Here is a 52,603-nt window from a genome sequence, read left to right as displayed (position 1 = left end):
GCGAGCCTCAAGAAACTCGGCTGGGATACGGAGCTGACCGAGGCCGAGATGGCCGTCATCAGCAAGATCAATCCCGCCAATCCCGACACGGTGTCGTGGTCGCTCGATCTGTCGGGCGGAATCCAGCGTGTGGCTCTCAAGCACGGCTGTGTTCCGTACGGCAACGGCAAGGCGCGCATGAATGCCTTCGGGCTGCCGGACCCAATTCCGGTGCACCGCGAGCCGATCTACACTCCGCGCGTGGACCTGGTGGCGAAGTATCCGACGCGGCCGGACGCCAAGCAGTTCCGTGTGCCCAACATCGGTTTCTCCGTGCAGAAGGCGGCGGTGGAGAAGGGGATCGCCAAGCAGTTTCCGCTCATTCTGTCCTCGGGCCGCCTTGTCGAATATGAGGGCGGCGGTGAGGAAACCCGAACCAACCCATGGCTCGCAGAATTGCAGCAGGACATGTTCATCGAGATCAGCCCGGCCGATGCCGCCGAACGCGGCATCAAGGACGGCGGCTGGGTCTGGGTCACCGGCGCCGAGAGCAGTTCCAAGGCCAAGATGAAGGCGCTGGTTACCGAGCGGGTCGGCAAGGGTGTTGCCTGGATGCCCTTCCACTTCGGCGGCTGGTTCGCAGGCAAGGACCTTCGTGACGCCTACCCGAAGGGCACCGATCCGATCGTTCTCGGCGAAAGCGCGAATACGATCACCACTTACGGATATGATCCCGCGACCGGTATGCAGGAGCCCAAAGTCACTCTCTGCCAAATCGCGGCGGCATAAGGAGCAACGACCATGGCACGTATGAAATTTCTCTGCGACGCCGACCGTTGCATCGAATGCAATGCCTGCGTCACTGCCTGCAAGAACGAACACGAGGTGCCTTGGGGCATCAACCGGCGCCGCGTCGTCACTATCAACGATGGCAAGCCGGGCGAGCGTTCGGTCTCGATGGCCTGCATGCATTGCACCGACGCGCCCTGCGCGGCGGTTTGCCCGGTGAATTGCTTCTACACCACAGCCGACGGCGTCGTGCTTCACTCCAAGGACCTGTGCATCGGCTGCGGTTATTGCTTCTACGCGTGTCCATTCGGTGCGCCGCAATATCCGAAGGTCGGCAATTTCGGCTCGCGCGGCAAGATGGACAAATGCACCTTCTGCGCCGGCGGGCCCGAGGCCGACGGCAGCAGGGAGGAGTACGAGAAGTATGGTGCGAACCGTCTCGCCGAGGGCAAGCTGCCACTATGCGCCGAAATGTGCTCGACCAAATCCTTGCTCGCCGGCGACGGCGAAATCATCGCCCAAATTTACAAAGAACGCGTGATGAAGCGCGGCTACGGCTCCGGGGCGTGGGGCTGGAAGACCGCCTATCGCGAGACGATCGAGTCCTGAGGACAGCATCGGCTGCGATCGCGCAGATACCGGGGAGAGGGACTATGGCGTCGTTTGCAAGATTGATCCGCCTCACGATCGGTGCGTGGGCCTTTCTTCTGCTGGTCATCGCGTTACCGGCGCCATCAGTTGCCCAGCAGGTGAATCCGACCGCGAGTTCGGTCAAGGAGCAGCAGCTCCTGCAGGAGCTGAACCGGATCCAGGGCCGCGTCAGCATTCCCGACCAGCGCTCCGGCGTGCTCGTACAACCCGCCGGCCGCGATTGGCGGGAATTCCGTAATGTGACGCTGCGGTGGATCGGCGGCATCGCCATCCTGGGGATGCTGGCCGTGCTCGTGATCTTCTACCTCAGCCGCGGCATGGTCCGGCTCGAGAGCGGTCGCTCGGGGCGTACCATCGTGCGCTTCACGGCATTTGAGCGCTTCGTGCACTGGGTGACCGCGGCTTGTTTCATCGTTCTGGCGATCTCGGGACTGAACATCACGTTTGGTCGTCCGCTGCTCCTGCCACTCATTGGCTTCGAAGCGTTTTCCGAGTGGTCGCAATGGGCGAAATATGCGCACATTTATCTGAGCTTTCCGTTCACCATCGGGGTGGTCGTGATCTTCCTGATCTGGATTGCCGGTAACATCCCGAACAAGGTGGACATCGATTGGCTGAAGCGAGGCGGCGGCATCATCGGCCACGATCATCCACCGGCCTATCGGTTTAATGCTGGGCAGAAGGCGATTTACTGGATCGTCATCATCGGCGGCACTGCGGTTGCGGTAAGCGGCTATCTGCTGATGTTTCCGTTCTACCTGTCCGGGATCGAGGGCATGCAGTGGGCGCAGGTCGTTCACTCGATCGTGGCGGTGCTGTTCGTGGCGGCGATGCTGGCGCACATCTACATCGGCACCATCGGCATGGAAGGGGCCTTCGAGGCGATGGGCAGCGGCACGGTCGATGTCAATTGGGCCAAGGAGCATCACTCGCTCTGGGTCGAAGAAGAGCAGGCTCGCGCAGCCTCGGGCAGCGCGCCAAGGACCGCGGCGGCCGAATGAGCCGGCCGGGTCAAGATTCGAGGGAGTGCCATGAAAGTCTTTGTTGCGGCCCTGGTGTTCGCGGCGATTGTCGCGGCCGGAATGTCGATCGTGCTGAATTCCGTTCAGCGGCCGAGCTATGAGGCCTTCGCGACCGGCAGCGCCAGGGTGGGCAATCCTGGCCACAACCTTGTCGGTCCGGGTTAATCGGGGCTGGAGCGCCGCGTGAGCGCACCGGCTATATCTGTGGCGTGGCCGGTCGAAATCCGCCTGCCGAAGGATCGCCGCACTTTGCGGGTTGCCTTTGACGATGGCCGCACATTCGAGCTCTCCGCCGAATTGCTCCGGGTCACCAGCCCGTCCGCCGAAGTGCAGGGGCATTCCGAAGCCGAGCGCAAGACCGTGGGCGGCAAACGCAACATCACCATTCTTTCGGTCGATTCTGTCGGCAATTATGCCGTCAGGATAGGGTTCGACGACATGCACGCGACCGGCATCTACTCCTGGACGTTTCTGCGCGATCTCGGTGAGAATGCCGAACGGCGCTTTCAGGATTACCTCGACGACTTGCAGGCCAAGGGGCTCGACCGCGACAGGCCGGGCGTGCGCTGAGGGCCGAATGGCATCGAGGGATTCGGCGAAAGCTCCATGTCGAGACAGAGGCCGATCGGCGCTTCTGACCCTCGCGGCCGTGTTGATCGCGCTGCCGATCGGCGCAATGGCTGCCGTCGCCCAACTGCGCGGGCATGGCGGGCCGGTGCGCGCGCTGGCGATATCGGCCGACGGGCAAAGCGCGATCTCCAGCAGCTTCGATTCGACCGCGATCCGCTGGTCGCTGACGCGCAATGCGGCCGAGCAGGTGCTTCGCTTCCATTCCGACGCAGTCAACGCCGTCGCGCTGCTCGGCGAGGGACGCGCGGCGACCGCCGGCGCCGACGGTCGCATCGCCATCTGGACCTTTGGCAAGGCAGAGCCCGACGCGGTGCTCGAAGGCCACACCGCGCCGATCGTGGCGCTCACCGTATCGCCTGATGGTGCAACGCTCGCATCGGCCTCGTGGGATCACACGGTGCGGCTTTGGCCGCTCGCAGGCGGCACGCCGCGCGTGCTCGATGAGCATACGCAGAACGTCAACGGCGTGGCGTTCACCGCCGACGGCCGCGCTTTGGTCAGCGTCAGCTACGATCTCAGCGCTCGCATCTGGCCGCTGTCGGGAGCGCAAACCCCGACCGTCGTTCCGATGCCGACACCGCTCAACGCCGTGGCCGCAGGCAGTGATGGCGAAATCGCGGTCGGCGGCGCCGACGGCAAGGTTTATTTCCTGACCGTTGGCGGCGCGCGCGCCGGCGAGGTTGCGGCAGGACCAAGACCGGTGATCTCGATTGCGATTTCGCCGGACGGGTCGATGGTTGCTGCCGCGGGCATCGGCGGCGCGGTGGCGGTGATCGATCGCAAGACGCGCACGCTCGCGCGCACGCTGGTCGGCCCGGGCCTTCCGGTCTGGTCGGTGGCGTTCTTGCCGGACAGCCGCACGCTGCTCACGGGCGGCGCTGATAACATCATCCGACGCTGGAACGCCGCGACGGGCGAGCTGGTCGATCCGCTTCTTGTGGAAACGGCAGGAGATCCGCTCGCCGCCTATGCCGGCGATCGCGGCGCGGAGGTCTTTCGTGCCTGCGTCGCCTGCCATACGCTTGGTGCCGATCAGGCCAACCGCGCAGGGCCGACGCTTGCCGGCATCTTCGGCCGACGGATTGCAACCGCGCCCGGCTACAAATTTTCCGAAGCACTCAAGCGCCTCGACATCGTCTGGACGCCGGAGACGGTTTCCAAACTGTTCGAAGTCGGGCCGCAGGTCTACACGCCCGGCACCAAGATGCCAGAGCAGCGCATCGGCTCGGAGCAAGACCGCGCCGCGCTGGTCCAATTCCTCGAGCGGGCGACCAAGCGATAGGACTGATCGACTCGGCGACTCCGGTTTGTCAGGGCTTCGGGGGTGCTGAAAAGACCAGCGACATATCCTCAAATTCCTCGATTGGAAGTTTGTTGACGCCAGCGGCGGTCGACGTCTTCTTCAACGGTGCCACGCCGGTGGTTGCGGCAGAACGGTCACCGGAAATCGAGTAGGAATGCAAACTGGTTGCGACAGCGAGCAGAGCGACTGCCACGAATCCGGAAATCAACAGACGCTTCATGGAAAACTCCGTTGGCTCGATATGCAGTGTGACTTGCACCACCGCATTACGGCCAACGGTCACGCGCGAATGTGGCCTGGGTCACCTATCACGATCTTGTTTTTGCCGATCGGCGCCGGCCCTCGTGCGTCATGACGCGCGTCCGCATTTGCTAAACGTTTCCATCGGCGAATTACGCATATGGAAGGGAATCTGCCTACGGACAAGGGCGGCGACCGGTCCGCGGGTTGAGCGGACCCGTTGGCCGCCGCCTCAGGGCTTCGGGCAGGAACTCTTCGTCCGGAGCGGCAACGGCGCTGGAGCGAACGTCCGCCGCGGATTGGGCGCGTTCGTGCGGCGTCTGGTTCTCTTTGAACCTTCGCTTCACGTCGAGGCCATCAACGGGATCGTTGACGCCGTGCTGAATGTCTCTGAAGTCGTCCACAAAATCCTCCCCGACGTCCATCGATCCGCTCATTCGAAAAACGCGGACCGGAGAATCAGGTTCCTCCTGCGTCCATAAAGGCGCCGTTAAATTGAAGCACTAAGTGGAACCGGCGGTGCCACGCCCCATTGACTCCAGATGAAGCGAGATGGAGCGGCAGATGAGCGACAGCACCGTCAAGAAGGTATCCAGCAAAACCGCACCCAAGGGAACGATGGGTCAAACCTATCTCGTTTCCGGAAAACGCCTCTCGATGCGCTTATGGGAAAACGAACAGCCGCAAACCGACGTATCCGAACCGAGAGATTACGAAACCGTGGGCTATGTCGTGAAGGGACGCGCCGAACTTCTCATCGAGGGCCAGACGATAAAGCTGGAGCCGGGCGACTCCTGGCTGGTGCCTGCGCATGCCAAACACAGCTATCGCATTCTCGAGCCATTCACGGCCGTGGAAGCAACCGCACCGCCGGCGCAAGTGCATGGCCGCGACGAAGTAAATACGCGCTCAAACTGAATTTGGGAGAATGTAATGGGACTCGAAGCCGCGTATTTCATCTGCGCATTCGTGCTTCTTACCGCACTGATCTATGGGACGCTGAGCAATCATTATCGCAACAGGGCCGCGGCGCAGGCCGGCGATGAAATCGTTCGGCAGCGGTATCGAGAGAACCAGGGCTGAGGCGGGAAATCGATTCTCTCCAACGGACCGAATAGAAAGAATCCGGTGAGCCCGGATGAGCGGAAACCACATCCGGTTTTTCTCGGGCACCTATCCCGAATGTCGGTCGCTCATCCGCGCTACGATCTACCACATCACGGCACACTTTGGGGATCTTGGGCGCCGAGGGCGGTCTTGTTGCCGGCGTCGCGGCCGGGAACGCTGACATGAATCTCGTGCCCTTGCCGGAGTGCCAGCGACGCGGCAGCGACGGCTGCTTCGAAGGCCGCCTCCTTCGTATCATATCGGTGCGGCGCGTTTCCGTCGTGGAGGACCGTCCAGCCGTCCGGTTCGGAAACAATCATGTACTCGGCCAATCCCATCGAACCCTCCTTGCTGCCTCGCGAGGCCAACGTGGAGACCCGCTGCCGGGTTCCGTTCGCGTTGCCATTGGTAGGGCGTCACGCGCCCACGCTGTGCGGGGCTCCGGGCTAGGCTATCGTGAAGGATTGCTCAGGTTTTCGGGGGGCGCCCACGTTTGGCGAAAGTCAGGCCTTGCGTGTCGGCAGCCTTCTGAAGAAGACCTGCGCGCTTCAAAGCTTCGCTTCGTGCAGGACCATGAGGCATGGCCCGCGCTTGCTCCAGCGCCGCCAGCGCTTCCATATGCAAGTCCCGCTGGGGCCGATCTTCGGCCTTCCTTTTGTCCATCCAAAAAGATTAAGGGGCGGGAACATCGTCTGTCTGTACGATTTTAGACATTGGAACCCCAAGTCCACCGATTCGTCGGAACTAAATCCCGTGCTTTCCGCTTCCAATTCTGGAGGTGTCCAAATGAGCAAGGAAAAGCCCACCGATGATCCGCGTCAGCAGACCGACTGGGGATCGCACAAGCAAACTGACAAGCCTTGGAAGGAGAAGCCGGAGAAGGACCAACGGTCGTCGTCAAAAGTCGACTTGGAAAAATGGCATGAGACCAACACGCATTAGTCCGGCGCTGTGGGATGGACGGAGATGCTGCAGATGCTTGAAGAGAAACTGAAGGAAGCGATCGTTGCTGAGCTGAAACGGCAAGCGGCGAATAATCCGCAGTCGCTGAGCATCGAGGACTCCGATGGCCTCGTCGTCAACGGCAAGATCGATCTGGACGATCTGACGATGGTGATTGCGGGAGCTGTTGCCGGGGGACCGTGAGCGCTTCTGCTTACCTCTGCTTGACAAATCCCTCATGGTGAGGAGCGCCAACGGTCCGCGTAGCGCGGCCCGAGGACAGGCTCCGCGCGTCTCCGGACGATGCTCCGCCTCACCGGGCGAACCATCAGGCCCATCTGTGGCCTACACCTTCGAGACGCCCGTTCTGCGGGCTCCTTCGGAATAAGCCAAGTGCGCTCATTCCTGAGATGAGGGGTTTGAGCAGCTATGATGGAGTAGAACCAAGGCAGCCTCCCGCTGACAGGCTACACTAGGAACGGAGATTGCTGCCGGGCGTTCTCCCAAAAATGGTTGGACGCAAAGATGACGGAACCGCTGCCCCTGTTGATAGAGAGTTCGATTGAAATCGCCTGGGACTATCTCGAGCGTACGGGAGAGCTGGGCGATGCGATGGTGGCTGGCCGCTTCCTCAGCGACACGATCGAACTGATGGTGCGGCGTGGCGAGCGGCGGCGGCTGATGCTCGCCAACAAGGCCATCGCGGCCTATCAGCAATTCAGGCGGCAGCAGTCCGTGCCTCCGGTGCTCGCCTCGGCCTGATGACAGTTCCGTGTCCGTATCGGAACCCTTTGCGCCAGCGAAGGTTGAAGAGTCGCTTTCAACCAAAGGAGTTTCCCATGAAGAAAACGATCCTGGCTTGCGCCTGCGCCTTGTTGCTGTCGACTGGCAGCACGTTCGCGCAAATGCAGCCGGCTCCGGGCGGGGCAGCCCACGGCGACGTCGGCCCCGGCGCGACCAAGAGCATGACCAAAAACACCCACATGAAGAAGGGAACGACGACGGGCATGTCTAGCGGCAAAATGAAGACCCGCGGTTCATCCAGCCGCGCCCCGTCCAGCAGCGGCAATGTCGGACCTGGCACCAATAACAATGCCGGGCCGCAGCCCGGTGGCAAGTAGTCCTCCCTCTCGAATGCCGTTATCCGTGGATGGCGGCATTCGCATTGTCCCGGCTTGACCAGCCGGCAGGCTTAACGCTCGCCTCACGCCCGCTGCTCAGCGGCTTTCCGCCGAAGCTCCTCGATCATCTGCTGGGCGCCCGAACGAGTCAGCAATTCTCCGGATTTATCGGGAATATCAGCGGCATCGCAGAGGCGCTTGAGTTCTTTCCTCTGCTCTTCCGTCATCGGATCAGTATGGGCATTCAGGACCATGGCAACCTCCGTGATCTCAATTAACGTGGAGAATGGAAGCGCGTTCCGCGTCTATGCGTCGCGTATGGCGTGTGCACACGTTGCTCGTGCGGATTAGCTGGTGCTCGCTAAAGGTGGGCCAGAGGGATCGAAGTCCGATCAACAGCGTTTGAAATCCATGAAACTGGACGGCGAGACCGTGCGCATATGCGACGTCGAGACTGTTGCTCAGAATAAGGGCAAGCTGATCCGCGTGAGCTATGAGCAGCGCAGGCGTGACGGCGAGCAGCAACGGCGCCAGCGTGAGATTTACGATAACGGCAACTCGGCCGTCATTCTCCCCTACGATCCCGACCGCAAAACCGTGCTGCTCACCCGGCAATTGCGGCTGCCGATATTCCTGCAGGACGGCATCGAGGGCAGCGTGGAGGCGTGCGCCGGCAAGCTCGACGGCGAGGAGGCCGAACGGCGTATCGTGAAAGAAATGCAGGAAGAGCTCGGTTACAAGATCACGAAAGTACAGCGGTTGTTCGAGCTCTATGTGAGCCCCGCCGCGATCATGGAAAAGATCGTTTTCTTCACCTGCATTTACTCGCCGGCCAACAAAGTGTCCGACGGTGGCGGGCTCAAGGAGGAGGGGGAAGATGTCGAGGTGGTCGAGACGACCCTGGAGCAGGCTGCTGCGATGGTCTTAACTGGGGAGATCGTCGACGCAAAGACGGTCATTCTCGTTCAACATTTGAGCGATCGCATGCCGGCTATTGCGCCGGGCTAGACCGCGGCAGCCAGCGCCGGCTGCCGCATTCGCGGGCTTTCGCTACCTTCGTTTTACAGGAACGGCTTTCCACCGGTAACCGCAATCGTCGCGCCGGAGACGTAGCTGGAAAGCGGATCCGCCAGCATGACATAGGCCGTAGCCAGTTCGACAGGCTGGCCCGGACGCTTCATCGGAACCTGCTTGCCGAAATTCTCCACGGAGTCCTCAGGCAGGGTCGAGGGAATGAGCGGCGTCCAGATCGGCCCCGGCGCAACTGCATTGGCGCGAATGCCTTTCTCGGCCAGCATTTGCGCCAGCCCTGCGGTGAAATTGTGGATCGCTCCCTTGGTTGTCGCATAGGCCAGCAGGCTGGGGTTGGGCACATCCGAATTGATCGACGCGGTGTTGATGATGCAGCTTCCCGGTTTCATAAGAGGTACGGCCGCCTTGGTGAGGTAGAACATCGCGTGAATGTTGACTTTGAAGGTCAACTCCCATTCCTCGTCGCTGATATCCTCGATCGACTTGAAGCTGGCTTGATGAGCCGCGTTGTTGACGAGGATGTCGATGCCGCCGAACTCCGATACGGCTTTGGCGATGACTGCCCGGCAATGATGGGGGTGCTGGATGTCACCCGAAACGAGGATGGCCTCCCTGCCGGCTTCTGTCACCAGCCGTTCGGTTTCGCGAGCGTCGTCATGCTCCTCGAGATAGGAGATCAGGACGTCGGCTCCCTCCCGGGCGAACGCGATGGCGACCGCGCGGCCAATGCCGCTATCGCCTCCGGTGATGACTGCCTTCTTGCCGTTGAGCCGGCCGCTGCCTTTGTAAGAGGTTTCGCCGTGGTCGGGCAACGGATTCATCGCGCCGGTGGTGCCCGGCATCGGCTGGTGCTGGCTGGGAAAGGGTGGGCGCGGATAGTGCAGCATTGTATCTCTCTCCCTACAAAGGGGGCGCTGGCGCCGCAGCCTCGGTGCCGCGGCTAGGTGAGGCGGTGGAGGTTTCCCAACGGATTGAGGTCGCTGGGTTCCTTGTCCTCATCCTCGCTCTTGCGCTGTTCTGCCTTGGCTTCCTCTTGCAGCTTACCGTCGCCGACTACTTCGGCGATGACTTCCTTGGTCTTCCCCGCAACTCGGCGGGTCGTCCGTTTGATGGTACCCATAATCGTGACCTGCGCGGTGGTGAGGTCTGCTCCAGGTCAATGTCCGACCGCCGCCTTCGTTCCTGTGCGCAAGCAGGTTGTGGTGTCGCGCTCCTGATCGCAGCGGCCGCAGGAACGTTGCCATACGCATCAGCTTGATTAGTTCAGGAGAGAAGGTGATGCCACGATTTGCGCCAGGCGACCTGGATGCGCTGATCATCGGCGGCGGACCGGCCGGATTGACTTGCGCGATATACCTGGCGCGATACCGGCGCAAAGTCGTCGTCGTCGATAGCAGGGAAAGCCGGGCAGCGTTGATCCCCGCAACGCATAACTATCCGGGCTTTGCCGACGGAATTGCCGGCCCGAAATTGTTGGAAGCGCTCGCCGCGCAGGCAAAGACCTACGGTGTCGAGATCATCGCTGATCGGGTTACGGAGTTGCAGCTCGCCAGGAGCGGCTTCGAGGCGACATGCTCGCAAGGAAGCATCACGGCAGAACGGGCGGTGCTGGCAAGCGGATTGATTGATCGCGACCTCGGCAATCCCGATCTGCAACAGGCCATCGCCTACGGGTTGGTCCGTTACTGCCCGATATGCGACGGGTTCGAGGCAACAGACCTGCGCATCGGAGTGCTGGGCAGCGCCAATGACGCGGGTGCAAAGGCGCTGTTTTTGCGCACCTATTCCAGGCATGTCACGCTGCTGACGCTGGACGGCAAGTCCTGCGGCGAGCCGCTCTCTCGCGAGTTGTCGGAGGCGGGCATTCGCTTTCTTCCAACCCGCGCGGTGGCCTTTCGCAGGCAAGACAAGCAAATGATAGTATCTCTGAGCGATGCAACGGTCGAAGCATTCGACGTAATCTATCCGGTCCTGGGCTGCGAGGTGCGTTCCGAGTTGGGACGGAAGCTCGGTGCCCGCCATAACGACACCGGATGTCTCGAGGTCGATGCACATCAACGGACGAATGTGACGGGATTGTACGCCGTCGGAGATGCCGTTTCAGACCTGCACCAGATTGCGGTGGCAACAGGTCATGCCGCCGTCGCCGCTACCCACATCCACAACAGCCTACCGCGCAATTTCCGCTGACGGCAGCATGGGAAGCTTATGGTTGATCCTCGATGTCAACCTCGGCCAGCGGGCTTGTCGCGGGAGCGTTCAGCGCCGTCCCGTCGAATGCGAAGTGAGATCCGTGACAGGGGCAGTCCCAACATGTCTCGAAAGAATTCCAGTGCAAGTGGCAGCCGATATGCGTGCAAGCCGCCGAGCGGGTGTAGAGTTTTCCAGAGGAATCGCGATAGGCGGCGATCTTGTTGAGGCCTTGCCGTATGACGGCCCCGTGTCCGGTCTTTAAGTCGCTCACTGAGTTCAATTCTCCCGGCGCGAGATATTCGGCAAAACTCTTCACCGGGGTCACGTTCTCTTTAAGGAAGTTGCCGAGGGCGGCGGGGGTCTTCCGCGAGGGGGCGTAAACTTCGGTCCACTTGGCGTCGCGGCCCAGGATCAAAGCTGCATTGATCATGGCACCCGCCACCCCGTGCGTCATGCCCTGGCCGGAATCGCCGGTGTGCACGTAGATGTTGTTACTTCCCGGATTCTTGCCGATGAAACCCGCATAGTCGATGGTTTCGAGAACTTGTCCCGACCAGCGGTGGGTGACCTCCTGGGCCGCGGGGATGAGATTGCGCGTCCAGGCTTCGAGGGCCTGAAAACGCATCTCGGCATCGTCGGCTTCACCGCTCTTGTGATCTTCACCGCCGACGATGAGATAGTCGGTCCGATCTTCGCCCGGCTGCAGCCGCACATAATGGTACGGATCCAGCGTGTCCCAGTACAGGGCATCCGGAAGCGCGCCCTTCCGGATCGACAATGCCATTGCGTAAGTACGATAAGGCGCCATCTTGGTGTGCAGGGCAAATCGATCCACAATCGGCGAGTTGGTCGCCACGACCGCCGCGCGGGCAACGACCTTGCCGCCACCGGTTGAGACGACCACCTTGCCATCGTCACGCTCTTCGATGGACTCGACCACCGTGCCGGCGTGGAACGTCCCGCCCTTCGCTTCGATGATCGCGGCAAGCCCCTTAAGATATTTGAGAGGATGAAACGTACCCTGCCGCGGGTAGCGCAGCACGTGTTGTTGTTCGCAGTGGGAGAAGGGGACGCCGACCAGCCGATGGACGGGCGCGCCAACCTTGCGAGCGGCATCAAGCTCATCCTCGATGATTTTCGAATCCGTATTGAGCGCCTGAAAGAGGTAGCCGTCGAGCCGACGGAAATCGCAATCGATGGATTCCTTGTTCTGCACCGCTTCGATGCGATTGATCGCAGCCGCCTGGCTTTCATGGAACAGACGCGAAAGTACTTCGCCGCGCAGTCCGATCATTGCCGATATCAGATCGTCGCACGGTGAGCCGAGATGCGCCGTGGTTCGTGCCGTAATGCCGCCGGCGATATCACCGCGATCAATCACCATGACACGTGAGCCTTGGATCGCAAGTTCGTAGGCGGTGGAGATTCCTGCGATGCCGGAGCCAACGACAACGACGTCGCATTCCTTGTCGCCCTGCAACGGTGCTGCGTTGGGGGCGACCGCAACCTCCATCCATAGCGACCTGCTACGGCGATCGGCGAAATGGCTCATCCGCAAACTCGATAACCAGAGAAATTAGTCGAAAGGCCAACGGCAGATCGACGCCTTGGTTCCCCGGTTTCGCAGCGATCAGGCGCGTCACATTAGCTCGATGAGGCGCCGGGCATCGGCCGGCGCGGCGCTTTTCTGGTCATTATCGAAGTAGACGAACACGTCGCAGCCCTGCCTTTTCCAGGACTTGATGTGACCGATCCAATCGGCGAGGGCGGCCTCGCCATAGTGGTCCTTGTAGCGGCCTCCGGGCCCATGCCCACGGACATAGACGAAATCGGCGGTCCGCTTCCATGGCGCCGGCGCGTCATGATGATCGGAAATGCACAGCGAGATGTTTTGCTCGCGCAGCAGCCGGATGATCCTGGGCTCGTACCAGCTCGGATGCCTGAATTCGAAGCTGTACCGGCGCTTCTTCGAGAGCAGCTTGAAGAACGAGGCCAGCCGGTCGGCGTTGGCCTGGAAATTCGGTGGTAGCTGAAACAGCACCGGTCCCGCTTTCCTGCCGAGCAGGGAGAGGCGGCTTTCGAGCAGTTCGAGGCTGTTGACCGAATTCTCCGACAGCCGCTTCCAATGCGTGATGAATTTGGATGCCTTCCAGGCGAATACGAAATCGCTTCCGGTCTGCGCACGCCAGCCCTTTACTGCTTCCGGCGTAGGTGTCCGGTAAAACACCCCGTTCAATTCCGTAGTCGGGAATTGACCGGCGTAAAATTGCAATTGCTCCTTGAGCGGAAGTCCCTTGGGGAAGAATGGCCCGCGCCAGGAATCGTAGTGCCAACCCGATGTGCCGATCAGGACGCGCGGCATGGCATCACGGCTTCAAGACGAGCTTGGTGCAGCCGTTCTTCTCGTGCTCGCAGCAAACCTCGCCGTTGCGATGCCGCGCCAGCGCTTTCATTCCAAAGCCCTCCGTATCAGTTGATGATGAGAATGATCGGCGAGGCTGAGTTGTTCCGGCATCTGATCGGCGCGAGGAACGGGACGGCAGAGGCGACTGCAGAGAAGTGGCTGCAGCCATTCGAAAATGAGACCTGATTTAACATCAGGCGTGGTCCGGCGCATCTTCGAGGTCGTCCAGCTCCACGAGAAAGGCCAACAGCAGGTCTTCCTGCGGCTGCGCAGCATCCCGTGCGGCTTCCCGGTACATGGCGATTTCGTTCTCGGTCGAGCGTCGGGCCCGGAGCCGCGCCTTGCCATCCCATAGAGGTGCACCGTTCGACATCAGGCCGGCGATGTCCTCAAGCAGCCAATGCTCGTGGCAAAGCTGCTGGGATTCCCGCAAGTTCTTGGCTTCGAAAGCGAGGGTGGGTCTTCCGCCGATATCCAGGGTAAAAATCGCGGGCAGCAACGTCATCCAATTCAAGCCATATGTTTGATGAAGAGGCCGACGGCGCTGAAGGCCACAAGTACGCTGGACATCCCGATCCGTATCGCAATCCGCGTAAGGTTCATGCCGGTGGCCTGATGTTGTCTGTCAGGCGGTTCAGTTCTTCTGAATCGAGCGGATCTGCAACGAACCTGATTTCGGTGGCGTTACATTTAGTGCATTCGAAGGTTCGCTTTTCGGAACGGTCGGCGCCCAAGACAACGTTGGCCAACCGCATTCGAGTCAGACATCTGACGCAACGCGGACATTCGATGGGTAAGAGGGCGAGCATTTGGCTAACCTCGTTGCGGAGATTAACCTGCCGACGAGTTATCGTCTGTCGGATTCCTGACATATACCCTTGCGGCAACGCGGCGCGAAATGGAGGAGAATTTCCTGCACTGCGAAACGCGTCGAATCTGCCGTGGGGGTCGAAAGCGAGGTGCAATGGAACCATAAGAAGTATCGCTGATTGATACTGAGCTGTTGCGGGGAGCCGGCAACACAAAGAGAGGTGCCCGCAATGAAATATCTTGCATCGTGCCTTGCGCTTGTCCTCCTGGCGACGCCCACCATGGCCCAGTCCATCGGAGAGAAGACCGGGATAAATTCAACCTTCGGGATCACTCCGGCGACAGAAGATTTCGTGAAACAGGCTGCCATCAGCGACATGTTCGAGATCCAGTCCAGCCAGCTCGCGCAGGAGCGGGGCAATGCCGCCGAGAAATCCTTCGCCGTTACCATGATCAAAGATCACGAAAAGACGACAAGGGATTTGAAGTCCATGGTTTCGGGCGGAGAATTGAAGGCGACGCTACCGACCGAGCTCGACAGCGTGCACCAGAGCAAGATCGACAAGTTGAAATCGCTCAAAGGCGCCGACTTCAGCTCCCGCTACAACATCGATCAGGTCAGCGGCCACAAGGACGCAGTCTCGCTGTTCGAGCGCTACGCCAAGGGCGGGGATCATCCGAAATTGAAGGAGTGGGCGGACGGGATGCTTCCGACACTGCGCCATCATCTCGAAATGGCGCAGAATATGGCAGCAGGAAAGACCGTCGGAAAGCATTAGACGGCCGGTTGCTGACACGAATTGCACGGAACGCCGGCAGCGCGGGCGTCCCGTTGCGAAGTTGCGAACTGTTGAATAGTGAGGATGCAAGATGGCGAAGAAAGCAAAGAAGCGCAGATATTCGAAGGGCGCGTCGAAGAAAGTCGGCCGTGCCATGAAGAAGCGCAAATCCGGCACGCTGAAGAGCGGTCGATCCGGCAAAAAGGTAAAAAGCAGGAAGCAGGCGATCGCGATCGGCCTGTCCGAAGCCCGAAGGGAAGGCGCCAAGGTGCCCAAGAAATCTTCGAAGAAGCGTTCGAAGAAGTCGAAGACGTCGAAGAAGTCCTAGTCCGATCGGGCCAGATCGGAGGCCGGATATGCTACCATCCAATCGTCAAGCAGTTCATCCCCGGAATCGTCGAGCGCACGAGGTCGATAGCGCTCGGGGTTTCGGGACGGCGAGGTTTTTCGGTTTCGGGGGAACGTTGGTTTTCGTGTCATCGATCTTCGCCGCTCCGTCGGCGTCCCCCCGTCCGCCGGATGACCATTAGAACGGCGAGCGGTTGACCAGGGTTCCTGTCGCCCAGCGCAAAACCAACGAAAACGCCTCTCTAGGCCAGCGACGGCTGACCGTTGGAGGCGGAAACCCCGCCATCCACGGCTACATTGGCGCCAGTCACGAAACTTGCATCATCGCTGGCGAGAAACGCGATGACAGCGGCAACTTCGTGCGGCTCGCAAACCCGCCCGAGCGGAATTCGCTCCCGGAACTTAGCCAACAGTTGCTCGTCCTGCATCATGTCGGTCGTCATCCCGGTCCGGGTCAGGCTGGGACAGACGGAATTCACCCGAATGCCCTTCTGGCCGAGGTCCAGCGCCAGCGAGCGGGTCAGGTTCACGACGGCGCCCTTAGCGGCGTTATAGGGACCCGTTGCCCAGTCGCCCCCGGTTCCGGATACCGACGCCGTATTGACGATCGAGCCCCTCGTCTTCTCGAGATGGGGCAGGGCGGCGCGGCAGCCGAAGAAGACGCCGTCAAGGTCAGTGGCCATCACCCTGCGCCACTGTTCGTTGGTGATTTCGGAAGGGGCACCGCCTTCGTAGACGCCGGCATTGTTGACCAGGACGTGCAACTGTCCAAAGCGCTTCACCACGGTCGCGACCATGGCGTCGACGGCTTCGCTATCTGATACGTCGGCGAGGTGGGCCAAGGTGGATGGCGCCGGCAGATCCTTCGCGACATCTGCCAGCGGCATTTCGTTGCGATCCACAAGAGCGACACATGCGCCTTCGGACGAGAAGCGCCGCGCGGTGGCTTCGCCGATCCCGGAGGCAGCGCCGGTCACGATGACGACCTTGCCGTCAAAGCGCTTCATGGCCGCTCGTCTGCGACGGGATCATCCCGACCGCCTTTCCGCAGATCAAACCTGTGCATGCTGCCCGCCGGGTCGTGAAATTCGGCTCAACGCCGCGCCCGTCCCGTCGCCGCCTTGCACCAACGCGATATCGCCGAGCGCAATGATGCCGACGAGCCGCTTGTCGCGATTGAGTACGGGCAGCCGACGGACCTGGATGTCCCCCATGTTCGCGGTCACCTCGTCGAGGTCCTGATCCTCGTAGCAATACTTCACGTTGGCCGTCATCACGTCGCCGACCCGTCCCTCGGGGCCTCGTCCCATGCCGATACCGCGGATCGCGATGTCGCGGTCGGAGATCATGCCGACTAGGCGGTCGTTGTCGGTCACCGGCAGCAGCCCAACGCCGAGCGCCGCCATCGCCTGCGCGGCGTCCCTCAACGTATCATCGGGAGTGCAGAGTTGAACCTCGGGTGTCATCGCATCGGAAACTTTCATGTGAGCCTCTCCGTTTGCCGGTCGATTCACCCGCTAACAGACACGTCGCATCGCTGTTCCAGTGGAGCACATGAAATATTCCGACGCCGGTGGAGAGACCTCAGATGAGCCCGAAGTCTCTCCTCGATTGTCTACCAGCGGTCACTATCCACGCCAACGCCCACACTTACGCCGGGTGCACGGAAGCCGACGCCGGCCCGCGGCTCATCCCAATCGCGATAATGACGACGCTCGATATATCGCTCGCGTGGCGCATAGGCATAAGAATCGCGGACGATCACGCGGCTGCCGCCGCGGGTGCGATAACAGCGTCCGTTATCGTCACAGACCATACGGACCTGCTGTATCAGGTCGGAGTTCGAATATTCGCTGGTGGTGTAGACGTCAGACGCATTTGCACTGCCGGTCAGGAGCGCGCCCGCGCCGGCCAGCAGGCCGATTGCGATCTTCCTCATAAGTTCCTCCTCGTTCGAACGCTGCCCGCGGGCTCAAAGCGTCGCACCCACTTTGGTTCCGGTAGCTAAAGCAATGAGGAGGAAGTTCCGGTCGACACATTGACCGGAACAGCGCGCAGCCACGCAGAGTTATTCCACCGGTAAAGACATAATCTTCCAAGAACGGAACAAGGAGTGGAACATGAAACAAAGCCTGCTAGGCGGCATCTTCCAAGAACGGAACAAGGAGTGGAACATGAAACAAAGCCTGCTAGGCGGCGCCATCGCCGCACTGATGCTGGGCACAAGCGCATTCGCGCAATCGCCGAGTGATCAGCAGAGAACCAACACACCGGCAGCGCAAAGCCAGTCTCCCAAGGCGGCGCCATCACCTGCGACACCGCAAAATAACCAAAGCGACAAGTCGGACGCGCAGAAACCGCCGACCAATGCCACCGCCGATTCGCCACGTCCGCAGGCCCAGTCAAACCAGCCTGGCACGGCGCCTCAGAATCAGTCCGGCACGGCGTCTCAGTCTGGCGCGGCGTCGCAGGCGAGATCCGACGGCAGTTCAGCCAACCCACCTGCGCAGCATCAGCAGGCTCAGCAACCATCGCAGCAGCCATCGCAGGCGCAATCTGCCCAACCGGGCTCGTCATCACAGCCTTCGCAGGCGCAGACCAATACATCGCCGCCGGCTAATAACCAGTCGACAAGCACGCAGCAATCAACGGGTCCGGCCAATGCGACTAACGATGCGACGAAGAGCGGATCTGCCCAGCCTTCGACCAATACGGCGGCTCAGCCTTCGAACACGCAGACCAACACCGCGCAGTCGCAGACAAACGTCAACGTCTCGGCCAATCTGACGGAAAATCAGCGTACCCGCGTGAGCACATCCATCAGTCGGCTGAACGTCAAGCCCGTGACCAACGTCAACTTCTCATTGTCGGTGGGCACGGTCGTCCCGCGCGGTGTGCATTTCGAGCCGCTGCCGGCTGAAGTTGTCGAGGTGATGCCGCAATACCGCGGCTACAACTTCATCCTGGTCCGCGAGGACATCGTGATCGTCGACCCCTCGACCTACAAGATCGTCGACGTGCTGCCGCGCGGAGGCCAATCGACCGCGGCGGCCCCGGCACCGCGCAAGCAGACCTTCTCGGATAGCGACAGGGATGTTGTCCGCAAGCACGCGCGCTCGTCGAGGACGGAGCAGCGTTCGAACAGAACCGAGCAGCGCACCACGGGCAGCGCCACTTCCACGCGCGTGCGCGTCGGGGACCGCCTGCCGGATTCGGTCGAGATCAGATCATTCCCGGATGAGGTATATCGGGAATCTCCACGGCTGCGTGAGTATCGCTACATCGAGCGGGACGATCGGACCTATATCATCGAACCTAGCGAACGCCGGATCATCGAGGAGATCGAAGACTGATGTGTAAGGAAGGCGAGGAGAGGCGGCCTGAAGGCCGCTTCTCTTGTCGCTCGCACCACTTCCGTTCCGCAGGCGAACTACCCGGCGCTTCATGCGTTAGGCCGCATGGAGCACCGATAATGACCACTGAACCGAAGCCCCGCATTTCCCACAACACGCTCGTTCTCATCGGCGATGGCCAAAAGGCCCTCTTTCTACGCAACAAAGGCACCCCGCAGCAGCTCAATCTGCAGGTGGAGCATGTGCTTGAGCAGGAAAATCCGGCAACGCGCGAGCAGGGAACCGATCGTCCCGGGCGGTCCGTCCAGAGTGTCGGTGCGGCGCGAAGCGCAATGGAGCAAGCCGATTGGCATTATATCGCCGAAGAGCGGTTCGCCGGCGTCATTGCCGACGCGCTCTATCGTCTGGCACACGGTAATCGCTTCGACAAATTAGTTGTCGTTGCCCCGGCGAAAGTTCTGGGCAATCTCCGACAGGCTTATCATGCCGAAGTGGCAGAGCGGATTGTAGGCGAAATTCCGAAGCAATTAACTTCCCACCCGATACCCGATATCGAAAGGCTGATGGCGGCGTAGCCGCTTGCGGCCGCATCTCGCGACGGCCGCAGTCAGGCATCTTGCCTGTATCGCCTCAGGTTACGGGACCCGGATTGAACAGGGCGAGCGCGTTGGTCAGCTTCCAGTGCTCGGCCCAGGTCTCGCGTCCGCTCGCCACGTCGAGGATCAGGCGGAATATTTCCCAGCCGACGTCTTCGATCGTCGCATCGCCGGTTGCGATGCTGCCGGCGTCGACATCGATCAGGTCGTGCCAACGTTGCTTCAGCTCGCTACGGGTGGAGACCTTGATGACCGGCACGGCGGCAAGTCCATAGGGCGTGCCGCGGCCGGTGGTGAAGACGTGCAGCGTCATGCCCGAGGCCAATTGCAGCGTCCCGCAGACAAAATCGCTTGCCGGTGTCGCCGCAAAAATCAGCCCCTTTTGGCCGACGCGTTCGCCCGGCGCCAGTACGCCCGCGATCGGGCTGGTGCCGGACTTGATCACCGAGCCCATCGCCTTCTCGACGATGTTGGAGAGGCCGCCCTTCTTGTTGCCCGGCGTGGTGTTGGCGCTGCGGTCGGCCTCGCCACCGGCGAGATAGCGATCATACCAGGCCATCTCGCGCACCAGCGCGTCCGCGACCTCCTGGTTGGCCGCGCGCGGCGTCAGGAGATGGATCGCGTCGCGCACCTCCGTGACTTCGGAAAACATCACGGTGGCGCCGGCGCGGACCAGCAGGTCCGCAGCAAAACCCAGCGCCGGATTGGCGGTCACGCCCGAGAACGCATCGCTGCCGCCGCATTGCATGCCGACCACCAGCGCCGAGGCCGGGCAGGTCTCGCGGCGGCGCTGGTCCAATATCTTGAGGCGTGCATCCGCCATCTGGACGATGTCCTCGACGATCTCGCCGAAGCCGGTGAGGTCTTCGTCCTGCATGCGCATGATTTCGTCATCGGCACTCATGCCCTCGGGCAGCAACAATTCGGGCTGCAGCTTCTCGCAGCCGAGGCCAACGATCATCACCTCGCCGCCGAAATTGGGATTGCGCGCCAGGTTCTGCAGCGTGCGGATCGGCACAGCGGCGCCCGGCGCGTTGATCGCGACCCCGCAGCCATAGGCATGCGTGACGGCCACCACGTCGTCGACGTTGGGATAGTTCGGCAACAGCTCCTTGCGAATCCGCTCCAGCGCGAACTCGACCGTGCCGGCGACGCACTGCACGCTGGTCGAGATGGCGAGCATGTTGCGGGTGCCGACCGAACCGTCGGCATTCCGGTAGCCTTTGAACGTGTAGCCTTCCAGCGGCGGCAGCCTGATCGCGCCGCCGTTCGGCTTCGGCAGATTGTCGAACGATGGCGCGTCAGGCATCTGCACCAGCGATTCCTTGACCCAGCTCCCCTTGGTGATCGGCGCTGCAGCATGGCCGATGATCTCGCCGTAGCGGCGAATGGCTTCGCCTTCTCCGATGTCGGCGAGGGCCACCTTGTGGCCTTGCGGGATCTGTTCGATCAGCCGCAAACCGCAGGCAAATTCGGCGCCTGAATGCAGGCCGCCGCGGTTCGCGACGATCGCGACGTTATCGTCCGCGTGCATACGGATGTAGAGCGGTTTCGCGGTGGCGGTCTCCATATCGAATCCTTGTTCACGGGCGGCATCAGACAACGCGTAACTGCGCCGCATGCGTGGGCCAATCAAGATCAAACCGCGCGGCCTTATTGCGGGAAGCAAACGCCGGATAGGCGATGAGGCCCGATCTGGAACCAAATAGTAAAATAATATTACTAGTCAGGGCCGATCTTCCGTGAAATATTGCCCGCGCTGCCGCCAACGGACAGCTCAAAAGGTGCCATGATACCAATTTTGGGGATGCAGGCACCCTGAACAACATTTGGGAGAATGCGCCTCATGACCTCCAAAGCCCTCCTCGCGGCGACCGCCCTGGTCGCCATCACCCTCTCGCTCCCGGCAACCGCGGCTGAATTGACCGTCGGCTTCTCCCAGATCGGATCCGAATCCGGCTGGCGGGCGGCGGAGACCTCGGTCTCCAAATCAGAGGCCGCCAAGCGCAAGGTCACGCTCAAGATCGCCGACGCCCAGCAAAAGCAGGAGAACCAGATCAAGGCGATCCGTTCCTTCATCGCCCAAGGCGTCGACGCCATCTTCCTCGCGCCTGTCGTGTCGAGCGGCTGGGATGCGGTGTTGAAGGAGGCCAAGGAAGCCAAGATTCCGGTGGTGCTGCTCGACCGCGACATCGATCCGTCGGGCAAGGAGCTCTATCTCACCGCCGTCACCTCGGACAGCGTGCACGAAGGTGCGGTCGCCGGCGAATGGCTGGCGAAGGCCATGGCCGGGAAAGCCTGCAACGTCGTTGAGCTGCAGGGCACGGTAGGCGCGAGCGTCGCAACCAACCGCAAGAAGGGTTTTGACAGCGTCGTCGCCAAGAACGCCAATCTCAAGGTGGTGCGCAGCCAGACCGGCGACTTCACCCGCGCCAAGGGCAAGGAGGTGATGGAAAGCTTCATCAAGGCCGAAGGCGGCGGCAAGACGATCTGCGCCGTCTATGCCCATAACGACGACATGATGGTCGGCGCAATCCAGGCGATGAAGGAGGCCGGCCTCAAGCCCGGCAAGGATATCCTGACTGTGTCGATCGATGCGGTGCCCGACATCTTCAAGGCGATCGCGGCCGGCGAGGCCAATGCCACCGTCGAGCTGACGCCGAACATGGCGGGCCCGGCGCTGGACGCCATCATGGCCTACAAGGCGAAGGGAACGGTGCCGCCGAAGTGGATCCAGACGGAATCGAAGCTCTACACGGCGGCCGATGATCCGCAGAAGATCTATGACAGCAAAAAGGGCCTCGGCTACTGACCGGCCTGTTCGCGCCGCCGGGTCCTGAACGGGCCCGGCGACAAAAGCCTTCTCGACGAATCCGCCTCACAAGGCGAACATGCCGGGCGTTTGGCGTTGACGCGAGAGTCGGTGGGAGTGATGCCGGCATGAATGCAAGTTCCGACCCTGGCTCTGCTTTGCTGGAGGTGCGCGGCTTGAGCAAAAGTTTTGGCACGCTGCGGGCCCTGCAGGAGGTGGATTTCACCTTGCGGGCCGGCGAAATCCACGCGCTGCTCGGCGAGAATGGCGCCGGCAAGTCCACGCTGATCAAGACGGTGACCGGTGTTTTCCCGCGCGACACCGGCATCGTCAGGCTCGGCGGCGCCGAGGTTGCGCCGCGATCGGCCAAGGCCGCGGTGGATGCGGGGATTGCGACCGTCTATCAGGAAGTCAATTTGCTCCTGAACCTGTCGGTGGCGCAAAACCTCTATCTCGGCAGGCAGCCGACGCGGTTCGGTTTGGTGCGCGAGGCCGAGATGCGCCGCCGCGCCGCCGAACTCCTTGCAGAATTCGACCTCCATATCGACGTCGCCGAGCCGCTCGGAAATTATTCTGTCGCGGTTCAGCACATCACCGCGATTGCGCGCGCCGTCGACCAGTCGGCGCGCGTGCTGATCCTCGATGAGCCGACCGCAAGCCTTGATCGCCATGAAGTCGAGATCCTGTTCGCGGTGATGCGCAAGCTCGCGCTACGCGGCATCGGCGTCATCTTCGTCACGCATTTTCTCGATCAGGTCTATGAGATCTGCGATCGCATCACAGTCTTGCGCAACGGCCGGCTGATCGGCGAGCGGGAGACCGCCGAACTGCCGCGGATCGAACTGATCCGCATGATGCTTGGCCGCGAGCTTGCCGGGACTACCAGCGAGCGCGCGGCGGCGAAGGTGCGGCAGGCGGGGGAGGTCTGCGCGCGTTTCGAGGGCTATGGCAAGGTCGGCTGCGTCGCGCCGTTCAATCTCGCGCTTCGCCGCGGGGAGGTGATTGGCTTGGCTGGCTTGCTCGGCTCGGGGCGCACCGAAACCGCGCGACTGGTGTTTGGCGCCGAGCGCGCCGACAGCGGCAGCGCGACCGTCGAAGGCAAGCCTGTCCGGCTGCAGTCGCCACGCGATGCGGTTGCCCATGGCTTCGGCTATTGCCCGGAAGAACGCAAGACCGAGGGCATCATTGCTGATCTGACCGTGCGCGAAAACATCGTGCTGGCGCTGCAGGCCAAGCGCGGCCTCACAAAGCCGCTGTCTCGCGCCGAGCAGGAGGGGATCGCGATACGGTTCATCCGGCTGCTCGACATTCGCCCGCCGGAGCCGGAGCGCCCAATCGGGCTGTTGTCTGGCGGCAACCAGCAGAAGGTGCTGCTCGCCCGCTGGCTCGCCACCGCGCCGCGCCTTCTGGTTTTGGACGAGCCGACCCGCGGCATCGATGTCGGCGCCCACGCCGAGATCATTCGCCTGATCCGCGAACTGTGCGACGACGGCCTGGCGCTGCTGGTGATCTCTTCCGAGCTCGACGAGATCGTGACCTATTCCGACAGGGTGATCGTGCTGCGCGACCGTGCCCATATCGATGAGCTGGAAGGGGAAGCCATCGACGTCTCCAATGTTCTGGCGGCAATTGCCGCCACCGGCACCGCCGGTGCGGAAGCCGGGCAAGCATGATGCAAAGACTGCTGCAAAGCCGCGGCCTTGCCCAGATCATCGCCTTGCTGGTGATCCTCGCGCTCGACCGCGCCGTCTCGCCGCAATTCTTCGATCTGCGAATGCAGGACGGGCGCCTGTTCGGCAGCCTGATCGATGTTCTCAACCGCGGCGCGCCGGTCGCGCTGCTTTCTCTGGGCATGGTGCTGGTCATCGCGACGCGCGGCATCGACCTGTCGGTAGGGGCCGTCATGGCGATAGCCGGCGCGATTGCTGCGAGCCTCGCCGACGCCCACGGTATGCCTGTGGCGCTCGCCGCAGCCCTCGGCGCCGGGCTGCTGTGCGGGCTATGGAACGGCTTTCTCGTGGCGGTGCTCGGTATCCAGCCGATCGTCGCCACTCTGATCCTGATGGTGGCCGGCCGCGGCGTCGCGCAGCTCATCACGGAAGGCCGGATCGTCACTTTCACCGCGCCCGACCTGGTCTGGCTCGGCAATGGCGCCGTGCTTGGCGTTCCGGCGCCGGTCGCTGTCGAGCTCGGTATGCTGGTTATCACCGGTGCGGTGGTCCGTGGTTCGGCGCTTGGCCTGTTGATCGAGGCGACCGGCGGCAATGCAAGGGCGAGCGAACTGGCGGGGATCGGCACGCGCGCCATGATCCTCGCGGTCTATGTGTGGTGCGGCCTGTGCGCCGCGCTTGCCGGCATCATCGCCGCCGCCGACATCATGGGCGCGGATGCCAATAATGCCGGGCTGTGGCTCGAGCTCGACGCCATTCTGGCGGTCGTGATCGGCGGCACCTCGCTGTTCGGCGGACGCTTCAGCCTGGTGCTGGCGATGGTCGGCGCCTTGATCATCCAGGCCATGAATACCGGAATTTTGCTGTCGGGCTATCCGCCGGAGTTCAATCTCCTGGTAAAGGCGGCCGTCGTGCTGGTCGTCCTGCTGCTGCAGTCGCCGCGCTTCGCGAGCGCCGGGGCCGTGCTTGGGAGGGCCCGCCAATGAGGGGGCTTCCGCCGGTCGCGATAACAGCCATGGTTTTTGTCGCCGGATTTGCGCTCTGCACGGCGCAATTCCCCAATTTCGCCTCCACCCGGGTGGCCGCCAATCTGCTGACCGACAATGCCTTCCTCGGCATCGTCGCCACCGGCATGACGTTTGTGATCATTTCCGGGGGCATCGACTTGTCGGTCGGCTCGGTGATCGGCTTCACTACCGTCTTCGTTGCGCTGGCGATCGAGCGCCTCGGCGTGCCGCCGCTGGTCGCCTTCGCGGCGATCCTGCTGCTGTGCGCCGCCTTTGGCGCGGCCATGGGCGCCATCATCCACGTCTTCGACATGCCGCCTTTCATCGTCACGCTGGCGGGCATGTTCCTCGCCCGCGGTGCCAGCTTCCTGATGTCGACGGAATCGACGCCGATCACCGCGCCGCTCTATTCGACGGTGTCGGATTTCGCGCTGCGACTGCCTGGGGGAGGCCGGCTTACCGCCATTGCCCTCATCATGCTCGCGGTGGTCGCGGCAGGCGCGGCGCTGCTGCATTTCACGCGCTTCGGGGCCAACGTCTATGCGCTCGGCGGCAGCCGCGCGACCACCGCGCTGATGGGCATTCCGGTCGGGTCGATGACGGTGCGCATCTATATGCTGTCGAGCGTCCTTGCCGGTCTCGCCGGCATCGTATTCTCGTTTTACACGGCGGCGGGCTACTCGCTGTCCGCCGTCGGTGTCGAGCTCGATTCGATTGCCGCCGTGGTGATCGGCGGCACCCTGCTGACCGGCGGCCAGGGCTCGGTCGCCGGCACGTTGCTCGGCGTGCTGATTCAGGGTCTGATCCAGACCTACATCAATTTCGATGGAACCTTGTCGAGCTGGTGGACCAAGATCGTGACCGGTATCCTGCTTTTCGCGTTCATCGCCCTGCAGCAGGCCATGCTGGGCATTGCCAGCCGCGCCGGCCCCCGCAAGGCAGGAGTCCTCAAATCATGACCTCCCGGCTTGTCGTCATTCCGACGCGGCGCGCGCATTCCAACCACGCCGAGGTTGCCCGCAGTGTTGGCGTCGACATCATTGCCGGCCGCTACGCCGAGGGTGCCCGCCTGCCGGGCGATGCCGAACTCACCGCGATGTTCGGCGTATCGCGGCCGGTGTTGCGCGAGAGCGTCAAGACCCTAGTCGCGAAGGGGCTGCTCACCACCAAGGCGCGGGTCGGCACCGTGGTGCGCGAGCGCGGCGCCTGGAACATGTTCGACGCCGACGTGCTGGCCTGGCATCTCGATGCCGGCATCGACCGGCGCTTTCTCAACGATCTCGCCGAAATCCGGCTCGCGGTCGAGCCGCGCGCTGCCGCGCTGGCGGCGGCCCGGCGCTCGGAAGCCGACATCGCCGAACTGCACCGGAGCATGGAGCGGATGCGGCGCGAGGCCTCCGACTCCGTTGGCTTTGCCGATGGCGATCTTGCCTTGCACCTGGCCGTCGCCAATGCCTCCGGCAATCTGTTCATGCGCTCGATCGGTAACGTCATCGAGGCGGCGTTGCGGGCCTCCTTCCTGCTCAGCGCGCCGGTCGAAACGCAGGACCGCGAGACGGTGCTGTTATGGCACCAGCGTATTGTCGATGCGATCGCTGGAGGAGATGCCGAGGCGGCGAGCGCGGCCATGGCTGAGGTGATCTACAATGGATTGCGCCGCCACGAGGGGGGCGCTCCGGCATCGTCCGGCGCCGCGCCTGCGACCCCGGCGGTGGTCGAGCCTGGAGAAAAAGCATGAGCCCGCTTCGCGTCGCCATCGTCGGTTTCGGCAAGATCGCACGCGACCAGCACGTGCCGGCGATCGCTGCAACCGACGGCGTGGAACTGGTTGCGGTTGCCAGCCGCAATGCCTCGCTTCCCGGCGTGGCGCACGCGGCGACGCTCGATGAACTCTTAAGCGACGGCCCGCCGATCGACGCGGTGGCGCTATGCACGCCGCCGCAGGTCCGCCACGCGCAGGCGGCGACGGCGCTGGCCGCTGGCAAGCATGTGATGCTGGAGAAGCCACCCGGTGCCACGGTGGCCGAAATCAATCCGCTCGTCAGCGCAGCTACGACCGCGCAACGCACGCTGTTCGCCACGTGGCACTCGCGCTTCGCTCCGGCGGTCGAGCCGGCGCGGCAATTGCTGGCCGGCCGGAAGGTCACCGCTATCAAAATAACGTGGAAAGAAGACGTGCGGGTCTGGCATCCCGGACAGGCCTGGATCTTTGAGCCGGGCGGGCTCGGCGTGTTCGACCCCGGCATCAATGCGCTTTCGATCCTGACGCGGATCTTGCCGCAACCATTATTCGTGACCTCGGCCGAACTCGCATTCCCCGCCAATCGCGAGGCGCCTATCGCCGCGCGCCTTGCGCTAAGTGACGCGCAGGGGCTGAAGATCACCGCCGAATTCGACTTCCGGCAGACCGGCCCGCAAAGCTGGGACATTGATCTCGATACCGACGGCGGCCCGGTCACCCTGTCCATGGGCGGGGCGAGGTTGAGGGCAGCGGGTACCCAGCTGGTCGATGCCGCGGACGCCGAATATGCCGGGCTCTATCGCCGCTTCCGCGAACTCGCCGCAACCGGCGAGAGCGACGTCGATCTTGCGCCGCTGCAACTCGTCGCCGACGCGTTCCTGCTGGGGCGGCGGCGCACGGTTGAGCCATACGAGGACGAGCCATGAACATGCCGTCCGTTCCGCGTGTGGCGCGTTCGCGCTTCGGCGTGTTGCCTGACGGCAGCGAAGTCGAGCGTGTCCTGTTGCAATGCGACGGCGGACTGGAAGCGCGCATCATCACCTATGGTGCAAGCCTACAGGCCTTGCTGGTGCCGGATGTTGCCGGACGCCGCGACGATATCGTGCTCGGTCATGACTCCTTCGAAGGATATCTCGCCCGGCGGCAGTTTTTCGGCGCGACGATCGGGCGTTACGCCAACCGGATCGCCGGCGCGCGCTTTATGCTCGACGGTGCTGAGGTGCAGCTCGCGGCCAATAACGGATCTAATTCGTTGCATGGCGGGCTTGAGGGCTTCGATCGTCGCAACTGGCGGATAGTTCGGATCGAGGATGGAAACCGTCCGGCCGTGACGCTCGCCTACAGCAGCGCCGATGGTGAGGAGGGATATCCCGGCGCGCTCGACGTGGAAGTGACCTGGCGCCTCACAGGCCCGATGGAACTCTCCCTCGACATGACGGCGCGGACCGATCGCATCACTGTGGTCAATCTCACCAATCACAGCTTCTTTAATCTGTCCGGTGCGTGCTCCGGCCAAAACATTCTCGATCATCGCCTCACCGTGGCGGCGGATCATTTCCTCGCCATCGATGCCGGCGCGATCCCGCTGCCGCAGCCACCTTCCGCGGTGGAGGATACGCCGTTCGACTTTCGTGCCGGCGTCGAGATCGGCACGCGGATCCGCAACGACCATCCGCAACTGCGCGTGGGCCGCGGTTATGACCATAATTTCTGCCTCGCGCCGTCAAGCGACGACGCGCGCTTTGCCGCGCGGCTAGCAGCGCCAACATCCGGCCGCGTGCTCGAACTGTTCACCAACCAGCCCGGCCTGCAGGTCTATTCCGGAAACTTCCTTGATGGCTCCATCGCTGGAAAAGGCGGCCGTCTCTATCGGCAGTCCGATGCCATTTGCCTCGAGCCGCACGCGTGGCCCGATACGCCCAATCGACCGGACTTTCCGACGGCACGACTTTCGCCGGGCGAGATCTATCGCCACACCACGCTGTATCGTTTCACGCACGCGATCCAGGGCGCAATCGGGACACAATCCGCGGTAGAGTTGCCCGGAGGGAGCGGGCGATGATCGGTGGTCACAAGATGGAAGAGGTGCCGACGACCGTTCTTTGCAGCGAGCGGTGCCATCTTGGCGAGGGGCCGACCTACGACGTCGCCACCGATACCGCCTGGTGGTTCGATATCCTCGAACGCCGGCTGTTCGAGGCACGGCTTGATTCGGGGCGGATCACCATCCATTCCCTTGGCGTAATGGGCAGTGCGCTTGGGCGGATCGATACGCATCGTCAGCTTCTCGTTGCTGATGATGGTCTTTATATCCGCGATACGGCGGATGGACGGATGGCGCTGTACCGTTCGCTCGAAGCCGACAATGTCGCCACGCGCTCGAACGATGCACGGGTGCACCCGTCCGGCACATTCTGGATCGGCACCATGGGCCGCCAAGCCGAGCGGGGACTGGGCGCCATCTATGCGCTGCACGGCGGCGAGCTGTCGCGCCTCTACGGCAATGTCACGATCCCGAATGCGATCTGCTTCTCGCCGGACGGGACTATCGGCTACTTCGCTGACACAGGGGAGAACGTGCTATTCCGCGTCGATCTCGACGCGGCGACGGGTCTGCCGCAGGCCGAGCCGACCGTGTTGGTCACCCGGCGGAGCGGCGGCGGCATCGACGGTGCGGTGGTCGATGCCGACGGGCTGATCTGGAACGCGCGCTGGGGCGGCGGCTGCATTGACGTCTACAGCCCGCAAGGCGAGCATCTGCGCAGTCTCCGTGTCCCGGCACGGCAATCGAGCTGTCCCGCTTTCATCGGGCAGGATTTTTCGCGCCTGCTCGCTACCTCGGCCTGGCAGGGGATGGCGGATGACGCGAAACGCGCCGATCCCGATCATGGCCGCACCTTCGTGCTCGAGGTTGCGGCGCGCGGCCGCCCTGAACCAGACGTCAAACTTGCAACGGATTGATGGAGGAAGACGAGGGCGCGGCACAAACGCGCAGAACGACCGAGTTTCAAGAACCGCGATTGAGCGGTCCGACAATCCAGGAACCACAGATCCTCGATGATCAAGGGAGTGAAGCATGACTAGTCTGAAGACCACTTTGTCGGCCCTTGCGCTGGCAGCCACCATGGCCACGACGGCGGTGACCGGCGCGTTCGCGCAAAGCAAGGGGACCGTTGGCATCGCCATGCCGACCAAATCGTCGGCGCGCTGGATCGACGATGGCAACAACATCGTCAAGATCCTTAAAGAGCGCGGCTACGGCACCGACCTGCAATATGCCGAGGACGACATTCCGAACCAGCTCTCGCAAGTCGAGAACATGGTAACCAAGGGCGCCAAGGTGCTGGTGATTGCGGCGATCGACGGCACCACACTGTCCGACGTGCTGAAGCAGGCCAAGGCCAAGGGGATCATCGTGATCGCCTATGACCGTCTGATCCGCGACACGCCCAATGTCGATTACTACGCCACCTTCGACAATTTTCAGGTCGGCGTGCTGCAGGCGCAGTCGATCGAGCAGGCGTTGGGCTTGAAGGAAGGCAAGGGCCCCTTCAACATTGAACTGTTCGGCGGCTCGCCGGACGACAACAACGCCTACTTCTTCTACAACGGCTCGATGTCGGTGCTGCAGCCCTATATCGACAAGGGCAAGCTGGTGGTCGCCAGCGGCCAGATGGGCATGGACAAGGTCTCGACGCTGCGCTGGGACGGCGCCACCGCCCAGGCACGCATGGATAACCTCCTGAGCGCGTTTTACGGCCGCAAGCGGGTCGATGCGGTGCTCTCGCCCTATGACGGCCTCTCGATCGGGATTCTCTCATCGCTGAAGGGAGTAGGCTACGGCAGCGGCAACATGCCGATGCCTGTTGTCAGCGGCCAGGATGCCGAGGTGCCGTCGATCAAGTCGATGCTGCGCGGCGAACAATATTCGACGATCTTCAAGGATACTCGCGATCTCGCCCGTGTTACGGCCGACATGGTGGATGCGGCGCTCAGCGGCAAGGAAGTGACCGTCAACGATACCAAGACCTATAACAACGGCGTCAAGGTGGTACCGTCCTATCTCCTGAAGCCTGTTGTCGTCGACAAGAGCAACTGGGAGAAGGTGCTGATCGACAGCGGTTACTACAAGCGTTCGCAGTTCGACTGAGCGGGAGGCGGCGCCGGCGATGACCGGCGCCGCCCTCTGCCTGTGAGCGACCGCTACGGGGTAGACAGACAAGGGACGTGATGGCGCGATGACCGCAATTCTCGAAATGCGCGGGGTAAGCAAGAGCTTTGCCGGCGTGCAGGCCCTGCGCGACGTCAACTTCACGGTAGAAGTGGGGCAGATCCATGCGCTGGTCGGCGAGAACGGCGCCGGCAAGTCGACCCTGATGAAGGTTCTCAGCGGCGTCTATCCCTACGGCGATTATGAGGGCAGCATCATATTCGACGGCGAGGAGCGGCGCTTCCGCGATGTCAACGATTCCGAAGCCCTTGGCATCATCATCATCCACCAGGAATTGGCGCTGATTCCGTTGATGTCGATCGCGGAGAACATCTTCCTGTCGCATCCGCCGTCACGTCTTGGCGTGATCGACCGCGACACGGTCTACCGCCGGACCCAGGAGTTGCTCGCGCAGGTCGGCCTCACCGAGATGCCCGATACCTTGGTGACGGATCTCGGCGTCGGCAAGCAGCAATTGGTTGAGATTGCCAAGGCCTTGTCCAAGAGGGTGCGGTTGCTGATCCTCGACGAGCCGACCGCGAGTCTGAACGAAAACGACAGCGCTGCGCTTTTGGATCGCCTGCTTGCATTCCGCACCCAGGGCATCGCTTCGATCCTGATCTCGCACAAATTGTCGGAGGTCGCCCGCGTCGCCGACCGGATCACAGTGCTGCGCGACGGCCGCACGGTCGACAGCATCGATTGCCGGGCCGAGCCGGTGGAAGAGGACCGGATTATCCGCAGCATGGTCAACCGCGACTTGGCCCATCGCTTTCCGCAACGCACCGCCACGATCGGACAACCGGTCTTCGCCGTGCAGGATTGGACGGTGCACCACCCGCTGCACAGGGATCGCCGGGTGATAAAGGGCGTCGATTTCGAGGTCCGGCGCGGCGAGGTGGTTGGGATCGCCGGGCTGATGGGTGCCGGCCGCACCGAATTCGCCATGAGCCTATTCGGCCGCGCCTGGGGGGAGCGGATCAGTGGGCGTATCTGGCTCGACCGAAGGGAGGTCAATTTGTCGAGCGTGGCGGCGGCGATCGACGCCGGCCTCGCTTACGTCACCGAGGATCGCAAGCAGCTCGGCTTGATCCTGGATGCCGACGTCCGCAAGAACATTACGCTGGCGAGTCTTGACCGCGTGGCGCGGCAGGGCATGATCGATGACATGTCCGAGCTGCGTGTCGCGAGCGAGTACCGCAACCGGATGCGGATCCGTTGTTCCGACGTCTATCAGGAGACCGGCCAGCTCTCCGGCGGCAACCAGCAGAAGGTGGTGCTGTCGAAGTGGCTGATGACCGATCCGAAAGTATTAATCCTCGACGAGCCGACGCGCGGCATCGATGTCGGGGCAAAATACGAAATCTATTGTATCATCAACGAGCTTGCCGAAGCGGGCAAGGGGGTGGTGATGATCTCGTCGGAAATGCCGGAACTGCTCGGTGTCTGCGACCGTATCTGCGTGATGAATGACGGCGCGTTCGTCGGGGAATTCACCGCCGCAGAAGCCACCCAGGAAAGGATCATGCGCGCCATCATGCGCAACAAGAAAATCGACAAGAAGGTACTTCAGGGAGACTTGCGGCCATGACCGACAAGACGGTTGCGCTGCCCGGGCACACCGGCTTCATCAAGAACAATTTGCGCAGCTACGGCATGCTGCTGTCGCTGTTTGCGATCATGCTGTTCTTCCAGGTCATGACCGACGGCACGCTGCTGCAGCCCCTGAACCTGACCAATCTGGTTCTGCAGAACAGCTACATCGTGATCATGGCGCTCGGCATGCTGCTGATCATCGTCACCGGCCATATCGATCTGTCGGTCGGCTCGGTCGCCGGCTTCGTCGGCGCCGTCGCTGCCGTGCTGATGGTGCGCTATCACGTTGCCTATCCGCTGGCCTTTATCGCCTGCCTGCTGGTCGGCGCCCTGATCGGCGCCGCGCAGGGCTATTGGATTGCCTATTTCAAGATCCCGTCCTTTATCGTGACGCTGGCCGGCATGCTGGTGTTCAAGGGACTTGCGCTTGCCATCCTGGCGGGTCAGTCGGTCGGGCCATTTCCGCCGACCTTCCAGAAACTGTCCTCGGGGTTCATTCCCGAACTGTTTCCCGGTGCAGGCACGCTCTATCCGACGTCGCTATTGATCGGTGCGGTGTTGGCGGTGGCCCTTGTCTATACCAGCGCCAAGAGCCGCGCGCGGCAGGCGTCGCACGGCATCGAAGTGGAGCCGTTTGGTTTCTTCGTTGCCAAGAGCGCGGTGCTGTTCGCCGTGATCGTGTTCTTTGCGGGACTGATCGCCTCGCATCGCGGTTTGCCCAACGTGCTGGTGATCATGACGGCGCTGATCGCGCTTTATGGCTTCGTCACCACCCGCACCGTGATCGGCCGTCATATCTATGCCATCGGCGGCAACGCCAGGGCCGCGAGCCTGTCCGGCATCAAGACCGAACGGCTGACGTTTTTGACCTTCGTCAATATGGGCGTGCTGGCGGCACTCGCCGGCCTCGTGTTCGCCGCGCGGCTCAATACGGCGACGCCGAAGGCCGGCGCCGGCTTCGAGCTCGACGTCATCGCCGCCTGCTTCATCGGCGGCGCGTCTGCCTATGGCGGCGTCGGCAAGGTCGGCGGCGCGGTGATCGGGGCCATGATCATGGGCGTCATGAACAACGGCATGTCGATCCTCGGCATCGGCATCGACTATCAGCAGGTGATCAAGGGCCTGGTGCTGCTCGGTGCGGTCTGCCTGGACGTTTACAACCAGCGGCGATAGGCCCTTGCATTATCTCCGTCATCCTGAGCTGCGAGCGGAGCGGGCCTCGAAGGATGAGCGGCCCCGCTGGTGGCCGTCGCCCTTCGAGGGCCGCGCTGCGCACGGCGGCCTCAGGGTGACGGATCACCAAGCTTGCTTCAGGCTCTAGGCCGCTGCCAGTTCTCGCTTTGCGAACTCGCTGGTTTCGAGACGCGCGACGAGCGCCGCCAATTCCTCAGTCTCGGCCGGCGTCAGGTCCGTCAGTGGCGAGCGGACATGGCCGCTGTCACGGCCGATCACCTTCATGCCGGCCTTGATGATCGAGACGGCATAGCCGCGTTTGCGGTTGCGGATCGCGATCAGCGGAAGGATGAAGTCGCGCAGCCCGGCCTGCACCGTTTCGCGGTCGCGGCGCCGCACGGCCGCGTAGAACTTGGTCGAGAACTCCGGAACGAAATTGAATACGGCGGAGGAATAAGTGGTTACGCCCATTTCCAGATAAGGCAGTGCAAAGGTCTCGGCGGTGGGCAGCCCGCCGATATAGGTCAGCCGGTCGCCCATGCGCAGATGGATACGGGTCATCAGCTCGATGTCGCCGATACCATCTTTATAGCCGACCAGGTTGGGGCAGCGCTGGCACAGCTTTTCGAGCGTATCCTCGTTCAGGATCGCATTGTCCCGGTTATAGACGATGACGCCGAGCTTGGTGGCGTTGCACACCGCCTCGATATGCGCCGCCAGTCCTTCCTGCTCCGAAAAGACCAGATAAGGCGGCAGCAGCAACACACCGTCGGCGCCAGCCGCGTCGACCCCAATGGCAAGTTGCGTCGCCATCGCGGTGCCATGGCCGATCCCGGCGAGCACTGGCACGCGTCCCTTGGTCTCGTCCACAGCCGTTGCCACCACCTTCGCGACCTCGGCCGGGCTCAGCGAGAAGAATTCGCCGGTGCCGCCGGCGGCAAAGAGTCCCGCCACCTCATACCCACACAGCCAGTCGAGATTGGAGCGGTAGCGGCTCTCGTCGAACGTGTTGTCGGGCCGAAACGGTGTGACGGGGAACGACAGCAGGCCATCGCCGATCCGGCTGGCCATCTCCTTGGGGGTCATCCTGCTCATGCTCTGATCCTTCAGCGGCTTACGCCGAAGGATTAATGCAAGATCGCCACGGACGGAGACCCAATCACTGTATCGATCGATCCATTGATTGGATCGAGCCGGGCTGGGCGGCAAGGTCTCGGGCAACTCCGGCAATAACGGGAAGAAGCGGATTGTCATTGTCACCGCGCCGAACAAAGAACAATTCGGCCGGCCGCTGCCACTGCATCAGGACGGGCCGCAGCACTACGCCGCTGAAGCGCAGATTCGCCGCGGCCTCGGGAACTAACGCCACGCCGACGCCCGAATGCACCATGGCGAGGATCGAATGGATCTGAGCAAGATGCTGCGCGTAATTCGGCACCAGACCTGCGCGTGAAAACAGCTCGACCAGGAGATCGTGAAAATAGCGGGCCTCATAGGGCTCGTACATGATGAAGGGCTCGCGTGCGAGATCCTCCAGACGGAGCTCGGCCGCCTTCGCCAGCGGGTGGTCGCCCGGCAGTGCTGTGACCAGCGGCTCCGCCGTCACACGAAAGGCATCAAGATTACCGCGCGGAATCGGCGGGCGGAGCAGGCCGATATCGATCTCGCCGGAATCGAGTCGCTTGAGTTGCTCGCTGGAAACCATTTCCTTCAGCGAGATCTCGACATCGGGCAGTTCACGCCGGCAGGCCGCGACCAGCGCCGGCACGTAGCTGTAGGCGGATGTCGCCGTGAAACCGATATTGATCGATCCGGCCTTGCCGCTTGCCATCCGGCGGGCCAGCACGGCCGCGCTTTCGGCGAGCTTGAGGAGATGCCGCGCATCCACCAGAAAACGCTGCCCCGCGGGCGTCAGCCGGACGGCCCGGTTGCTGCGTTCCAGCAGTCTCACATCGAGGACGCGTTCGAGAATCTGGATCTGCCGGCTGAGCGGCGGCTGCGTCATGTTCAGCCGCAGCGCCGCGCGCCCGAAATGCAGTTCTTCCGCAACTGCAACGAAGCAGCGCAACTGGCTCAACTCAAACATGAAATTTGAATCTTCGACCTGAGACGAGGGGGCGGCACCCGCCGGATGTCCTGCTTCTATCGGCTGATGCGCGGCCGATCCATCCAAAAAAGGTATCGACCTATCCGCAGACTAATTCATGGGCGACCTTGCCCGTGACCTATCTTCCTCCCTCAACGCAGCCTCGGAGGCCTGCAGCCAGCCGGTGAAACGGCGGGAACGCGCTGAACTGCGCTTTGAAACGGAGGAAGAAGGATGTCCATGCCATCTCTCGCCCAGGCGATCGCCGCCGCTGTCCTTACGGTGTGTGCCTTGGCGCCAAGCGGGGCTGGGGCTCAGAATTTCGAGCGGCCGGTGCGGCTGATCGTGCCGTTCGCTCCCGGCGGAACCTCGGACATCCTGGCGCGCCTGATCAGCCCAAAACTATCCGCCGCGATCGGGCAGTCGGTCGTGGTCGAGAACAAGCCTGGCGCGGCCGGCAATCTCGGGGCCGACGCCGTCGCCAAGGCGCAGCCTGACGGACATACCCTGTTGCTGATGGATGTCGGCTCGCTGGCGACGGCGCCGAGCCTGTTCTCCGATCTCACGTTCGACGTTCAGAAGGACCTTGCGCCCATCTCCATGGTGATGTTCGGCCCGTACGTCCTGGCCGTTCATGAATCGCTTGCAGTGAAGTCGCCGACGGAATTGATCGAATACGCCAAGGCCAATCCGAACAAGCTCACGATCGCCAATTCCGGCGTCGGTGGCGCTACGCACATCACGGCCGTGGCGATGGCAAAGCAACTCGGGATTCAGTGGAAAAACGTTCCCTACAAGGGTGGGGCGGCCGCCTCTCGCGCGGTCGTATCAGGCGAAAGCAACGTGATCATCAACGGCGCCACCGCAACATTGCCGTTCGTCGTGAACAAGCAGCTCACCGGACTTGCCGTCACCGGCGAGCAACGGGTGGCGTCGGCTCCCGATCTGCCGACCTTCAAGGAGGCGGGCCTGCCCGGCGGCGATGCCGGGACATGGCAGGGTATCCTGACCACCGGCGGCACGCCGCCCGCCATGATCGCGCGGTTGAACGCCGAAATCCGCAAAATCCTCGAGATGCCTGAGATTCAGCAGAAGATCGCCGAGCAGGGTGGCGTGGTGCGCGCCCAATCGCCGGAGGAATTCCGCGATTGGCTCAAGGACGCGACGACACGCTGGGGCACAATCATTCGCGAGGCTGGCATCAAGGGTAGCTGAGGGCAGGCGGATGACACGTTCCCGGATCGACCTGCAGGACCTGCTGTTTGGCCTGTTCCTCGTGGCGGTGGCCACAGGTACGCTCGTTGCCACGCGCAACCTGGTGATTGGTCACGCGGCCGACATGGGGCCGGGCTACATGCCCCGCGTCGTCGCACTCGCGCTGATGGCGTTCGGCCTTTTTTTCAGCGGGCGCGGGCTCTGGCGCGCGGGCCGCGGTATTGCGCCGGTTCAGTTGCGGCCGCTGCTGGCTATCCTGGCTTCCGTCGGCGTTTTCGCGCTGACGGCCGAGCGCCTTGGCCTCGCGATCGCCTCCGTCGCCGCCGTGATTCTCGCGAGCTTCGCCACGCGGGAAGGGCGGCTCGTCGAAACCGTGGCGTTTGCCGTCGTGCTCTCAGGTGCCGCGGTTCTTCTGTTCGTCAAGTTGCTGGGCTTGCCGATCCCGATCTGGCCCCGCTAGGGCGGCGCGCTTCGCAGGCAGACGCATATGGAACTCTTTGACAATCTGCTGATGGGTCTTTCGACGGCCCTCCAACTCAACAATCTGCTGTTCTGCCTGATCGGCGTGGTCATCGGGACCGCGATCGGCGTGCTGCCCGGCATCGGTCCGATTCCGACGGTGGCGTTGCTGTTGCCCTTCACCTTCGGCCTCTCGCCTGACAGCGCCATGATCATGCTGGCCGGCATCTTCTACGGCGCGCAATATGGCGGCTCGACCACCGCCATCCTGGTCAATGTGCCGGGCGAGACGTCATCGGTCGTTACCTGTATCGACGGTCACGAGATGGCCAAGCAGGGCAGGGCCGGAACCGCGCTCGCCATTGCCGCGATCGCCTCGTTCTTTGCCGGCACGATGGCGACGATCGTCATCGCGGTACTCAGCGTCCCGCTGTCGGTGCTGGCGCTCAAATTCACCGCCGTCGAATATTTCAGTCTCCTGGTGCTCGGTCTGATTGCCGCGGTTGTGCTCGCGCATGGCTCGGTCGCCAAATCGCTGGCGATGGTGCTGCTGGGGCTGTTGCTCGGCCTGGTCGGGATCGATGTGAGCTCGGGCGTCGCGCGCATGACCTTCGGCATTGCCGCGCTGTCGGACGGTCTTGATTTCGTGCCGATCGCGATGGGCCTGTTCGGGCTGGGTGAAATCATCGCCAATCTGGAGAGACCCGCCGAGCGCCGTGTCGTCAGCCAGTCGATCCGCAGCCTGATCCCGAGCCGGGAGGATTTGCGGGCGGCTTTTCCGGCCATGGTACGCGGCACTGCGCTGGGCTCCGTGCTGGGCGTATTGCCCGGCGGGGGTGCTGCGCTTCCGCCGTTCTCCTCTTACGCTCTGGAGAAGAAGCTCGCCCGCGATCCCTCGCGCTTCGGCAAAGGCGCCATCGAGGGCGTTGCCGGCCCGGAGGCCGCCAACAATGCCGGCGCGCAGACCAGCTTCATTCCGCTGCTGACGCTCGGCATTCCCGCCAACGCCCTGATGGCGCTGATGATCGGCGCGCTGATGATGCAGGGCATACAACCCGGTCCGCAGATCATGACCGAGCAGCCGAAGCTCGTCTGGGGCGTCATAGCCAGCATGTGGGTTGGCAACCTGATGCTGCTGGTCATCAACCTGCCGCTAGTCGGCCTGTGGGTCTCGATGCTGAAGATTCCCTACCGCTTGCTGTTTCCTGCCATCGTTCTGTTCTGCTGCATCGGTACTTACGGGATCGCCAACAGCCTGTTCAATGTCTGGCTGATGATGGGCTGCGCCATGATCGGCTATTTCTTCATCGAGATCGGCGTCGAGCCGGCGCCGCTGCTGCTCGGGCTCGTGCTCGGCCCGCAATTGGAGGAAAACTTCCGGCGCACGATGTTGATTGCGGACGGCGATTTCACCGTCTTTCTATCGCGGCCGATCAGCGCGGTTATCCTGGGCATCGTCGCCATTCTGTTGCTCGCGATGCTGTCGCCGGAAATACTGAAAACGCGGAAAGAGGCGCTGGCGGAGTGAGCGCAGGCGTCAGCCGCGCAATTGCCAGCGGCCGATGACCCGAAAGCGCGAATTCGGATTATCTTGACGGCACAGGGCGATGGCGTCGATCGCGAGCATCTCCATGCCGGTTGCGGAAAACCTGCTGCGCAGCATCGCCACAACATGCTCGCGCCGTTCGGCGGGAAGCCGTCCGGTCAGTGTCATGTGGAAGCGAAATTCATCGAAGACGTAAGGGTAGCCCCAGCGGTCGAGATAGTCGCGCTGGCGCGGCGTCAGCGCGGCCGGATTGCGCCGTGCGCGATCTTCCGCGCTGAGTTGGGCACGGAACGAATCGAATGCCCTGGTCGCCTGAGCGGCGAGCAGGTCGAGATCTGCCGACGGTTCGGCAGGAATTACAGCGATGAAACCGCTGATCGAATCGACGAGCGGTTGGATCACTGGCACCGGCCGGACCAGATCGGCGAACAATTCGCAGGCCGCGGCGAGCTGCGCCTCCGCCTTGCCGTCGGCGAGTGCCATCGGCGCCTTCAGCGTGGCGTGAAAGCCGTATTTGCGCGGATCGTGCGTCAGGTCGCGCCAATCCAACGGGAGTCCATCCGGAAAGGGCAGGTCTTCGCCGCTGTAAGCGTCGTAGCCGAGCAGAGAGGCGCCGAACCGGTCAAGCACGCTATCGGGCGTGGCGGTATAATAGATTGCGTAACGGGAGAGATTTGCCATTGCGCCAGAATAGGGCCGCCTCACGCGGCTGCAACTGCCTTGCGCGGAACGATGGATGAACGGACGAGACGGTTCGCGTCCGTCAGATGTACGAGACGCCCCGCGGCAACGACCGCGACGATTCGCGGCCGCAACGGCACCGTGTCATCGACGAGAATGATGTCGGCGCGCTGCCCGGTGGCGAGCATGCCGCGATCGGCAAGGCCGGCGGCGCGCGCCGGTGCCTCCGAGATCAATGGCCATGCTGCGGTCAGCGGCAGAACGCCGTCCGCCGCAAGCCGGAATGCCGCCAATAGCGGCGCGGGATAGTAATAGTCCGAGGCCAGGATCGAACACAGGCCCTTGGCGATCATGTCGGATGCCCTGGTCCAGCCGGTGTGGCTGCCGCCGCGCACGACATTGGGCGCGCCGAACACGATGAAGTCGCCGGCTTCCGCAGCCTCGCGGGCAGTTTCCTCGTTGACCGGAAATTCGGCGACGGCAACACCTTGCGCGCGAAAAGCCTGCCGCATCGCCGGGCTTTCGTCGTCATGCGAAAGCATCCGGACGTTTGCCGCGCGCGCCGCCTGCGCCAGGCGAGCGATCGAAGCCGGCACATCGTGGCTGTGGGAAACCACGCTTTGCACGAGGCGATCGAACGCCTCATTGGTGAGACCCGTGCGTTCGACCATTCGGCTGCGCTTCTGCGGCTTGGCGAGGCTGGCGACCGTTGAGTCCATATGGTCGTTGAACGCGAACAGGTCGACGCGCCCCTCCGACAGCCAGTCGATGATCTCGCTTTCCGCATCGAGATTGTAGGTCTCGTGCCGCAGATGGAAGCGGGTGTCGGCGGCGAGCTGCGGGCGCATCTGCTCGATCGATTCCAGCAGTTTTCGCGCATTCTCTGCGCTGCGCAGGCCGGGCTCCCACGACCAGGTCGTGGCATGATAGACGGTCGTAATCCCGTTGCTGATCGCTTGCCGGTCGCTATCAACCAGCGCCACATCGATCGGGAAATCGATTCCGGGGCGCGGCATCATCTGCCGCTCGAAGGCATCGCCATGCAGATCGACAATGCCAGGCAATAGCAGGAGGCCATCGGCATTGACGGTGCCGGTGCCGTGGTTGGTATCCGCACCAACGGCTGCGATCTCGCGGCCGGCGATCCGCAAGCCGGTCTCGACGATTTCGTTGCCGAGCAGGGCCCGGCCACCTTCAATGAACAATTCGGTCATGATGCGGCACTCGGGTTGAATTGTGGGAGGCCGGATGGTTCGGCCGATTCGTACTTTTCGAGAAAGCCCTCGATATCGAGCTTGCGGAAATCGGGCAGGGCGCGACGAAGCGTCTCATGGTCCCAATCCCACCATGCGAGCTCGGCTAGCCTGCCGGCAATCAATTCGGGAAACCGACGCCTGACCGGCCGGGCCGGATTACCTGCAACGATCGTATAGGCGGGAACGTCCTTGGTCACGATGGCGCCGGCTGCGACCACCGCGCCGGTGCCGATCGAGCGGCCGGGCAGAATGACCGCGCCATGGCCGATCCAGACGTCATGGCCGATATGGACGTGGTGCCCGCGGCGCCACGCAAAGAACTCGGCATCGTCGCTCTCGCCGGGAAAATAGGAACTCGCGCGATAGGTGAAATGCGCCTGCGAGGCCCGGTGCATCGGATGATTGCCTGGGTTGATCCGCGTCATGGCCCGCGATCGAGCAGAATTTTCCTGTTGTCGTATAGGTGATCTGCGCGTCGTTCACGACATAGGAGTAATCCGCCATCGTGACCTCGAGCAGGATGGTCCGGGCGCCCACTTCGGTATAGGCGCCAAGCTGGCAGTCGCGCAGCGACGCGGTGGGGTCGACCAATGGTTCAGTGGAAAGCACCTTGCCGGCCATCGGTAATGTCCATCAGCAATCGGGGAAGAGGGGCACCCGCTCGTCTTCAATGTGCTTGATGACAGGATCATGACGGACGCGTGACGCCGGGCCGCTGTGGACGAACGCCGCAACACAGCACTGGTGTCACACAACTGTAAGATCGAGCCGATAGCGATGCTCCACGGCAGGAACTCTGGAGCATTGCATGCTGGTGGTGGAAGGTTTGACGTGCCGGTTCGGCACCAAGGCCGCGGTGGATAATGCGTCATTTTCGATTCAGCCCGGCAGCTTCGTCGGCGTGATCGGCCGCTCCGGCGCCGGAAAATCGACGCTGCTGCGGATGATCAATCGGCTCGCCGAGCCCTCTGAAGGCCGTATCCTGTTCGAAGGCGTCGACGTGACCGCGTTGCGCGGCAAGGAGCTGCGGCAGTGGCGTGCGCGCTCCGCGATGATCTTCCAGCAGTTCAATCTGGTCGGCCGGCTCGACGTCCTCACCAATGTGCTGATGGGGCGGCTCGCGGAAATTCCGTCCTGGCGTTCGCTGACGCAGCTTTGGCCCGAGGAGGACAGGGCGCTGGCAATATCGGCGCTGGAGCAATTCGATATGGCTGCGATCGCCGCCCAGCGCGCCGACCAGCTTTCCGGCGGCCAGCAGCAGCGTGTCGCGATCGCCCGTGCGCTGGTACAGGAGCCCGACATCATTCTCGCCGACGAGCCGATCGCCTCGCTCGATCCCCGCAACACCCGGATCGTGATGGATGCGCTGCTGCGCATCAATAAGCATTTCGGCATCACCGTGATCTGCAACCTGCATTCGCTCGATCTGGCGCGGAACTATTGCGACCGTCTGATCGGCATGGCGGCCGGACGCGTGGTATTCGACGGCGCGCCCGAGACGCTGACCGACCGCATCGCGCGCGAGCTCTACGATCTCGAAGCCAACGACGTCATGGGCACAGCGCCCGCGCAGGCACCCGACGGTGCGGGCGTTCCGGCCGCCGCTGCGGCCTGATTTCCTTTTCTGTACAGCGTAGCCGCTGCAATTCTGCAACGGCGAAGGCGTAACCACAACAAGAGGGCACACCATGATCACTCGTCGTATCGTTCTTGCCGGCGTTGCCGCGCTGGCGTTTACCGCTTCCGCTTCGGCGCAGGATTGGAAGAGCAAATATCCGGAACTGATTTTTGCGGTGGTGCCGGCTGAAAACGCCTCAGGCGTCACTGAGCGCTGGACGCCGTTCGTCGCCTATCTCTCCAAGGAGCTCGGCGTCAAGGTTACGCTACGCATCGCCAACGACTACGCTGCTGTCATCGAAGGGCAGCGCGCCGGCAACATTCATATCGCCAGCTACGGCTCGGCATCGTTTGCCCGCGCCCGTCTGACCGGCGTCAAGACCGATGCCTTCGCCAACGACATCAATTCCGATGGCTCGACCGGCTATTATTCGGTGTTCTTCGTCAAGGCGTCGAGTTCTTACAAGAATATCGATCAACTGAAGGGCAAGAACCTTGGCCTGGTCGATCCGAATTCGACGTCGGGCAACAACGTGCCGCGCTTCGAGCTCGATAAGCTCGGCATCTCGGATGCCGATGGCTATTTCGGCAAGGTGGTTTTCACCGGCAGCCATGAGAATGCCATGCTGGCGCTGGCGCAGGGCACCGTCGAAGTCGCTGCCAATCAGTGGACCAACGACGACGATTCCACGCTCGCCCAAATGCTGAACAAGGGCATGCTGAAGAACGCCGACGGTTCGCCGATGAAGAAGGACGACTTCCGGATCATCCACAAATCGGCTCCGATCATCAACGGACCCTATGCCTATAATTCGGACCTTCCGGCCGATCTGAAGACCGCAATTGCCAAGGCCTTCAGCGAAGCGCCAACCAAGGACAAGGCTGCGTTCGATCGTCTGTCGGACGGTCAGAAGAAAGGCTTTAATCCGGCCACGACTAAGGATTGGGACGGCACGATTGAGTTGATCAAGTTCGTGGATAATCTTCGCAAGAAGAAGGCGTCCTGATCGGTCGGTAAAGGTGAACTAGGCCGAGTCCATGCGACCCGGCCTTTTTCGGTTCAACGCTCCTTCGGCATCCCATAGATGACAACGGCCGTTTCCATTCTTCCAGCCCCGCAACTGGCGGCTCTCGATGAGAGCTATCGTCAAGCCGTGGCGCGCAAACGGCTGCGGCTGATGTTGGCGGCTGCGGCGGCTTTCGCAGTGCTCGTCATCGCGGCCATCGGCGCTGAAGTTAACCTGCGCACGCTGTTCACGTTCTTTGGCAACTTCGTCAGCTATTTCGACCGGATTCTCACGCTGGAGGATGGCACGAGGGTGTGGAGCAATCCCGCCGAATGGTTCTGGGGCTGGCGAAAATGGCTGTGGATGCTCGGCGAGACCATCCTGATCAGCTATGTCGGCACCATGATCGGGGCTGTCTTTGCTTTTGCGCTGAATTTCTTCGCCGCCCAAAATACCTCGCCGGCGCCGTGGCTGCGCTTCGCCGTCCGCCGCCTGCTGGAGTTCGCGCGCACCGTCCCCGGCATCGTGTTTGCGCTGATCTTCGTCATCGCATTCGGCCTTGGACCGATGGCAGGCGTGCTGGCGATTGCCATTCATTCGACGGGTGCGCTTGGCAAACTGTTCTCGGAGATCGTCGAGAATGCCGATATGAAGCCGATCGAAGGCGTGCGTTCGACGGGAGGTAGCTGGCTGTCCTGCATGCGCTTTGCCGTGTTGCCGCAAGTGGCGGCCGGCTATGCCAGCTACGCCTTGCTGCGCTTCGAGATCAACGTTCGCGAGGCGTCGGTGATGGGTTTTGTCGGTGCTGGCGGCATCGGGCAGGAACTCGTGGTCGCGATCCGGAAATTCTACTATTCCGATGTCAGCGCAATTCTCGTGACCATCATCGTCACGGTCTTCATCATCGATATCAGCACCGGCTGGCTGCGCGGCCGCTTGTTTGGCAAGGACGCCCGCGCATGAGCCAATTGCCGAAGCCGGACCGGGAGCAGTTGCGGGCGAAATATCCTGATGTCTTCAACAGGCCTGCTTCGGCGCGCCTGACGATGCCGGCCATGATCGTCGGCGCTTCCGCCATCTTCGTGGTCGGCCTCGTCGATCTCGATTTTTCGCCTGCAAAGCTGTTATCGGGCCTGAGCCAGCTCGGCTGGATCACCTTGATGATGATCCCGCCGGATCCCGGACCGTCATTGCCGGCCTATCTTTCCGCGCTCGGGGAGACTCTGTCGATTGCAGTGCTCGGCACCACCATCGCCGCCATCGCGGCGTTGCCGGTCAGCTTGCTGGCGGCCCGCAACATCATTCCTTCCGGCTTGCTGCGTCTCCCGGTGCGCCGAGCTTTCGATTCGATCCGCGGCGTCGACACGCTGATCTGGGCACTGGTGTGGATCAACGTCGTCGGCCTCGGACCATTCGCGGGCGTGCTGGCGATTGCGGTGTCGGATTTTGGGGCGTTCGGCAAATTGTTCTCCGAGGCGATCGAGGCCGCCGACAAGAAGCAGGTCGAGGGTATCAGGGCATCCGGCGGCACCGCGCTGCACGAGATACGATTCGGCCTGATGCCGCAGGTATTGCCGGTCATCGCGGGGCAGGTGCTCTATTTCATCGAATCCAATACCCGCTCGGCTACCATCATCGGCATCGTCGGCGCTGGCGGAATCGGCTTGCAACTGGCCGAACAGATCCGCGTGCTGGAGTGGCAGAAGGTTTCGTTCCTGATCCTGATGATCCTGATCGCGGTAGCCGCGATCGATTGGATCTCGGGCAAATTGCGCTTTGCCGTCATCGGACAGCGCGCGGTCGCGTGACGATTCCGTAGCGACCATTAGACCCTTCACGGTGAGGAGGCGCGAAAGCGCCGGCTCGAACATGCGGTCCCGCTGCATCCTTCGAGACGCGCTTCGCGCTCCTGAGGATGAGGTCTGGCAGGAGCGGGTGGGCAAAGGGATGTTAGCTCTGTGCCACGACCTACCAAAGCGCGTCATCGTGGATGGTGGGCACGGCGCTTAAGCGCCCTTGCCCACCTACGGAATCTAGCTGTTCTCCACCAAAAACTCGACACGCTCCGCTGCAAAACGTGAGCGCTTGGTGACGAGCGGCTTGCCGCCGGTGTCGACGTCGGTACTGTCGACCACGAGAACGGGACGCCCGAGCGCGAGATCGAGCCTTGCGGCGTCGGTGGCGTCCACGATCCCAGCGGTGACGCGGGTTGAGGCCCGGCGATAATCGCGAACGCCGTAATGCGCCAGCAGCTTGGTCATCGAGCGAGCGTTGGCGAAGACTGCTCCGGCCCCCGGAAATCGATCGGCGGAAAGCCAACTGGTGCTGACGCAGATCGGTGTGCGGTCAGCGAGTCGCACCGATTCGATCCGGACCAGGGACGCGCCGGTCCTCAGTCCGAGCTCACGGGCGAGTTCGCGCGTCGCGGGCTCCTCGGAGGCATCGATCAATTGGCCGCGCGGCTCGCGGCCGCCGGCGCCGACGATTTCGGAAAATCGCGTGCGCGAGCGCAGCGGATAGGCGAGGCGCTGCGCCTCGACATACGTTCCGCTGCCGCGCTCGGCACGCACCAGGCCGCGCTCGGCGAGCGTAGCGAGCGCCCGGCGCACGGTATGGCGGTTGACCCGGTAGGTTTCGGCGATCTCGATCTCGCCCGGCAGCTTTTCGCCGGCGGCAAAGCGGCCGTCGGCGATGCCGCGCTCGATGCCGTCGGCGACCTGCCGCCACAAGGCGACGCCGGAGGGCGTGTCCTGGATGCTCATGGAACGAAAAGGGCCATCGGGAAAAATCACCTCGTTGTCACGAAATCGTCATGGCACTTCGTTATCAAGTTGTCTAGTATCATAGACAACTTGATTCCGGCAAGGCCGATGTAATGGCAAGCAACCAAGGTCTGAGAGACGAAAGCGACGGGCAGGCGCGGCGCAGGGCAGTGATGGCTGTGTTGGCTCATTCCGCGATGGCCGATATCGCCGGGCGCCTCGGGACGATCGCGTTGCCGATGCACGAAAACCTGCGCGAGCCGGAGCATGGCCTCGTGATGGTGCGCGGCCGCATCGGCGGCGACGGTGCGCCGTTCAATCTCGGCGAGGCCACGGTATCACGCGCGGCGGTGCGTCTTACGACCGGCGAGATCGGTTTCGGCTACGTGCTCGGACGCGACCAGCAAAAGGCGCAGATGATCGCGCTGTGCGATGCCATGGTGCAGTCGACGGAGCTTTCGGGTGAGATCGAGACCAAGGTGATCGCGCCGTTACGCGCCGCCATGATCGCGGATCGCAGCCGCAAGGCGGCCGAGACGGCGGCGACGCGGGTCGATTTCTACACCATGGTGCGCGGCGAGGGGTAATGCGATGACGACGGTTGCAGAAGTGCCCGCAGGCTTTGCCGACAAAGTGTTGTCGGCGCAGTCGACCTTCCGCTCCGTGATGGACGCAATGGCGCGTCCCGGCAGCGTGCAACGGATCACGGTCCCTGTTGGAACGCCGGACGAGATGATGAGCGGCACGGCCGCGATCGCGCTGACGCTGTTCGATCACGACACGCCGATCTGGCTCGATGCGGCAATGTCGGCCGCGCCTGTTATTGCGAAGTGGCTCAAGTTCCATACCAGTGCGCCGGTGGTCGCGGATTCCTCGATCGCGAGCTTCGCGCTGGCCGGCGACCCCAGGAATCTGCCGCCGCTCGACCGCTTTGCGTTCGGCAGCAATGAATATCCTGATCGGTCGGCGACGCTGATCCTGCAAGCTGAGAGCCTGACGCAGGGACCAGCCTTCGAAATGAAGGGGCCGGGCGTCGACGGTACAGCGGTGCTGCAGGCGATGCTCCAGCCGCGCGACCTCTTTCTGCGGCTCACCATCAATGAAGCCCTGTTCCCACGCGGCATCGATGTCGTGCTGGTCCATGACAACTCGATTGTCGCGATCCCCCGAACAACGCGGCTGGTCGCAAGCGGAGCGTAGTCCATGTATGTAGCCGTCAAGGGAGGCGAACGCGCCATCCAGAACGCCCACCGCCTGCTGGCGCATGAACGGCGCGGCGACCGTGATGTGCCTGAACTCTCGCTGGCGCAGATCGCCGAGCAGCTCTCGCTCGGCATTGATCGGGTCATGACCGAAGGCTCGCTCTACGATCGCGAGCTGGCGGCACTTGCGATCAAGCAGGCGCGTGGCGACCTGATCGAGGCGATCTTCCTGGTCCGCGCCTTCCGCGCCACATTGCCGCGCTTCGGCGCGACCGAGCCGGTCGATACCGGCGCGATGCAGGTGCGCCGGCGTATCTCCTCGACCTTCAAGGATATTCCGGGTGGCCAGATCTTGGGGCCCACCTTCGACTACACCCATCGCTTGCTGGACCCACAGCTTGCGGACGGCTTCGTGCCGGAGCAGCCGGCGACATCGGAGGCAACGCAGGCGGCAACGCCGCGCGTCACCGACATTCTCGGTCGCGATGGCCTCATCGAATCTTCGCCGGCAGCGGATGCCGATGCGCCGGTCGGTGATCTCACGCGCGAGCCGCTCAGCTTTCCGGCCCACCGCGATCTGCGGCTGCAAAATCTTGCGCGTGCCGACGAGGGATTCCTGCTGGCCCTCGGCTATTCCTCACAACGCGGCTATGGCCGCAACCATCCCTTCGCCGGCGAAATCCGCTTCGGCGAGGTCGAGGTGGAGTTCTTCGCCGAGGATGCGGGCTTTGCCGTGCCGCTTGGCTCGATCGCGTTGACTGAATGCCAGATGGTCAACCAGTTCAAGGGCTCGGCGACCGAAGCGCCATGTTTTACACGCGGCTATGGCCTGGCCTTCGGACAAAGTGAGCGCAAGACCATGTCGATGGCGCTCGTCGATCGCAGCCTCCGGGCCCGCGAGCTGGGCGACGAAGTGATCGCGCCGGCCCAGGACGAGGAATTCGTGATGTCGCACTCGGACAATGTTCAGGCGACCGGCTTCGTCGAGCATCTCAAGCTGCCCCATTACGTCGACTTTCAGTCAGAGCTCGGTTTGTTGCGCAAGCTGCGCCAGGAGTTCGCCGAGGCCAATGAGGCGCCGGACATGCAGGAGGCCGCGGAATGAACGCACCGGCTTACAATTTCGCCTATCTCGACGAACAAACAAAGCGGATGATCCGCCGCGCGATCCTGAAGGCGATCGCTATTCCCGGTTATCAGGTGCCGTTCGCCAGCCGCGAAATGCCGATGCCCTATGGCTGGGGGACCGGCGGCGTGCAGGTGACGGCGGCGATTCTCGGGCCACAGGACGTGCTGAAGGTCATCGACCAGGGATCGGACGATACCACCAACGCGATCTCGATCCGGAAATTCTTCGGCAAGACCGCCGGTGTCGCAACCACCACGTCTACGGCCGATGCTACCGTAATCCAGACCCGGCACCGGATTCCCGAAGCGCCGCTGCATGCGGGGCAGGTGCTGGTCTATCAGGTGCCGATTCCCGAGCCGTTGCGGTTCCTGGAGCCGCGCGAGACCGAGACGCGGCGCATGCATGCGCTCGGCGAATATGGCCTGATGCACGTCAAGCTGTACGAAGACATCGCGCGCTTCGGCCATATCGCGACCTCCTACGCTTATCCGGTGAAGGTGAATGCGCGCTATGTGATGGATCCGTCGCCGACGCCGAAATTCGACAATCCGAAGATGGACAAGTGCCCGGCGCTGCAACTCTTCGGCGCCGGACGCGAGAAGCGCATCTACGCGATTCCGCCGCATACCCACGTGGTGTCGCTCGACTTCGAGGATCACCCGTTCACGCGCTACCGGTTCGATGCGCCTTGCGCGCTGTGCGGCGCCGGCAATTCCTATCTCGACGAAATCGTCACTGACGACAAAGGCGGCCGGATGTTCGTCTGCTCGGACACCGATTATTGCGAGGCTCGCCAGATGGCCGGTCATCGCGGCAGCGAGAGCGCGGCTCCGCACGAGGAGAGCGCGCATGGCTGAGCCGCAAAACCCACCGCAGGACGACCAGCCGCTTCTGGTCGCCGAACATCTCGGCAAGAACTACGGCCGGTTGATCGCCTGCCGCGACGTATCATTTGCGCTCTATTCCGGCGAGGTGCTGGCTGTTGTCGGCGAGTCCGGATCGGGAAAGTCCACGCTGTTGCAATTGTTGTCGGCGCAACTCGCGCCGAGCGCCGGGCGGGTGTCGTACCGGATGCGGGACGGCGTGTTGCGCGACCTCGCCAGTCTCGGTGAAGCCGAGCGCCGCTTTCTGTTCCGAACGGATTGGGGCTATGTGCACCAGGACTCCGCGCAGGGCCTGCGGATGGCGGTCTCGGCCGGCGCAAATGTCGGCGAGCGGCTGATGGCGGTGGGCTGGAATCACTACGGCCGCATTCGCGATAGCGCCTCGTCTTGGCTGGAGCGGGTCGAGATCGATACCGCGCGCATCGACGACGCGCCGCGGACCTATTCCGGCGGCATGCGGCAGCGGCTGCAGATCGCGCGCAATCTCGTCACCGAGCCGCGGCTGGTGTTCATGGACGAGCCGACCGGCGGGCTCGATGTATCGGTGCAGGCGCGGCTGCTTGATCTGATGCGCAATCTGGTCAGCGAACTCGGCCTTGCCGCCATCGTCGTCACCCATGACCTCGCTGTGGCGCGGCTGTTGTCGCATCGCGTCATGGTGATGAAGGGTGGCCGGGTCATCGAAACCGGTCTGACCGACCAGGTGCTCGACGACCCCCGCGAGCCCTATACCCAACTGCTCGTTTCCTCGATCCTGCCGGCATGAGCGCGCCTATGACTGCGATGATCGACATCACCAACGCCGAAAAGACCTTTACCATGCATCTGCAGGGCGGCGTTGAGCTGCCCGTGGTGCGCGGCGTCTCGTTTCAGGTCGAACCGGGCGAATGCGTGGTGCTGTCGGGCCCATCAGGCGCCGGCAAATCCTCGATCCTGAAAATGATCTTTGGTAATTACCGTTGCGATAGCGGCCGGATCGGCATCCGGCATCAGGGCACGCTGATCGATCTCGCCACGGCCGAACCGCGGCAGGTGCTCAGTGTCCGTCGCTCAACGATCGGCTATGTCAGCCAGTTTTTGCGGGCGGTTCCGCGGGTTGCCGCCATCGATGTGGTGGCGGAGCCCCTGATCGTGAATGGAACGGCCCGCGTGGAAGCCCGCGAGAGGGCCGGCGCGCTGCTGCGCCGCCTCAATATTCCCGAGCGGCTGTGGGCGCTGCCGCCGTCGACGTTCTCCGGCGGCGAACAGCAGCGGGTCAACATTGCGCGGGGTTTCATTTCCGACTTGCCAATTTTGCTGCTGGACGAGCCGACCGCTTCGCTCGACGCGGCCAATCGCGCCGTTGTTGTCGAGTTGATTGGACATAAGAAACGACAGCGCGTCGCGTTGGTGACGATCGTCCATGACGACGAAATTCGCCATCTGATCGCCGACCGCATCGTCGACGTGACATCGTTTGCCGCCGCGGCATGAAGGAAGATGTGAGATGACTTCGAAGCAAGAAACCATCCTCGGCAACGCCCGCATTGTTCTGGCCGATCGCGTGATCGAACGCGGCTGGGTCGCTTTCGCAGATGGCCGCATCGCCGAATATGGCGAGGGCAGTGCGCCGTCAGGCAGCGAGGACGCCGGCGGCGACCTGATCATGCCAGGCCTGATCGAGCTGCACACCGACCATCTCGAAATGCACTATGTGCCGCGCCCAAAGGTGTTCTGGGATCCGATCGCGGCGGTGATTTCCTATGATGGACAGTTGGCCACCTCGGGCATCACCACGGTTCTGGATTCGCTGCGGGTCTGGCGCGAGGACGGCGCCGAGGAGGTTGACGGCAGGGCAGGCATGCTGGCGGAGGCGATCACGTCGGCGCGCGAGGCAAACCTGCTGCGTGCCGACCACTTCCTGCACCTGCGCTGCGAAATTCCGATGCCAAGCGTGGTCGAGGAAGCCAAGGAGCTGATCGCCCGGCCGGACGTGCGGCTGATGTCGCTGATGGATCACACCCCGGGACAGCGCCAGTTCCGCGACGAGGTCAAGCTGCGCGACTACTACCGCGGCAAGGGCGGCGGCAAGACCGACGCCGAACTCGATGTACTGTTCGAGAAACGTTTTGCCTATCAGAAGGCCTATGCTGCGACCAACATGCGGGAAATCGTGGCCCTTGCGCATCAATACGAGATCCCGCTCGCCAGCCACGACGATACGACCGAGGAAAACGTCGCAAACGCGATCCAGGATCGCGTTTCCGTCGCGGAGTTCCCGACCACAATGGAAGCCGCCCGCGGGCTGCACCAGGCCGGCATTGGCATCCTGATGGGAGCGCCGAACGTGGTCCGCGGCGGTTCGCATTCCGGCAACATCGCCGCCATCGATCTCGCCCGCGAGGGACTGTTGGATATCCTCTCGTCCGACTACATCCCCTCGAGCTTGTTGATGGCAGCATTGCAATTGCCGCAGCATGTTCCGGCGATCGATCTGGCCGCCGCCGTTCGCACCGTCACCAAGACGCCGGCCGAGGCCGTGGGTCTTGCGGACCGCGGCGAGATCGCACCCGGAAAGCGGGCCGATGTGATCCGGGTACATGTCGCCCGCAAGATTCCGGTGGTGCGCAGCGTCTGGCGGGAAGGGCGGCGCGTGGCATGACGCAATCGCTGACAACCACAGCGCCAGACCAGACGGCCGCAATCGGGCCAGGCCGCTTGATCCTGGTGGTCGGCCCAAGCGGCGCCGGCAAGGACACTCTGCTCGGCCTCGCCAGGGCCGCCTGCGCCGAGGACAGCAACATTGTGTTTCCTCGCCGCGTGATCACGCGTGAAGCGTCGGCATCGGAGGAAAACGAAGAGGTCAGCATCGGCGCATTCCAGGAGGCGCTGACGCGTGGCGAATACGCCATGCATTGGGAAGCCCATGGCCACTGCTACGCACTGTCGCGCGCGATCGACGACGAAATCTGCGCCGGGCGAACCATCGTTGCCAACGTATCGCGCACCGTGATCGGCGCGATGCGCCGTGCCTACGCCGACGTGGTGGTGGTTTCGATCACGGCGCCGCCGAACGTGCTGGCCGAACGGCTTGCGATGCGGCAGCGGAGTAGCGATGGCAGGCTCGAAGCGCGCTTGGGTCGCACGGTGGAGGATGCCGCGGCCGCGCCCGATGTCACCGTCGTCAACACCGGCAGCGCCGAATATCATTCCCGCCAGCTCGTCCGCGTCATCAAGGGCGGGAAGTGGGACGATTAGCAGGAGACCTAAAA

At 62.8% G+C, this 52,603-nt stretch carries 63 protein-coding genes and 1 pseudogene (2 of these 64 cut by a window edge); 45 read left to right on the top strand and 19 right to left on the bottom strand.

Annotated features, from left to right (window positions below; all coding sequences use genetic code 11):
• From HCN58_RS06810 to HCN58_RS06785, 6 genes are all read left to right on the top strand, one after another.
• Positions 1-768, top strand: the final stretch of a protein-coding gene (locus HCN58_RS06810; RefSeq protein WP_171578556.1) for a formate dehydrogenase subunit alpha. Its footprint begins 2,184 nt before the window's first position; the window shows 768 of its 2,952 coding nt (coding positions 2,185-2,952); its start codon lies beyond the left edge, outside the window; its stop codon occupies positions 766-768.
• A gap of 12 nt (positions 769-780) precedes the next feature.
• Positions 781-1,377, top strand: a complete 597-nt coding sequence (gene fdh3B / locus HCN58_RS06805; RefSeq protein WP_171578555.1) for a formate dehydrogenase FDH3 subunit beta — start codon at positions 781-783, stop codon at positions 1,375-1,377.
• A 44-nt stretch (positions 1,378-1,421) separates the two neighbouring features.
• Complete coding sequence (locus tag HCN58_RS06800; protein WP_171578554.1) at positions 1,422-2,420, top strand: formate dehydrogenase subunit gamma; 999 nt, start codon at positions 1,422-1,424, stop codon at positions 2,418-2,420.
• Between the two features lie 30 nt (positions 2,421-2,450).
• On the top strand, positions 2,451-2,606 hold the full coding sequence (locus HCN58_RS06795) for a hypothetical protein (protein WP_171578553.1): 156 nt from the start codon (positions 2,451-2,453) through the stop codon (positions 2,604-2,606).
• Between the two features lie 33 nt (positions 2,607-2,639).
• Positions 2,640-3,011 (top strand): gamma-butyrobetaine hydroxylase family protein, encoded by a 372-nt coding sequence (locus HCN58_RS06790; protein WP_171578666.1) that lies wholly within the window; start codon positions 2,640-2,642, stop codon positions 3,009-3,011.
• Positions 3,012-3,117: 106 nt separating this feature from the next.
• Positions 3,118-4,353, top strand: a complete 1,236-nt coding sequence (locus HCN58_RS06785) for a c-type cytochrome (RefSeq protein ID WP_235983418.1) — start codon at positions 3,118-3,120, stop codon at positions 4,351-4,353.
• Positions 4,354-4,381: 28 nt separating this feature from the next.
• Here the strand turns inward: HCN58_RS06785 and HCN58_RS06780 are convergent, their stop codons facing one another.
• A complete protein-coding gene (locus tag HCN58_RS06780; protein ID WP_171578551.1) occupies positions 4,382-4,594 on the bottom strand; it encodes a hypothetical protein in 213 nt (70 codons plus the stop codon).
• A 196-nt stretch (positions 4,595-4,790) separates the two neighbouring features.
• Entirely contained in the window at positions 4,791-5,039 is a 249-nt protein-coding gene (locus tag HCN58_RS06775) for a hypothetical protein (RefSeq protein ID WP_210265881.1), read from the bottom strand.
• A 139-nt stretch (positions 5,040-5,178) separates the two neighbouring features.
• Between HCN58_RS06775 and HCN58_RS06770 the strand changes: the two genes are divergently transcribed.
• Together HCN58_RS06770 and HCN58_RS06765 are read left to right on the top strand one after the other, a co-directional pair.
• On the top strand, positions 5,179-5,532 hold the full coding sequence (locus tag HCN58_RS06770) for a cupin domain-containing protein (RefSeq protein ID WP_171578550.1): 354 nt from the start codon (positions 5,179-5,181) through the stop codon (positions 5,530-5,532).
• A gap of 15 nt (positions 5,533-5,547) precedes the next feature.
• Positions 5,548-5,697 (top strand): hypothetical protein, encoded by a 150-nt coding sequence (locus HCN58_RS06765; RefSeq protein ID WP_171578549.1) that lies wholly within the window; start codon positions 5,548-5,550, stop codon positions 5,695-5,697.
• 134 nt (positions 5,698-5,831) lie between these two features.
• Here HCN58_RS06765 and HCN58_RS06760 read toward each other — a convergent pair whose 3' ends face one another.
• Positions 5,832-6,059, bottom strand: coding sequence for a DUF2188 domain-containing protein (locus HCN58_RS06760; protein ID WP_171578548.1), 228 nt, complete (start codon positions 6,057-6,059; stop codon positions 5,832-5,834).
• A 448-nt stretch (positions 6,060-6,507) separates the two neighbouring features.
• Here HCN58_RS06760 and HCN58_RS06755 point away from each other — a divergent pair, with 448 nt between their 5' ends.
• The 4 genes from HCN58_RS06755 to HCN58_RS06740 all read left to right on the top strand — a co-directional run bounded on the left by HCN58_RS06755 (position 6,508) and on the right by HCN58_RS06740 (position 7,784).
• Complete coding sequence (locus tag HCN58_RS06755) at positions 6,508-6,663, top strand: hypothetical protein (protein ID WP_171578547.1); 156 nt, start codon at positions 6,508-6,510, stop codon at positions 6,661-6,663.
• Between the two features lie 24 nt (positions 6,664-6,687).
• Positions 6,688-6,867: a hypothetical protein gene (locus HCN58_RS06750; RefSeq protein WP_171578015.1), complete on the top strand. Its 180-nt coding sequence runs from the start codon at positions 6,688-6,690 to the stop codon at positions 6,865-6,867.
• Positions 6,868-7,188: 321 nt separating this feature from the next.
• On the top strand, positions 7,189-7,425 hold the full coding sequence (locus HCN58_RS06745; RefSeq protein ID WP_171578546.1) for a hypothetical protein: 237 nt from the start codon (positions 7,189-7,191) through the stop codon (positions 7,423-7,425).
• A 77-nt stretch (positions 7,426-7,502) separates the two neighbouring features.
• Positions 7,503-7,784 carry a hypothetical protein gene (locus HCN58_RS06740; RefSeq protein ID WP_171578545.1) on the top strand — a complete coding sequence of 94 codons (282 nt, stop codon included), beginning with the start codon at positions 7,503-7,505 and terminating at the stop codon, positions 7,782-7,784.
• A gap of 83 nt (positions 7,785-7,867) precedes the next feature.
• On the opposite strand, the gene HCN58_RS06735 is transcribed toward HCN58_RS06740, so the two are convergent.
• Positions 7,868-8,038, bottom strand: a complete 171-nt coding sequence (locus HCN58_RS06735) for a DUF3072 domain-containing protein (protein WP_171578544.1) — start codon at positions 8,036-8,038, stop codon at positions 7,868-7,870.
• A 100-nt stretch (positions 8,039-8,138) separates the two neighbouring features.
• Between HCN58_RS06735 and HCN58_RS06730 the strand changes: the two genes are divergently transcribed.
• Entirely contained in the window at positions 8,139-8,792 is a 654-nt protein-coding gene (locus HCN58_RS06730; protein WP_171578543.1) for an NUDIX domain-containing protein, read from the top strand.
• A gap of 53 nt (positions 8,793-8,845) precedes the next feature.
• Here the strand turns inward: HCN58_RS06730 and HCN58_RS06725 are convergent, their stop codons facing one another.
• The gene (locus tag HCN58_RS06725; RefSeq protein WP_171578542.1) at positions 8,846-9,703 is read right to left on the bottom strand and encodes an SDR family oxidoreductase; all 858 of its coding nucleotides are present in this window, start codon (positions 9,701-9,703) and stop codon (positions 8,846-8,848) included.
• A 53-nt stretch (positions 9,704-9,756) separates the two neighbouring features.
• Positions 9,757-9,936 (bottom strand): CsbD family protein, encoded by a 180-nt coding sequence (locus HCN58_RS35285; RefSeq protein WP_210265880.1) that lies wholly within the window; start codon positions 9,934-9,936, stop codon positions 9,757-9,759.
• Between the two features lie 158 nt (positions 9,937-10,094).
• Between HCN58_RS35285 and HCN58_RS06715 the strand changes: the two genes are divergently transcribed.
• Positions 10,095-11,006 carry an NAD(P)/FAD-dependent oxidoreductase gene (locus tag HCN58_RS06715; RefSeq protein WP_171578541.1) on the top strand — a complete coding sequence of 304 codons (912 nt, stop codon included), beginning with the start codon at positions 10,095-10,097 and terminating at the stop codon, positions 11,004-11,006.
• Positions 11,007-11,022: 16 nt separating this feature from the next.
• Here the strand turns inward: HCN58_RS06715 and HCN58_RS06710 are convergent, their stop codons facing one another.
• From HCN58_RS06710 to HCN58_RS06700, 3 genes are all read right to left on the bottom strand, one after another.
• A complete protein-coding gene (locus tag HCN58_RS06710; protein ID WP_171578540.1) occupies positions 11,023-12,561 on the bottom strand; it encodes an FAD-dependent oxidoreductase in 1,539 nt (512 codons plus the stop codon).
• 87 nt (positions 12,562-12,648) lie between these two features.
• Entirely contained in the window at positions 12,649-13,371 is a 723-nt protein-coding gene (locus HCN58_RS06705; protein WP_171578539.1) for a DUF72 domain-containing protein, read from the bottom strand.
• Positions 13,372-13,606: 235 nt separating this feature from the next.
• Positions 13,607-13,918, bottom strand: coding sequence for a hypothetical protein (locus tag HCN58_RS06700; protein ID WP_171578538.1), 312 nt, complete (start codon positions 13,916-13,918; stop codon positions 13,607-13,609).
• A 535-nt stretch (positions 13,919-14,453) separates the two neighbouring features.
• Between HCN58_RS06700 and HCN58_RS06695 the strand changes: the two genes are divergently transcribed.
• Positions 14,454-15,002 (top strand): DUF4142 domain-containing protein, encoded by a 549-nt coding sequence (locus HCN58_RS06695; protein WP_171578537.1) that lies wholly within the window; start codon positions 14,454-14,456, stop codon positions 15,000-15,002.
• Positions 15,003-15,093: 91 nt separating this feature from the next.
• Complete coding sequence (locus HCN58_RS06690; RefSeq protein WP_171578536.1) at positions 15,094-15,330, top strand: DUF6496 domain-containing protein; 237 nt, start codon at positions 15,094-15,096, stop codon at positions 15,328-15,330.
• A 262-nt stretch (positions 15,331-15,592) separates the two neighbouring features.
• On the opposite strand, the gene budC is transcribed toward HCN58_RS06690, so the two are convergent.
• From budC to HCN58_RS06675, 3 genes are all read right to left on the bottom strand, one after another.
• On the bottom strand, positions 15,593-16,357 hold the full coding sequence (gene budC / locus HCN58_RS06685; protein ID WP_171578535.1) for a meso-2,3-butanediol dehydrogenase: 765 nt from the start codon (positions 16,355-16,357) through the stop codon (positions 15,593-15,595).
• Between the two features lie 45 nt (positions 16,358-16,402).
• Positions 16,403-16,834, bottom strand: coding sequence for a CBS domain-containing protein (locus HCN58_RS06680; protein WP_171578534.1), 432 nt, complete (start codon positions 16,832-16,834; stop codon positions 16,403-16,405).
• Between the two features lie 131 nt (positions 16,835-16,965).
• Complete coding sequence (locus HCN58_RS06675; protein WP_171578533.1) at positions 16,966-17,289, bottom strand: hypothetical protein; 324 nt, start codon at positions 17,287-17,289, stop codon at positions 16,966-16,968.
• A gap of 181 nt (positions 17,290-17,470) precedes the next feature.
• On the opposite strand from HCN58_RS06675, the gene HCN58_RS06670 reads away from it, so the two are divergent.
• Positions 17,471-18,703, top strand: a complete 1,233-nt coding sequence (locus tag HCN58_RS06670) for a DUF1236 domain-containing protein (protein WP_235983416.1) — start codon at positions 17,471-17,473, stop codon at positions 18,701-18,703.
• 119 nt (positions 18,704-18,822) lie between these two features.
• Entirely contained in the window at positions 18,823-19,278 is a 456-nt protein-coding gene (locus HCN58_RS06665; RefSeq protein ID WP_171578532.1) for a host attachment family protein, read from the top strand.
• 55 nt (positions 19,279-19,333) lie between these two features.
• On the opposite strand, the gene garD is transcribed toward HCN58_RS06665, so the two are convergent.
• The gene (garD, locus tag HCN58_RS06660; protein ID WP_171578531.1) at positions 19,334-20,869 is read right to left on the bottom strand and encodes a galactarate dehydratase; all 1,536 of its coding nucleotides are present in this window, start codon (positions 20,867-20,869) and stop codon (positions 19,334-19,336) included.
• A gap of 276 nt (positions 20,870-21,145) precedes the next feature.
• Here garD and ytfQ point away from each other — a divergent pair, with 276 nt between their 5' ends.
• The 11 genes from ytfQ to mmsB all read left to right on the top strand — a co-directional run bounded on the left by ytfQ (position 21,146) and on the right by mmsB (position 33,508).
• Positions 21,146-22,111 carry a galactofuranose ABC transporter, galactofuranose-binding protein YtfQ gene (gene ytfQ, locus HCN58_RS06655; protein ID WP_171578530.1) on the top strand — a complete coding sequence of 322 codons (966 nt, stop codon included), beginning with the start codon at positions 21,146-21,148 and terminating at the stop codon, positions 22,109-22,111.
• Between the two features lie 128 nt (positions 22,112-22,239).
• Entirely contained in the window at positions 22,240-23,784 is a 1,545-nt protein-coding gene (locus HCN58_RS06650; RefSeq protein WP_171578529.1) for a sugar ABC transporter ATP-binding protein, read from the top strand.
• Complete coding sequence (locus HCN58_RS06645) at positions 23,784-24,767, top strand: ABC transporter permease (protein ID WP_376701155.1); 984 nt, start codon at positions 23,784-23,786, stop codon at positions 24,765-24,767. The genes HCN58_RS06650 and HCN58_RS06645 overlap by 1 nt, the downstream gene beginning before the upstream one ends.
• Positions 24,764-25,747, top strand: a complete 984-nt coding sequence (gene yjfF, locus HCN58_RS06640; protein WP_171578527.1) for a galactofuranose ABC transporter, permease protein YjfF — start codon at positions 24,764-24,766, stop codon at positions 25,745-25,747. The genes HCN58_RS06645 and yjfF overlap by 4 nt, the downstream gene beginning before the upstream one ends.
• Positions 25,744-26,526: a FadR/GntR family transcriptional regulator gene (locus HCN58_RS06635; RefSeq protein WP_171578526.1), complete on the top strand. Its 783-nt coding sequence runs from the start codon at positions 25,744-25,746 to the stop codon at positions 26,524-26,526. Before yjfF ends, HCN58_RS06635 begins: the two co-directional genes overlap by 4 nt.
• Positions 26,523-27,455 carry a Gfo/Idh/MocA family protein gene (locus tag HCN58_RS06630; protein WP_171578525.1) on the top strand — a complete coding sequence of 311 codons (933 nt, stop codon included), beginning with the start codon at positions 26,523-26,525 and terminating at the stop codon, positions 27,453-27,455. The genes HCN58_RS06635 and HCN58_RS06630 overlap by 4 nt, the downstream gene beginning before the upstream one ends.
• The gene (locus HCN58_RS06625; RefSeq protein ID WP_376701152.1) at positions 27,452-28,591 is read left to right on the top strand and encodes an aldose epimerase family protein; all 1,140 of its coding nucleotides are present in this window, start codon (positions 27,452-27,454) and stop codon (positions 28,589-28,591) included. Before HCN58_RS06630 ends, HCN58_RS06625 begins: the two co-directional genes overlap by 4 nt.
• Before the next feature lie 14 nt (positions 28,592-28,605).
• Positions 28,606-29,490 carry an SMP-30/gluconolactonase/LRE family protein gene (locus tag HCN58_RS06620; RefSeq protein ID WP_171578662.1) on the top strand — a complete coding sequence of 295 codons (885 nt, stop codon included), beginning with the start codon at positions 28,606-28,608 and terminating at the stop codon, positions 29,488-29,490.
• Between the two features lie 115 nt (positions 29,491-29,605).
• The gene (gene chvE / locus HCN58_RS06615; protein WP_171578524.1) at positions 29,606-30,679 is read left to right on the top strand and encodes a multiple monosaccharide ABC transporter substrate-binding protein; all 1,074 of its coding nucleotides are present in this window, start codon (positions 29,606-29,608) and stop codon (positions 30,677-30,679) included.
• Between the two features lie 88 nt (positions 30,680-30,767).
• Positions 30,768-32,330: a multiple monosaccharide ABC transporter ATP-binding protein gene (gene mmsA / locus HCN58_RS06610; protein ID WP_171578523.1), complete on the top strand. Its 1,563-nt coding sequence runs from the start codon at positions 30,768-30,770 to the stop codon at positions 32,328-32,330.
• A complete protein-coding gene (gene mmsB, locus HCN58_RS06605) occupies positions 32,327-33,508 on the top strand; it encodes a multiple monosaccharide ABC transporter permease (protein WP_171578522.1) in 1,182 nt (393 codons plus the stop codon). The genes mmsA and mmsB overlap by 4 nt, the downstream gene beginning before the upstream one ends.
• Positions 33,509-33,652: 144 nt before the next feature.
• On the opposite strand, the gene kdgD is transcribed toward mmsB, so the two are convergent.
• Both kdgD and HCN58_RS06595 read right to left on the bottom strand, forming a co-directional pair.
• Entirely contained in the window at positions 33,653-34,603 is a 951-nt protein-coding gene (gene kdgD / locus HCN58_RS06600; RefSeq protein ID WP_171578521.1) for a 5-dehydro-4-deoxyglucarate dehydratase, read from the bottom strand.
• A gap of 64 nt (positions 34,604-34,667) precedes the next feature.
• Positions 34,668-35,594: a LysR family transcriptional regulator gene (locus tag HCN58_RS06595; protein ID WP_171578520.1), complete on the bottom strand. Its 927-nt coding sequence runs from the start codon at positions 35,592-35,594 to the stop codon at positions 34,668-34,670.
• Between the two features lie 234 nt (positions 35,595-35,828).
• On the opposite strand from HCN58_RS06595, the gene HCN58_RS06590 reads away from it, so the two are divergent.
• The 3 genes from HCN58_RS06590 to HCN58_RS06580 are packed head-to-tail and all read left to right on the top strand — an operon-like array spanning position 35,829 to position 38,796.
• The gene (locus tag HCN58_RS06590) at positions 35,829-36,809 is read left to right on the top strand and encodes a Bug family tripartite tricarboxylate transporter substrate binding protein (protein ID WP_171578519.1); all 981 of its coding nucleotides are present in this window, start codon (positions 35,829-35,831) and stop codon (positions 36,807-36,809) included.
• A gap of 10 nt (positions 36,810-36,819) precedes the next feature.
• Positions 36,820-37,269, top strand: a complete 450-nt coding sequence (locus HCN58_RS06585) for a tripartite tricarboxylate transporter TctB family protein (RefSeq protein WP_171578518.1) — start codon at positions 36,820-36,822, stop codon at positions 37,267-37,269.
• A gap of 27 nt (positions 37,270-37,296) precedes the next feature.
• Positions 37,297-38,796: a tripartite tricarboxylate transporter permease gene (locus HCN58_RS06580; RefSeq protein ID WP_171578517.1), complete on the top strand. Its 1,500-nt coding sequence runs from the start codon at positions 37,297-37,299 to the stop codon at positions 38,794-38,796.
• Between the two features lie 9 nt (positions 38,797-38,805).
• Here HCN58_RS06580 and HCN58_RS06575 read toward each other — a convergent pair whose 3' ends face one another.
• The 3 genes and pseudogenes from HCN58_RS06575 to HCN58_RS06565 all read right to left on the bottom strand — a co-directional run bounded on the left by HCN58_RS06575 (position 38,806) and on the right by HCN58_RS06565 (position 41,372).
• The gene (locus HCN58_RS06575; RefSeq protein ID WP_171578516.1) at positions 38,806-39,495 is read right to left on the bottom strand and encodes a DUF1045 domain-containing protein; all 690 of its coding nucleotides are present in this window, start codon (positions 39,493-39,495) and stop codon (positions 38,806-38,808) included.
• 20 nt (positions 39,496-39,515) lie between these two features.
• A complete protein-coding gene (locus HCN58_RS06570; RefSeq protein WP_171578515.1) occupies positions 39,516-40,709 on the bottom strand; it encodes an alpha-D-ribose 1-methylphosphonate 5-triphosphate diphosphatase in 1,194 nt (397 codons plus the stop codon).
• A pseudogene (locus HCN58_RS06565) lies at positions 40,706-41,372 on the bottom strand (transferase hexapeptide repeat family protein). Before HCN58_RS06565 ends, HCN58_RS06570 begins: the two are co-directional and overlap by 4 nt.
• A 187-nt stretch (positions 41,373-41,559) precedes the next feature.
• On the opposite strand from HCN58_RS06565, the gene phnC reads away from it, so the two are divergent.
• The 4 genes from phnC to phnE (HCN58_RS06545) all read left to right on the top strand — a co-directional run bounded on the left by phnC (position 41,560) and on the right by phnE (HCN58_RS06545) (position 45,183).
• On the top strand, positions 41,560-42,366 hold the full coding sequence (gene phnC / locus HCN58_RS06560; protein WP_171578514.1) for a phosphonate ABC transporter ATP-binding protein: 807 nt from the start codon (positions 41,560-41,562) through the stop codon (positions 42,364-42,366).
• 73 nt (positions 42,367-42,439) lie between these two features.
• On the top strand, positions 42,440-43,375 hold the full coding sequence (gene phnD, locus HCN58_RS06555; protein WP_171578513.1) for a phosphonate ABC transporter substrate-binding protein: 936 nt from the start codon (positions 42,440-42,442) through the stop codon (positions 43,373-43,375).
• Between the two features lie 78 nt (positions 43,376-43,453).
• Complete coding sequence (phnE, locus tag HCN58_RS06550; RefSeq protein ID WP_171578512.1) at positions 43,454-44,338, top strand: phosphonate ABC transporter, permease protein PhnE; 885 nt, start codon at positions 43,454-43,456, stop codon at positions 44,336-44,338.
• Complete coding sequence (gene phnE, locus HCN58_RS06545; protein ID WP_171578511.1) at positions 44,335-45,183, top strand: phosphonate ABC transporter, permease protein PhnE; 849 nt, start codon at positions 44,335-44,337, stop codon at positions 45,181-45,183. Before phnE (HCN58_RS06550) ends, phnE (HCN58_RS06545) begins: the two co-directional genes overlap by 4 nt.
• Positions 45,184-45,408: 225 nt before the next feature.
• Here the strand turns inward: phnE (HCN58_RS06545) and phnF are convergent, their stop codons facing one another.
• On the bottom strand, positions 45,409-46,137 hold the full coding sequence (gene phnF / locus HCN58_RS06540; RefSeq protein ID WP_171578510.1) for a phosphonate metabolism transcriptional regulator PhnF: 729 nt from the start codon (positions 46,135-46,137) through the stop codon (positions 45,409-45,411).
• A 173-nt stretch (positions 46,138-46,310) separates the two neighbouring features.
• Here phnF and phnG point away from each other — a divergent pair, with 173 nt between their 5' ends.
• The 9 genes in view from phnG to HCN58_RS06495 are tightly spaced (at most 13 nt apart) and all read left to right on the top strand, a layout consistent with a single transcriptional unit that may run on beyond the window.
• A complete protein-coding gene (gene phnG, locus HCN58_RS06535; RefSeq protein WP_235983414.1) occupies positions 46,311-46,724 on the top strand; it encodes a phosphonate C-P lyase system protein PhnG in 414 nt (137 codons plus the stop codon).
• A 4-nt stretch (positions 46,725-46,728) separates the two neighbouring features.
• Positions 46,729-47,337: a phosphonate C-P lyase system protein PhnH gene (gene phnH / locus HCN58_RS06530; RefSeq protein WP_171578508.1), complete on the top strand. Its 609-nt coding sequence runs from the start codon at positions 46,729-46,731 to the stop codon at positions 47,335-47,337.
• Positions 47,338-47,340: 3 nt separating this feature from the next.
• A complete protein-coding gene (locus HCN58_RS06525) occupies positions 47,341-48,444 on the top strand; it encodes a carbon-phosphorus lyase complex subunit (protein ID WP_171578507.1) in 1,104 nt (367 codons plus the stop codon).
• Positions 48,441-49,325, top strand: a complete 885-nt coding sequence (locus HCN58_RS06520) for an alpha-D-ribose 1-methylphosphonate 5-phosphate C-P-lyase PhnJ (protein WP_171578506.1) — start codon at positions 48,441-48,443, stop codon at positions 49,323-49,325. The genes HCN58_RS06525 and HCN58_RS06520 overlap by 4 nt, the downstream gene beginning before the upstream one ends.
• A complete protein-coding gene (phnK, locus tag HCN58_RS06515) occupies positions 49,318-50,118 on the top strand; it encodes a phosphonate C-P lyase system protein PhnK (RefSeq protein ID WP_171578505.1) in 801 nt (266 codons plus the stop codon). The genes HCN58_RS06520 and phnK overlap by 8 nt, the downstream gene beginning before the upstream one ends.
• An 8-nt stretch (positions 50,119-50,126) precedes the next feature.
• Positions 50,127-50,825, top strand: a complete 699-nt coding sequence (gene phnL, locus HCN58_RS06510; protein WP_171578504.1) for a phosphonate C-P lyase system protein PhnL — start codon at positions 50,127-50,129, stop codon at positions 50,823-50,825.
• 13 nt (positions 50,826-50,838) lie between these two features.
• Positions 50,839-51,993, top strand: a complete 1,155-nt coding sequence (locus tag HCN58_RS06505; RefSeq protein WP_171578503.1) for an alpha-D-ribose 1-methylphosphonate 5-triphosphate diphosphatase — start codon at positions 50,839-50,841, stop codon at positions 51,991-51,993.
• Positions 51,990-52,589, top strand: a complete 600-nt coding sequence (gene phnN / locus HCN58_RS06500; RefSeq protein ID WP_171578502.1) for a phosphonate metabolism protein/1,5-bisphosphokinase (PRPP-forming) PhnN — start codon at positions 51,990-51,992, stop codon at positions 52,587-52,589. The genes HCN58_RS06505 and phnN overlap by 4 nt, the downstream gene beginning before the upstream one ends.
• Before the next feature lie 13 nt (positions 52,590-52,602).
• A protein-coding gene (locus tag HCN58_RS06495; protein ID WP_171578501.1) for a pyridoxamine 5'-phosphate oxidase family protein crosses the window boundary here: on the top strand, position 52,603 shows a 1-nt sliver of it. 611 nt of this gene lie beyond the right edge of the window; just 1 of its 612 coding nucleotides falls inside the window; the start codon is cut by the window's right edge — 1 of its three bases falls inside, at position 52,603; its stop codon lies beyond the right edge, outside the window.

Source organism: Bradyrhizobium australiense (genome assembly GCF_013114825.1).
GTDB lineage: Bacteria > Pseudomonadota > Alphaproteobacteria > Rhizobiales > Xanthobacteraceae > Bradyrhizobium > Bradyrhizobium australiense.
Note: the sequence above shows the minus strand (reverse complement) of the source record. Positions and strands in the feature narration are given on the sequence as shown.

What these genes read in the sequence shown, in the direction of transcription:
- fdh3B (WP_171578555.1), top strand. Translation starts at nt 781, where the DNA reads ATGGCACGTATGAAATTTCTCTGCGACGCCGACCGTTGCATCGAATGC.
- HCN58_RS06800 (WP_171578554.1), top strand. Translation starts at nt 1,422, where the DNA reads ATGGCGTCGTTTGCAAGATTGATCCGCCTCACGATCGGTGCGTGGGCC.
- HCN58_RS06795 (WP_171578553.1), top strand. Translation starts at nt 2,451, where the DNA reads ATGAAAGTCTTTGTTGCGGCCCTGGTGTTCGCGGCGATTGTCGCGGCC.
- HCN58_RS06785 (WP_235983418.1), top strand. Translation starts at nt 3,118, where the DNA reads ATGGCTGCCGTCGCCCAACTGCGCGGGCATGGCGGGCCGGTGCGCGCG.
- HCN58_RS06780 (WP_171578551.1), bottom strand. Translation starts at nt 4,594, where the DNA reads ATGAAGCGTCTGTTGATTTCCGGATTCGTGGCAGTCGCTCTGCTCGCT.
- HCN58_RS06775 (WP_210265881.1), bottom strand. Translation starts at nt 5,039, where the DNA reads ATGGACGTCGGGGAGGATTTTGTGGACGACTTCAGAGACATTCAGCAC.
- HCN58_RS06770 (WP_171578550.1), top strand. Translation starts at nt 5,179, where the DNA reads ATGAGCGACAGCACCGTCAAGAAGGTATCCAGCAAAACCGCACCCAAG.
- HCN58_RS06765 (WP_171578549.1), top strand. Translation starts at nt 5,548, where the DNA reads ATGGGACTCGAAGCCGCGTATTTCATCTGCGCATTCGTGCTTCTTACC.
- HCN58_RS06760 (WP_171578548.1), bottom strand. Translation starts at nt 6,059, where the DNA reads ATGGGATTGGCCGAGTACATGATTGTTTCCGAACCGGACGGCTGGACG.
- HCN58_RS06755 (WP_171578547.1), top strand. Translation starts at nt 6,508, where the DNA reads ATGAGCAAGGAAAAGCCCACCGATGATCCGCGTCAGCAGACCGACTGG.
- HCN58_RS06750 (WP_171578015.1), top strand. Translation starts at nt 6,688, where the DNA reads ATGCTGCAGATGCTTGAAGAGAAACTGAAGGAAGCGATCGTTGCTGAG.
- HCN58_RS06745 (WP_171578546.1), top strand. Translation starts at nt 7,189, where the DNA reads ATGACGGAACCGCTGCCCCTGTTGATAGAGAGTTCGATTGAAATCGCC.
- HCN58_RS06740 (WP_171578545.1), top strand. Translation starts at nt 7,503, where the DNA reads ATGAAGAAAACGATCCTGGCTTGCGCCTGCGCCTTGTTGCTGTCGACT.
- HCN58_RS06735 (WP_171578544.1), bottom strand. Translation starts at nt 8,038, where the DNA reads ATGGTCCTGAATGCCCATACTGATCCGATGACGGAAGAGCAGAGGAAA.
- HCN58_RS06725 (WP_171578542.1), bottom strand. Translation starts at nt 9,703, where the DNA reads ATGCTGCACTATCCGCGCCCACCCTTTCCCAGCCAGCACCAGCCGATG.
- HCN58_RS35285 (WP_210265880.1), bottom strand. Translation starts at nt 9,936, where the DNA reads ATGGGTACCATCAAACGGACGACCCGCCGAGTTGCGGGGAAGACCAAG.
- HCN58_RS06715 (WP_171578541.1), top strand. Translation starts at nt 10,095, where the DNA reads ATGCCACGATTTGCGCCAGGCGACCTGGATGCGCTGATCATCGGCGGC.
- HCN58_RS06710 (WP_171578540.1), bottom strand. Translation starts at nt 12,561, where the DNA reads ATGAGCCATTTCGCCGATCGCCGTAGCAGGTCGCTATGGATGGAGGTT.
- HCN58_RS06705 (WP_171578539.1), bottom strand. Translation starts at nt 13,371, where the DNA reads ATGCCGCGCGTCCTGATCGGCACATCGGGTTGGCACTACGATTCCTGG.
- HCN58_RS06700 (WP_171578538.1), bottom strand. Translation starts at nt 13,918, where the DNA reads ATGACGTTGCTGCCCGCGATTTTTACCCTGGATATCGGCGGAAGACCC.
- HCN58_RS06695 (WP_171578537.1), top strand. Translation starts at nt 14,454, where the DNA reads ATGAAATATCTTGCATCGTGCCTTGCGCTTGTCCTCCTGGCGACGCCC.
- HCN58_RS06690 (WP_171578536.1), top strand. Translation starts at nt 15,094, where the DNA reads ATGGCGAAGAAAGCAAAGAAGCGCAGATATTCGAAGGGCGCGTCGAAG.
- budC (WP_171578535.1), bottom strand. Translation starts at nt 16,357, where the DNA reads ATGAAGCGCTTTGACGGCAAGGTCGTCATCGTGACCGGCGCTGCCTCC.
- HCN58_RS06680 (WP_171578534.1), bottom strand. Translation starts at nt 16,834, where the DNA reads ATGAAAGTTTCCGATGCGATGACACCCGAGGTTCAACTCTGCACTCCC.
- HCN58_RS06675 (WP_171578533.1), bottom strand. Translation starts at nt 17,289, where the DNA reads ATGAGGAAGATCGCAATCGGCCTGCTGGCCGGCGCGGGCGCGCTCCTG.
- HCN58_RS06670 (WP_235983416.1), top strand. Translation starts at nt 17,471, where the DNA reads ATGAAACAAAGCCTGCTAGGCGGCATCTTCCAAGAACGGAACAAGGAG.
- HCN58_RS06665 (WP_171578532.1), top strand. Translation starts at nt 18,823, where the DNA reads ATGACCACTGAACCGAAGCCCCGCATTTCCCACAACACGCTCGTTCTC.
- garD (WP_171578531.1), bottom strand. Translation starts at nt 20,869, where the DNA reads ATGGAGACCGCCACCGCGAAACCGCTCTACATCCGTATGCACGCGGAC.
- ytfQ (WP_171578530.1), top strand. Translation starts at nt 21,146, where the DNA reads ATGACCTCCAAAGCCCTCCTCGCGGCGACCGCCCTGGTCGCCATCACC.
- HCN58_RS06650 (WP_171578529.1), top strand. Translation starts at nt 22,240, where the DNA reads ATGAATGCAAGTTCCGACCCTGGCTCTGCTTTGCTGGAGGTGCGCGGC.
- HCN58_RS06645 (WP_376701155.1), top strand. Translation starts at nt 23,784, where the DNA reads ATGCAAAGACTGCTGCAAAGCCGCGGCCTTGCCCAGATCATCGCCTTG.
- yjfF (WP_171578527.1), top strand. Translation starts at nt 24,764, where the DNA reads ATGAGGGGGCTTCCGCCGGTCGCGATAACAGCCATGGTTTTTGTCGCC.
- HCN58_RS06635 (WP_171578526.1), top strand. Translation starts at nt 25,744, where the DNA reads ATGACCTCCCGGCTTGTCGTCATTCCGACGCGGCGCGCGCATTCCAAC.
- HCN58_RS06630 (WP_171578525.1), top strand. Translation starts at nt 26,523, where the DNA reads ATGAGCCCGCTTCGCGTCGCCATCGTCGGTTTCGGCAAGATCGCACGC.
- HCN58_RS06625 (WP_376701152.1), top strand. Translation starts at nt 27,452, where the DNA reads ATGAACATGCCGTCCGTTCCGCGTGTGGCGCGTTCGCGCTTCGGCGTG.
- HCN58_RS06620 (WP_171578662.1), top strand. Translation starts at nt 28,606, where the DNA reads ATGGAAGAGGTGCCGACGACCGTTCTTTGCAGCGAGCGGTGCCATCTT.
- chvE (WP_171578524.1), top strand. Translation starts at nt 29,606, where the DNA reads ATGACTAGTCTGAAGACCACTTTGTCGGCCCTTGCGCTGGCAGCCACC.
- mmsA (WP_171578523.1), top strand. Translation starts at nt 30,768, where the DNA reads ATGACCGCAATTCTCGAAATGCGCGGGGTAAGCAAGAGCTTTGCCGGC.
- mmsB (WP_171578522.1), top strand. Translation starts at nt 32,327, where the DNA reads ATGACCGACAAGACGGTTGCGCTGCCCGGGCACACCGGCTTCATCAAG.
- kdgD (WP_171578521.1), bottom strand. Translation starts at nt 34,603, where the DNA reads ATGAGCAGGATGACCCCCAAGGAGATGGCCAGCCGGATCGGCGATGGC.
- HCN58_RS06595 (WP_171578520.1), bottom strand. Translation starts at nt 35,594, where the DNA reads ATGTTTGAGTTGAGCCAGTTGCGCTGCTTCGTTGCAGTTGCGGAAGAA.
- HCN58_RS06590 (WP_171578519.1), top strand. Translation starts at nt 35,829, where the DNA reads ATGTCCATGCCATCTCTCGCCCAGGCGATCGCCGCCGCTGTCCTTACG.
- HCN58_RS06585 (WP_171578518.1), top strand. Translation starts at nt 36,820, where the DNA reads ATGACACGTTCCCGGATCGACCTGCAGGACCTGCTGTTTGGCCTGTTC.
- HCN58_RS06580 (WP_171578517.1), top strand. Translation starts at nt 37,297, where the DNA reads ATGGAACTCTTTGACAATCTGCTGATGGGTCTTTCGACGGCCCTCCAA.
- HCN58_RS06575 (WP_171578516.1), bottom strand. Translation starts at nt 39,495, where the DNA reads ATGGCAAATCTCTCCCGTTACGCAATCTATTATACCGCCACGCCCGAT.
- HCN58_RS06570 (WP_171578515.1), bottom strand. Translation starts at nt 40,709, where the DNA reads ATGACCGAATTGTTCATTGAAGGTGGCCGGGCCCTGCTCGGCAACGAA.
- phnC (WP_171578514.1), top strand. Translation starts at nt 41,560, where the DNA reads ATGCTGGTGGTGGAAGGTTTGACGTGCCGGTTCGGCACCAAGGCCGCG.
- phnD (WP_171578513.1), top strand. Translation starts at nt 42,440, where the DNA reads ATGATCACTCGTCGTATCGTTCTTGCCGGCGTTGCCGCGCTGGCGTTT.
- phnE (WP_171578512.1), top strand. Translation starts at nt 43,454, where the DNA reads ATGACAACGGCCGTTTCCATTCTTCCAGCCCCGCAACTGGCGGCTCTC.
- phnE (WP_171578511.1), top strand. Translation starts at nt 44,335, where the DNA reads ATGAGCCAATTGCCGAAGCCGGACCGGGAGCAGTTGCGGGCGAAATAT.
- phnF (WP_171578510.1), bottom strand. Translation starts at nt 46,137, where the DNA reads ATGAGCATCCAGGACACGCCCTCCGGCGTCGCCTTGTGGCGGCAGGTC.
- phnG (WP_235983414.1), top strand. Translation starts at nt 46,311, where the DNA reads ATGGCTGTGTTGGCTCATTCCGCGATGGCCGATATCGCCGGGCGCCTC.
- phnH (WP_171578508.1), top strand. Translation starts at nt 46,729, where the DNA reads ATGACGACGGTTGCAGAAGTGCCCGCAGGCTTTGCCGACAAAGTGTTG.
- HCN58_RS06525 (WP_171578507.1), top strand. Translation starts at nt 47,341, where the DNA reads ATGTATGTAGCCGTCAAGGGAGGCGAACGCGCCATCCAGAACGCCCAC.
- HCN58_RS06520 (WP_171578506.1), top strand. Translation starts at nt 48,441, where the DNA reads ATGAACGCACCGGCTTACAATTTCGCCTATCTCGACGAACAAACAAAG.
- phnK (WP_171578505.1), top strand. Translation starts at nt 49,318, where the DNA reads ATGGCTGAGCCGCAAAACCCACCGCAGGACGACCAGCCGCTTCTGGTC.
- phnL (WP_171578504.1), top strand. Translation starts at nt 50,127, where the DNA reads ATGACTGCGATGATCGACATCACCAACGCCGAAAAGACCTTTACCATG.
- HCN58_RS06505 (WP_171578503.1), top strand. Translation starts at nt 50,839, where the DNA reads ATGACTTCGAAGCAAGAAACCATCCTCGGCAACGCCCGCATTGTTCTG.
- phnN (WP_171578502.1), top strand. Translation starts at nt 51,990, where the DNA reads ATGACGCAATCGCTGACAACCACAGCGCCAGACCAGACGGCCGCAATC.